50 protein-coding genes, 3 rRNA genes and 1 riboswitch (2 of these 54 only partly in view) are annotated in these 56,971 nt (G+C 68.4%); of the genes, 44 read left to right on the top strand and 9 right to left on the bottom strand.

What is annotated here, in order from left to right; genetic code table 11:
* Positions 1 to 48, top strand: the end of a protein-coding gene (locus ACWA14_RS10205) for a hypothetical protein (protein WP_463793033.1). Its footprint begins 372 nt before the window's first position; the window shows 48 of its 420 coding nt (coding positions 373–420); the start codon falls outside the window, past its left edge; it ends in the stop codon at positions 46 to 48.
* Positions 49 to 81: 33 nt separating this feature from the next.
* Here the strand turns inward: ACWA14_RS10205 and ACWA14_RS10200 are convergent, their stop codons facing one another.
* Complete coding sequence (locus ACWA14_RS10200; RefSeq protein WP_463793031.1) at positions 82 to 642, bottom strand: NUDIX hydrolase; 561 nt, start codon at positions 640 to 642, stop codon at positions 82 to 84.
* Positions 639 to 1,877 carry an MFS transporter gene (locus ACWA14_RS10195; RefSeq protein ID WP_463797423.1) on the bottom strand — a complete coding sequence of 413 codons (1,239 nt, stop codon included), beginning with the start codon at positions 1,875 to 1,877 and terminating at the stop codon, positions 639 to 641. The genes ACWA14_RS10200 and ACWA14_RS10195 overlap by 4 nt, the downstream gene beginning before the upstream one ends.
* A gap of 151 nt (positions 1,878 to 2,028) precedes the next feature.
* Here ACWA14_RS10195 and prfB point away from each other — a divergent pair, with 151 nt between their 5' ends.
* Positions 2,029 to 3,138, top strand: a complete 1,110-nt coding sequence (gene prfB / locus ACWA14_RS10190; RefSeq protein ID WP_463793029.1) for a peptide chain release factor 2 — start codon at positions 2,029 to 2,031, stop codon at positions 3,136 to 3,138.
* Between the two features lie 68 nt (positions 3,139 to 3,206).
* On the opposite strand, the gene ACWA14_RS10185 is transcribed toward prfB, so the two are convergent.
* Positions 3,207 to 4,349, bottom strand: a complete 1,143-nt coding sequence (locus ACWA14_RS10185; protein ID WP_463793028.1) for a DUF2510 domain-containing protein — start codon at positions 4,347 to 4,349, stop codon at positions 3,207 to 3,209.
* Positions 4,350 to 4,532: 183 nt separating this feature from the next.
* On the opposite strand from ACWA14_RS10185, the gene ftsE reads away from it, so the two are divergent.
* The 3 genes from ftsE to smpB all read left to right on the top strand — a co-directional run bounded on the left by ftsE (position 4,533) and on the right by smpB (position 7,167).
* The gene (gene ftsE, locus ACWA14_RS10180) at positions 4,533 to 5,681 is read left to right on the top strand and encodes a cell division ATP-binding protein FtsE (protein WP_463793027.1); all 1,149 of its coding nucleotides are present in this window, start codon (positions 4,533 to 4,535) and stop codon (positions 5,679 to 5,681) included.
* Positions 5,678 to 6,592, top strand: coding sequence for a permease-like cell division protein FtsX (gene ftsX, locus ACWA14_RS10175; RefSeq protein ID WP_463793025.1), 915 nt, complete (start codon positions 5,678 to 5,680; stop codon positions 6,590 to 6,592). The genes ftsE and ftsX overlap by 4 nt, the downstream gene beginning before the upstream one ends.
* 98 nt (positions 6,593 to 6,690) lie before the next feature.
* The gene (smpB, locus tag ACWA14_RS10170) at positions 6,691 to 7,167 is read left to right on the top strand and encodes an SsrA-binding protein SmpB (protein WP_463793024.1); all 477 of its coding nucleotides are present in this window, start codon (positions 6,691 to 6,693) and stop codon (positions 7,165 to 7,167) included.
* 19 nt (positions 7,168 to 7,186) lie between these two features.
* On the opposite strand, the gene ACWA14_RS10165 is transcribed toward smpB, so the two are convergent.
* Complete coding sequence (locus tag ACWA14_RS10165; protein WP_463793022.1) at positions 7,187 to 9,070, bottom strand: dipeptidyl-peptidase 5; 1,884 nt, start codon at positions 9,068 to 9,070, stop codon at positions 7,187 to 7,189.
* A 200-nt stretch (positions 9,071 to 9,270) separates the two neighbouring features.
* Here ACWA14_RS10165 and ACWA14_RS10160 point away from each other — a divergent pair, with 200 nt between their 5' ends.
* Complete coding sequence (locus ACWA14_RS10160) at positions 9,271 to 10,218, top strand: methylenetetrahydrofolate reductase (protein ID WP_463793021.1); 948 nt, start codon at positions 9,271 to 9,273, stop codon at positions 10,216 to 10,218.
* 21 nt (positions 10,219 to 10,239) lie between these two features.
* Complete coding sequence (gene metE / locus ACWA14_RS10155) at positions 10,240 to 12,552, top strand: 5-methyltetrahydropteroyltriglutamate--homocysteine S-methyltransferase (protein WP_463793020.1); 2,313 nt, start codon at positions 10,240 to 10,242, stop codon at positions 12,550 to 12,552.
* 69 nt (positions 12,553 to 12,621) lie between these two features.
* On the opposite strand, the gene lexA is transcribed toward metE, so the two are convergent.
* A complete protein-coding gene (gene lexA / locus ACWA14_RS10150) occupies positions 12,622 to 13,308 on the bottom strand; it encodes a transcriptional repressor LexA (protein ID WP_463793018.1) in 687 nt (228 codons plus the stop codon).
* Between the two features lie 311 nt (positions 13,309 to 13,619).
* On the opposite strand from lexA, the gene ACWA14_RS10145 reads away from it, so the two are divergent.
* The 4 genes from ACWA14_RS10145 (at position 13,620) to hisH (ending at position 16,392) form a co-directional block, all read left to right on the top strand.
* Positions 13,620 to 13,988 (top strand): LysM peptidoglycan-binding domain-containing protein, encoded by a 369-nt coding sequence (locus tag ACWA14_RS10145; RefSeq protein WP_463793015.1) that lies wholly within the window; start codon positions 13,620 to 13,622, stop codon positions 13,986 to 13,988.
* Between the two features lie 63 nt (positions 13,989 to 14,051).
* A complete protein-coding gene (locus tag ACWA14_RS10140) occupies positions 14,052 to 15,146 on the top strand; it encodes a histidinol-phosphate transaminase (RefSeq protein ID WP_463793014.1) in 1,095 nt (364 codons plus the stop codon).
* Complete coding sequence (hisB, locus tag ACWA14_RS10135) at positions 15,143 to 15,760, top strand: imidazoleglycerol-phosphate dehydratase HisB (RefSeq protein ID WP_463793012.1); 618 nt, start codon at positions 15,143 to 15,145, stop codon at positions 15,758 to 15,760. Before ACWA14_RS10140 ends, hisB begins: the two co-directional genes overlap by 4 nt.
* Complete coding sequence (hisH, locus tag ACWA14_RS10130; protein ID WP_463793010.1) at positions 15,757 to 16,392, top strand: imidazole glycerol phosphate synthase subunit HisH; 636 nt, start codon at positions 15,757 to 15,759, stop codon at positions 16,390 to 16,392. The genes hisB and hisH overlap by 4 nt, the downstream gene beginning before the upstream one ends.
* Before the next feature lie 42 nt (positions 16,393 to 16,434).
* Here hisH and ACWA14_RS10125 read toward each other — a convergent pair whose 3' ends face one another.
* Positions 16,435 to 17,979 (bottom strand): MinD/ParA family ATP-binding protein, encoded by a 1,545-nt coding sequence (locus ACWA14_RS10125; protein WP_463793008.1) that lies wholly within the window; start codon positions 17,977 to 17,979, stop codon positions 16,435 to 16,437.
* 137 nt (positions 17,980 to 18,116) lie between these two features.
* Between ACWA14_RS10125 and priA the strand changes: the two genes are divergently transcribed.
* Positions 18,117 to 18,863, top strand: coding sequence for a bifunctional 1-(5-phosphoribosyl)-5-((5-phosphoribosylamino)methylideneamino)imidazole-4-carboxamide isomerase/phosphoribosylanthranilate isomerase PriA (priA, locus tag ACWA14_RS10120; RefSeq protein ID WP_463793006.1), 747 nt, complete (start codon positions 18,117 to 18,119; stop codon positions 18,861 to 18,863).
* Positions 18,847 to 19,671 (top strand): SseB family protein, encoded by an 825-nt coding sequence (locus ACWA14_RS10115; RefSeq protein ID WP_463793003.1) that lies wholly within the window; start codon positions 18,847 to 18,849, stop codon positions 19,669 to 19,671. Before priA ends, ACWA14_RS10115 begins: the two co-directional genes overlap by 17 nt.
* A gap of 35 nt (positions 19,672 to 19,706) precedes the next feature.
* Here the strand turns inward: ACWA14_RS10115 and ACWA14_RS10110 are convergent, their stop codons facing one another.
* Positions 19,707 to 20,147 (bottom strand): DUF1844 domain-containing protein, encoded by a 441-nt coding sequence (locus ACWA14_RS10110; RefSeq protein WP_463797421.1) that lies wholly within the window; start codon positions 20,145 to 20,147, stop codon positions 19,707 to 19,709.
* Positions 20,148 to 20,273: 126 nt separating this feature from the next.
* Between ACWA14_RS10110 and infC the strand changes: the two genes are divergently transcribed.
* The 23 genes from infC to argH all read left to right on the top strand — a co-directional run bounded on the left by infC (position 20,274) and on the right by argH (position 44,802).
* Entirely contained in the window at positions 20,274 to 20,987 is a 714-nt protein-coding gene (gene infC, locus ACWA14_RS10105) for a translation initiation factor IF-3 (protein WP_463793000.1), read from the top strand.
* 73 nt (positions 20,988 to 21,060) lie between these two features.
* Positions 21,061 to 21,255, top strand: a complete 195-nt coding sequence (gene rpmI, locus ACWA14_RS10100; RefSeq protein ID WP_036278714.1) for a 50S ribosomal protein L35 — start codon at positions 21,061 to 21,063, stop codon at positions 21,253 to 21,255.
* Positions 21,256 to 21,287: 32 nt separating this feature from the next.
* Positions 21,288 to 21,674 carry a 50S ribosomal protein L20 gene (gene rplT / locus ACWA14_RS10095; protein ID WP_045279802.1) on the top strand — a complete coding sequence of 129 codons (387 nt, stop codon included), beginning with the start codon at positions 21,288 to 21,290 and terminating at the stop codon, positions 21,672 to 21,674.
* Between the two features lie 151 nt (positions 21,675 to 21,825).
* Entirely contained in the window at positions 21,826 to 22,638 is an 813-nt protein-coding gene (locus ACWA14_RS10090; RefSeq protein ID WP_463792998.1) for a TrmH family RNA methyltransferase, read from the top strand.
* Between the two features lie 34 nt (positions 22,639 to 22,672).
* Complete coding sequence (locus ACWA14_RS10085) at positions 22,673 to 23,344, top strand: response regulator transcription factor (RefSeq protein WP_463792996.1); 672 nt, start codon at positions 22,673 to 22,675, stop codon at positions 23,342 to 23,344.
* Positions 23,345 to 23,347: 3 nt separating this feature from the next.
* The gene (locus tag ACWA14_RS10080) at positions 23,348 to 24,724 is read left to right on the top strand and encodes an ATP-binding protein (protein WP_463792995.1); all 1,377 of its coding nucleotides are present in this window, start codon (positions 23,348 to 23,350) and stop codon (positions 24,722 to 24,724) included.
* Entirely contained in the window at positions 24,721 to 25,683 is a 963-nt protein-coding gene (locus ACWA14_RS10075; protein WP_463792993.1) for a TAXI family TRAP transporter solute-binding subunit, read from the top strand. Before ACWA14_RS10080 ends, ACWA14_RS10075 begins: the two co-directional genes overlap by 4 nt.
* A gap of 367 nt (positions 25,684 to 26,050) precedes the next feature.
* Complete coding sequence (locus tag ACWA14_RS10070; protein ID WP_463792991.1) at positions 26,051 to 26,800, top strand: amino acid ABC transporter ATP-binding protein; 750 nt, start codon at positions 26,051 to 26,053, stop codon at positions 26,798 to 26,800.
* 73 nt (positions 26,801 to 26,873) lie between these two features.
* Positions 26,874 to 27,782, top strand: coding sequence for a glutamate ABC transporter substrate-binding protein (locus ACWA14_RS10065; RefSeq protein WP_463792989.1), 909 nt, complete (start codon positions 26,874 to 26,876; stop codon positions 27,780 to 27,782).
* A gap of 61 nt (positions 27,783 to 27,843) precedes the next feature.
* Complete coding sequence (locus ACWA14_RS10060) at positions 27,844 to 28,491, top strand: amino acid ABC transporter permease (protein WP_463792988.1); 648 nt, start codon at positions 27,844 to 27,846, stop codon at positions 28,489 to 28,491.
* Positions 28,488 to 29,423 carry an amino acid ABC transporter permease gene (locus tag ACWA14_RS10055; RefSeq protein WP_463792986.1) on the top strand — a complete coding sequence of 312 codons (936 nt, stop codon included), beginning with the start codon at positions 28,488 to 28,490 and terminating at the stop codon, positions 29,421 to 29,423. Before ACWA14_RS10060 ends, ACWA14_RS10055 begins: the two co-directional genes overlap by 4 nt.
* A gap of 33 nt (positions 29,424 to 29,456) precedes the next feature.
* Positions 29,457 to 30,497 (top strand): phenylalanine--tRNA ligase subunit alpha, encoded by a 1,041-nt coding sequence (gene pheS / locus ACWA14_RS10050; protein WP_463792984.1) that lies wholly within the window; start codon positions 29,457 to 29,459, stop codon positions 30,495 to 30,497.
* Complete coding sequence (pheT, locus tag ACWA14_RS10045; RefSeq protein ID WP_463792981.1) at positions 30,497 to 32,995, top strand: phenylalanine--tRNA ligase subunit beta; 2,499 nt, start codon at positions 30,497 to 30,499, stop codon at positions 32,993 to 32,995. Before pheS ends, pheT begins: the two co-directional genes overlap by 1 nt.
* A 48-nt stretch (positions 32,996 to 33,043) precedes the next feature.
* A complete protein-coding gene (locus ACWA14_RS10040; RefSeq protein ID WP_463792979.1) occupies positions 33,044 to 33,769 on the top strand; it encodes a DUF402 domain-containing protein in 726 nt (241 codons plus the stop codon).
* 47 nt (positions 33,770 to 33,816) lie between these two features.
* Positions 33,817 to 34,788: an NAD-dependent epimerase/dehydratase family protein gene (locus ACWA14_RS10035; RefSeq protein WP_463792977.1), complete on the top strand. Its 972-nt coding sequence runs from the start codon at positions 33,817 to 33,819 to the stop codon at positions 34,786 to 34,788.
* A 54-nt stretch (positions 34,789 to 34,842) separates the two neighbouring features.
* Positions 34,843 to 34,936, top strand: a riboswitch (TPP riboswitch).
* Positions 34,927 to 35,772, top strand: coding sequence for a hydroxyethylthiazole kinase (gene thiM / locus ACWA14_RS10030; RefSeq protein ID WP_463792976.1), 846 nt, complete (start codon positions 34,927 to 34,929; stop codon positions 35,770 to 35,772). It overlaps the preceding riboswitch by 10 nt.
* Entirely contained in the window at positions 35,769 to 37,919 is a 2,151-nt protein-coding gene (locus ACWA14_RS10025) for a bifunctional hydroxymethylpyrimidine kinase/phosphomethylpyrimidine kinase (protein WP_463792975.1), read from the top strand. Before thiM ends, ACWA14_RS10025 begins: the two co-directional genes overlap by 4 nt.
* A 213-nt stretch (positions 37,920 to 38,132) precedes the next feature.
* A complete protein-coding gene (gene argC / locus ACWA14_RS10020; protein ID WP_463792973.1) occupies positions 38,133 to 39,194 on the top strand; it encodes an N-acetyl-gamma-glutamyl-phosphate reductase in 1,062 nt (353 codons plus the stop codon).
* The gene (argJ, locus tag ACWA14_RS10015) at positions 39,191 to 40,348 is read left to right on the top strand and encodes a bifunctional glutamate N-acetyltransferase/amino-acid acetyltransferase ArgJ (protein WP_463792972.1); all 1,158 of its coding nucleotides are present in this window, start codon (positions 39,191 to 39,193) and stop codon (positions 40,346 to 40,348) included. Before argC ends, argJ begins: the two co-directional genes overlap by 4 nt.
* Positions 40,345 to 41,244, top strand: coding sequence for an acetylglutamate kinase (gene argB, locus ACWA14_RS10010; RefSeq protein ID WP_463792971.1), 900 nt, complete (start codon positions 40,345 to 40,347; stop codon positions 41,242 to 41,244). The genes argJ and argB overlap by 4 nt, the downstream gene beginning before the upstream one ends.
* A complete protein-coding gene (locus ACWA14_RS10005) occupies positions 41,241 to 42,446 on the top strand; it encodes an acetylornithine transaminase (protein ID WP_463792969.1) in 1,206 nt (401 codons plus the stop codon). The genes argB and ACWA14_RS10005 overlap by 4 nt, the downstream gene beginning before the upstream one ends.
* On the top strand, positions 42,443 to 43,375 hold the full coding sequence (gene argF / locus ACWA14_RS10000; RefSeq protein ID WP_463792967.1) for an ornithine carbamoyltransferase: 933 nt from the start codon (positions 42,443 to 42,445) through the stop codon (positions 43,373 to 43,375). The genes ACWA14_RS10005 and argF overlap by 4 nt, the downstream gene beginning before the upstream one ends.
* Complete coding sequence (gene argH / locus ACWA14_RS09995) at positions 43,372 to 44,802, top strand: argininosuccinate lyase (protein WP_463792965.1); 1,431 nt, start codon at positions 43,372 to 43,374, stop codon at positions 44,800 to 44,802. The genes argF and argH overlap by 4 nt, the downstream gene beginning before the upstream one ends.
* 8 nt (positions 44,803 to 44,810) lie before the next feature.
* On the opposite strand, the gene ACWA14_RS09990 is transcribed toward argH, so the two are convergent.
* On the bottom strand, positions 44,811 to 45,401 hold the full coding sequence (locus ACWA14_RS09990) for a DUF1349 domain-containing protein (protein WP_463792964.1): 591 nt from the start codon (positions 45,399 to 45,401) through the stop codon (positions 44,811 to 44,813).
* 59 nt (positions 45,402 to 45,460) lie between these two features.
* Here ACWA14_RS09990 and ACWA14_RS09985 point away from each other — a divergent pair, with 59 nt between their 5' ends.
* Genes ACWA14_RS09985 through ACWA14_RS09970 form a run of 4 tightly spaced genes read left to right on the top strand, consistent with a single transcriptional unit; the run spans position 45,461 to position 49,049 of the window.
* Positions 45,461 to 46,105, top strand: a complete 645-nt coding sequence (locus tag ACWA14_RS09985) for a SatD family protein (RefSeq protein ID WP_463792963.1) — start codon at positions 45,461 to 45,463, stop codon at positions 46,103 to 46,105.
* Positions 46,102 to 46,881 (top strand): hypothetical protein, encoded by a 780-nt coding sequence (locus tag ACWA14_RS09980; protein ID WP_463792962.1) that lies wholly within the window; start codon positions 46,102 to 46,104, stop codon positions 46,879 to 46,881. Before ACWA14_RS09985 ends, ACWA14_RS09980 begins: the two co-directional genes overlap by 4 nt.
* 28 nt (positions 46,882 to 46,909) lie before the next feature.
* Positions 46,910 to 48,211: a tyrosine--tRNA ligase gene (gene tyrS, locus ACWA14_RS09975; RefSeq protein WP_463792961.1), complete on the top strand. Its 1,302-nt coding sequence runs from the start codon at positions 46,910 to 46,912 to the stop codon at positions 48,209 to 48,211.
* 31 nt (positions 48,212 to 48,242) lie between these two features.
* Positions 48,243 to 49,049, top strand: a complete 807-nt coding sequence (locus tag ACWA14_RS09970; RefSeq protein ID WP_463792958.1) for a DUF4184 family protein — start codon at positions 48,243 to 48,245, stop codon at positions 49,047 to 49,049.
* Here the strand turns inward: ACWA14_RS09970 and ACWA14_RS09965 are convergent.
* Entirely contained in the window at positions 49,044 to 50,354 is a 1,311-nt protein-coding gene (locus ACWA14_RS09965) for a CoA transferase (RefSeq protein WP_463792957.1), read from the bottom strand. The genes ACWA14_RS09970 and ACWA14_RS09965 overlap by 6 nt on opposite strands.
* A 690-nt stretch (positions 50,355 to 51,044) precedes the next feature.
* Here ACWA14_RS09965 and ACWA14_RS09960 point away from each other — a divergent pair.
* The 4 genes from ACWA14_RS09960 to ACWA14_RS09945 form a co-directional block, all read left to right on the top strand.
* A 16S ribosomal RNA gene (locus tag ACWA14_RS09960) occupies positions 51,045 to 52,569 on the top strand.
* Between the two features lie 415 nt (positions 52,570 to 52,984).
* Positions 52,985 to 56,088 (top strand): 23S ribosomal RNA (locus tag ACWA14_RS09955).
* 108 nt (positions 56,089 to 56,196) lie between these two features.
* A 5S ribosomal RNA gene (gene rrf / locus ACWA14_RS09950) occupies positions 56,197 to 56,313 on the top strand.
* The 16S, 23S and 5S rRNA genes sit together here, the layout of an rRNA operon.
* A 71-nt stretch (positions 56,314 to 56,384) precedes the next feature.
* Positions 56,385 to 56,971, top strand: the start of a protein-coding gene (locus tag ACWA14_RS09945) for a primosomal protein (RefSeq protein WP_463792955.1). The gene runs 1,246 nt beyond the window's last position; the window shows 587 of its 1,833 coding nt (coding positions 1–587); it begins with the start codon at positions 56,385 to 56,387; the stop codon falls past the right edge of the window.

Raw genomic sequence — 56,971 nt, 5'->3', positions numbered from 1 at the left:
GGTGTGCGGCTGGAGGCCACGGCGACCAGTCGCACCGCGTTGCGATGAGCAGCCGCCAGCACCCTCCGCCGCGCCTGACCCTCAGACCGTCGCCGACAGCCTCTCGATCAGGTTCCGCAGCCGCGGCGCGAGCTGGGCGGGAACCTCGGCGGGGAGGGCATCCACCGGCCACCAGCGCACGTCGTCCGACTCGTGGCTGACGGTGAGGGCGAGTGCCGGGTCGGCGATCACGGCGATCGCGATGTCGAGGTGCGACGCGCAGCCGCCGAAGCGTGCGGACAGCGCGTGATGGTCGAGGTCGTAGGCCACCGGCGGGTGCGGGGCGGCGACGTCGATGCCCGTCTCCTCCCGCAGCTCGCGCAGCGCGGCCTCGACGATCGACGCGTCTCCGTGCTCCAGATGGCCTCCCGGCTGCACCCAGAACCGGCCCTTGCCGTGGAACACCAGCAGCGTGCGGGTGAGCGTCTCGTCGAAGACCACGCACGACGCCGTGGCGTGATGCGGTCCCGACTCCCGCCACACCGGACCGCTGTCATCCGGGAAGAACGCCGCGAAATCGGCCTGCGCCTCCCGGTCGCGCTCGGAGCGCGGCTCCAGGTCGGCGACGATGGCATGCACCTCCGCCGCGAGCATCCGGCTCATCCCTCGCTCCCCGCCGGCTTCACCCGAGGCACGAAGCGGGGGATCCACCGCAGGAACCCGAGGGCTCCGACGACGCCGACGACACCCATCACACCTGCCGCGATCGGCAGCGACGCCACCGCGATGATGCCCGAGATCGCCAGCGGGGCGATCGCACCGCCGGCATCCGTCAGCGTGCGCCACGAGCCGAGGAACGCGGCAGGGTCGCGCCTGGGTGCCACATCCGCGCCGAGCGTCAGCAGGATGCCGCTCGAGAGTCCGTTGCCGACCCCGAGCACCGCGGCGAACATGCCGAACCACAGCACGGCCGAGTCGAGGTCGTGGGTCACGGAGAGGGCGAAGAATCCGGCGCCCATCAGCACCATCGCGGGCATCGCCGCCCACAGCCGCCCGAAGCGGTCCATCACCTGTCCGCTCGCATAGAACAGCGCGAAGTCGATCGCGCCCGAGACGCCGACGACCAGGGCGATCGTGGAGGCATCGAGTCCGAGCGACAGACCCCACAGCGGGAGCACCACCTGACGGGCGGCGCGCATCGCCGACAGCGACGCGGCCGCGAGACCGAGCCGGCCCAGCACCGACCGCTGTCGCCACATGGTGCGGAAGACGCCGATGCGTTCGATCGTGGGGATCGCGCCGCTCACGACCTCGCCCGAGTCCTCGATGAACGAGCGCGTCGACGGACGCGTGATCGGCGGATTCTTCTTCTCGGGGTCCGGCCCCAGCAGCACGAGCAGCACCATCACGATGAGGCACCCGAGGAAGAACCAGATCGCCGCCGACTCCGAGCCGAACAGTCGCAGGAGCCCCGCCGCCACGAACGGACCGACGAAGATGCCGAGGCGGAAGCTGCCGCCCAGCAGCGACAGCGCCCGGGCGCGCACCACCAGGGGCACCCGCGTCGTCATGAACGCGTGCCGGGCGAGACCGAACGCCGCCGCGCAGAACCCGAGCAGGAAGACGGATGCCGCGAGCACTCCCATCGACGGCGCGAGCAGCATGCCCACCGCGGCCGCGACCGAGATCGTTCCGGCGATGACCATCGTGAAGCGTTCGCCGATGCGCGCGACCGCCCACCCCGCGGGCAGATTGCCGCACAGCTGACCCACCACGAGGGCGGAGGCCACGAGTGCGGCGCCCGCCACATCCGCGCCCATGCGCGAAGCGATCACGGGGATCAGCGGGATCACCGCTCCCTCGCCGAGGGCGAAGAGGACCGTGGGGAGATACACCATCGGCCCGAACTGTCTCAGAACCGTCGACGCACCACTCACGTGTCGAGGCTACTCCCGACCCGGGCGGGCCCGGACGCACCGCGGGCCGGCGCGGAGCACGCGCTCAGGAAGCTCAGGCACGAAGCCGTCCGGCAGGATAGGCTCGGATATCATGCTCGAACTCGATCTTTCCGCCGAAATTCAGGCGCTCAGGCAAACCTTCGGCGACATCAGCGAGGTCGTCGATGTCTCCCATCTGCGCGACGAGATCGCGCGACTCAGCGAAGAGGCCGGTGCCCCCGACCTCTGGGACGACACCGAGCGCGCGCAGAAGGTGACCAGCGCCCTCAGCCACCGCCAGTCCGAGCTCGCCCGCATCACCGGCATCGCCTCGCGGCTCGACGACCTCGAGGTGCTGATCGGTCTCGCCAACGAGATGGGCGACGAGGAGTCCGCACAGGAGGCTCGCACCGAGCTCACCACGCTGACCGACCTCATCAACCAGCTCGAGGTGCAGACCCTCCTCGACGGCGAGTACGACGACCGCAGCGCGATCATCACCATCCGCTCCGGCGCCGGCGGCGACGACGCGACCGACTTCGCCGAGATGCTCATGCGCATGTACCTGCGGTGGGCCGAGCGCCACAAGTACCCCGTGAAGGTCATGGACATGTCGTACGCGGAGGGCGCCGGCATCAAGTCCGCGACCTTCGAGATCGACGCGCCCTACGCCTTCGGCACGGTCTCGGTCGAGGCCGGCACGCACCGTCTGGCCCGCATCAGCCCGTTCGGCTCGGCCGACAAGCGCCAGACGTCGTTCGCCGCCGTCGAGGTCATCCCCCTCATGGAGGAGGCCACCGAGGTCGAGATCCCCGAGAACGACATCCGCGTCGACGTGTTCCGCTCGTCCGGCCCGGGTGGGCAGTCGGTCAACACGACCGACTCCGCCGTGCGCCTCACGCACCTTCCGACCGGCATCGTCGTGTCGATGCAGAACGAGAAGTCGCAGATCCAGAACCGCGCCGCCGCCATGCGCGTGCTGCAGACCCGACTGCTGCTGCTCCAGAAGGAGCAGGAAGCCGCCAAGAAGAAGGAGCTCGCGGGCAACATCACCGCCAGCTGGGGCGACCAGATGCGCTCCTACTTCCTCTACGGCCAGCAGCTCGTCAAGGATCTGCGCACCGGCCAGGAATCGGGCAACCCCGCCGCGGTGTTCGACGGCGACCTCGACGACTTCATCTCGGCGGGCATCCGCTGGCGCAAGCGCAAGATCGAGGACTGACCCTCCACGCACGACGAAGGCCCCGGGAGCTCGCAGCTCCCGGGGCCTTCGTCATCGCCTGTCGGTGGTCAGGGGACCAGGCAGACCGGGATCGCGTCGGTGAACTGCTCGGTGAAGGCGGTCACGACCTCGGGGTCGGTGAAGGTGCCGTCGCTCTCGGCGATCGCCCGCAGGGTCTCGTCGTCGACCGGCGACGCGACGAACTCATCGGCGAAGCACACGATCTGCTCGTCGGTGTAGCCCTCGGCGCCCGTGGCCTCGATGAGCGTGGCGATGCCGACGGCGACCTCTTCCGACGTCGGGCGTCCGCCCGCGCTGGTGCCGTCATCCGTGCCCTCGGAGTCCTCCGGAGCGGGCGAGGCCGAGTATGTGCTCGACGGGCTGCTGACCTCGTCGTTGACGTTCTGCACGAAGCTGACCAGGTAGATGAACGACATGACGATGCCGATGATCGTGCCGACCACGGCGAGGATGAGGCCCGCGATGCCCGGCCACTTCTTGCCCTTCAGGAAAAGCGAGATGAGCGAGACGATGAAGCCTGCCGCGAGCAGCACGAAGCCGACGATCATGATGAGCGGGATGAACGCGAGGATCGTACCGAGCACCGACAGTCCGAGACCGACCAGGCCGAGCACGGAGAGCTTCTTCGGGCCCTCGGGCGTGCTGCCGGGGTAGGGCGCGGCGGCCGGGTAGCCGCCGTCGTATCCGGCGCTCGGCTGGCCGGGTGCGGCGCCCGGGTAGGACGGCGCAGCCGGAGGCGCGTACGCAGGAGCGCCGTACGCGGGAGCGTCGTACGCAGCAGCGGCGGGCGCCTCGTACGAGGGCGTCGCGGGCGGCGCGGAGGCCGCGAGGTCGTTGTCGAGGGGTGTGGTCGCCGCAGTCTCGCCGGCGGTCTCGGACGGAGTCGCCTCCGCGGGCGTCCACTCCGCCGACGCGGATGCGGCGTGCGCCTCGGGCGCGCCGTCGGTGCTCTCCGGAGTGATCACCGTCTCGTGCGACGGGCGCACGACGGTGTCGTCGAGAGAGCTCTCGTGCGTCGGGTAGTCGGCGTCGGAGGCCGCTGCGGACTCGGACTCGGTCGCCGGAGCGGATGCCGCTTCGGACTCGGCCGGGGCCTCCGTCTCCGGTGCGAAGTGCTCGGTCCACTGCTGGCCGTCCCACCAGCGCTGACGGCCGGATCCGTCGTCGTACCAGCCTGCAGGTGTCGTCATGGCTCCCCCTCGAAGTCGTTGCCCGCGCAGACAGCGCGACGGCTCCTCCATGTATAGCAGTGACGGGTGACGTCGATCCGGTCGGAGCCGGGGGAGGAGTCCCCATGGATGGCAGCACCGAGACGTACCGCGCGGGGTGTCGCTCGCGACCAGGGGAGAGGGCGCGCTTAGGCTCGAACCGCCATGATTCGGTTCGAGAACGTCACGAAACGCTACCGCGGGACGTCGAAGCCCGCCCTCTCCGGTGTCGACTTCGAAGTGCAGCGCGGGGAGTTCCTCTTCCTCGTCGGCGCCTCGGGCTCCGGCAAGTCGTCCTGCCTGCGGCTCATCCTGCGCGAGGACGTCCCCACGTCGGGCAGGGTCGCCGTCCTCGGACGCGACCTGCGCTCGCTCGCGAACCGCAAGGTGCCCTACTTCCGGCGGCACATCGGCTCGGTCTTCCAGGACTTCCGCCTGCTGCCGTCGAAGACCGTGTACCAGAACGTCGCCTTCACCCTGCAGGTCACCGGTTCCTCGCGCGGCTTCATCCAGCAGGCCGTGCCGGAGGCGCTCGCCCTGGTCGGACTCGACGGCAAGCAGAAGCGGATGCCGCACGAGCTGTCGGGCGGTGAGCAGCAGCGCGTCGCCATCGCCCGTGCTCTCGTGAATCGCCCCCAGGTGCTGCTCGCCGACGAGCCGACGGGAAACCTCGACCCGGCGACCTCGGTCGACATCATGCAACTGCTGGCCCGCATCAACGCGGGCGGCACCACGGTCCTGATGGCCACCCACGAGGCCGGCTTCGTCGACCAGATGCAGCGACGCGTGATCGAGCTGCGTGACGGCGAGATGGTACGCGACGAGGTGCACGGCGGGTACGGCGACACCTCGAACATCCCGCGTCTGGTGCCGGCCGAGGTGCGCGGTGCCGCGGCCGCGGCCGCTCTCACGGCTGTGCAGGAGGTCCAGCGCCAGACGGCCGATCTGTCGGTGGTGCGGGCCGCGCTCACCGACGAACTGATCGCTGCGCAGCGCCGCTCCGCCACAGCGCCCGCCGCTGTCACCGGCACCGCCGCTGCTGCTGGGGCGATCGCGCCTCTCGCCGGCGACGCGCACGACTCGTCCGCCGATGAGCCCGCGCCGGGTGTCGAGCCGCACGAGGAGGTCATCGCCCCGGAGCCGGTCGCTCCGGCACAGGCCCCCGCCGCGCAGGCTCCTGCCGATCAGCCCACCGCCGTCGGTCCTCGGACCCATCCGATCGTGTTGCCCGAAGTCGACGTCGCCGAACTCGGTGTCGCCGACCGCCTCGGTCTGTCGGATGCCGATGACCAGGAAGTGGGCCCGACCTCATGAGAATCGGTCTGATCCTCACCGAGGCCCTCGTCGGCCTTCGTCGCAACATCTCGATGGTCATCTCCGTCGTGCTCGTCACGTTCGTCTCCCTCACCTTCGTCGGAGCCGCGATCCTCATGCAGAGCCAGATCGGGGTGATGCGCGGCTACTGGGCCGAGCGCGCCCAGGTCGCGGTCTACATGTGCTCGGCGGTCTCGCAGTCCGACACCTGTGTCGACGGCGCCGCCAGCGAGGAGCAGGTGAACGCGGTCCGCGACCAGCTCGAGGGCGACGCCCTGGCGCCGCTCATCAGCTCCATGACCTTCGACACGCGGGAGGACACCTACGCGAAGCTCGTCGAGCAGCTCGGCGAGGATCAGGCGAGCGTGCTGACGCCGGATCAGGCCTTCGAGGTGTTCTTCGTGACCATGAAGGATCCGGGCCAGTCGAACGTGCTCTCCGAGGCGTTCAGCGGACAGGCCGGTGTCGAGCAGGTGCAGGACCAGCTGCAATACCTCGAACCGCTGTTCTCGGCGCTCACGGTCGCGACCTACATCGCGGTCGGTATCGCGGTGCTGATGCTGATCGCGGCGACGCTGCTGATCGCCACGACCATCCGATTGTCGGCGTATGCGAGACGCAAGGAGATCGGCATCATGAGGCTGGTGGGTGCCTCGAACCGGTTCATCCAGACACCGTTCGTGCTGGAGGGCGTCTTCGCGGCGTTCCTCGGCTCGGCGCTCGCCAGCGCCGCGGTGCTCGCCGGCGTGCACTTCGGCGTCAACGGGTATCTCCGGGGACGGGTGCCGTTCATCACCACCTGGGTGTCGATGCAGGATGCCTCGCTGGTCGTGCCCGTGCTGATCGGCATCGGTGTGATCCTCGCCGCGCTCTCGGCCGGGTTCGCGATCCGCCGCTGGCTGCGCACCTGACCCGGGACATTTGGCTCCGGACGTCCGTCGGAGGGTAGACTGAAAGGCTGCTCAGCCGCATCCGGGTCGCTGAGCTCGTCGAATCACAGGAGTGCATCATGCCCAGGGAACGCGGGGAGAAGGTCATCGCGACCAATCGTCGCGCACGTCACGACTACAACATCGAGAAGTCGTACGAGGCGGGGATGGTGCTCACCGGCACCGAGGTCAAGTCATTGCGCCAGGGGCGCGCCAATCTCAGCGACGGCTACGCCTTCGTGAAGGGCAACGAGGTCTTCCTCGACTCCGTGCACATCCCGGAGTACTCGCAGGGCCACTGGACCAACCATTCCGCCAAGCGCATCCGCAAGCTTCTGCTGCACCGTGCCGAGATCGACAAGCTCGCCCACGCGGTGTCGGCCGGCGGCTACACCCTGATCCCGCTCAAGCTCTACTTCGCCGACGGCAAGGCCAAGGTCGAGATCGCGCTGGCCAAGGGCAAGCGCGAGTTCGACAAGAGGCAGACCCTCCGCGAGCGGCAGGACACCCGCGAGGCCGATCGGGCCATGCGCCTGCGCAACCGCGTCGGGGAGTGACCCCGCACCTCCCGCACGGTCAGCACCGCCCCGACTCCTCGGGCTGCGGCTCGAACCCGAACACCCGCCCGAGGAACGCGAGCTCGCGCTCGAGCGCATCGACGATCGTCTCCGCACGGCGGAACCCATGACCCTCGCCCGGGTAGAGCACGTACTCGTGGTCGATCCCGCGCGCCGCGAGCGCGTCGCGGATCGCCTCGGACTGCGCGGGCGGCACCACCCGGTCCTCGGCACCCTGCAGGAGGAGGACGGGCACGTCGATGCGGTCCGCGTGCGTGAGCGGTGAGCGCTCGATGTACAGCGCCTCGGCGTCGGGGAGCGGACCCACGAGCCCGGCGATGTAGTGCCGTTCGAAGTCGGGCGAGTGGGCGTCCAGCATCCGCAGATCGGTCACGCCGTACTTGCTGATCCCGGCCGCGAACACCCCGCCGCGGACCAGTGCCGACAGCACGGTCCATCCTCCGGCCGAACTGCCGCGGATCGCGATGCGGGCGGGGTCGGCGAGTCCGGCGTCGGCGAGGCCGCGAGCCGCGGCGATCACGTCATCCACGTCGACCACGCCCCACTGTCCGTCGAGGCGCTCACGGTAGGCGCGGCCGTACCCCGTCGACCCGCCGTAGTTCACGTCGAGCACGCCGATACCGCGGCTGGTGTAGAACGCGATCGCGGTGGATGCGGCTCCGGTGACGTGCGCGGTCGGACCCCCGTGGACGAAGACGAGGTACGGAGGGAGCTCGTTGCCGGGGGCCGCGGATGCCGGGTTGGCCGGGGGATGAACGAACGCCTGCACGGAGCCGTGGATCCCGTCCACGACGAGGGGCTGCGCGCTCGGCATCCAGCGCGGATCGACGGGGGCGCCGCCGGTGATGGTCGTGACCTCGCCCGAGTCCACGTCAACCCGCCACACGCCCGGCGCCACTCGCGACCCGTTGCCGCTGAGCAGCACCGCCGAACCGCGGGCGTCGTCCACGCTCACATGCCCGTCGCCGGGGACGTCGAGTGGCCGCCACGATCCGTCTGCGGCGATCACGTCGACACGATCGCGTCCGTGGGTGCGCACCGCGACGATCCGCCCGTCGTCGAGCGGCTGATACCAGCGGTTGCCGAGCACCCAGAGGCCGTAGCCGCTGTCGGCGTCGACCGGGGAGATCGGGACGGGGGGAGCCGGGGCGGCGATGCCGTCCAGCTCGGCCCGGTGCAGCGTCCAGCGGCCGTCGAGGTCGTCGGTGAACAGCAGCCGGTGCTCGTCCTGCCACTCCGGCTGCAGTGCGGTGCGGGTGTCGAGCGCCGCGCGGTCTCCCGTGTCGATCGCGGCGACCTGCAGCTGCGCGCTCTGCCACGGCATCTCCCGTCCGCTCCACTCGACCCAGGCCAGGCGGGTCCCGTCGGGCGAGAGCGCCGGGTGCGCGAAGAAGCCCGGGCCGTGAGCGTGCACGCGCAGCGCCGCGACGTCGTCCGCCGCCGAGCCGTCGGTGGGGATCTCGACGATGCCGCGCTCATGGGGGTCGCTCGTGAGGTCTTCCCGCACCGCGAAGAGGCGTCCGCCCTCGACCCGGAGTCCACCGTGCGCCGGGCCCGCAGGCGTCAAGGGCATCGGGGTGCCGTGAGGGGCGAGCCGGTACACGCGTTGATCTCCGGCCTCGACGAAGTAGAGCACGCCGTCGGCATCCGCGGTCCACGCGCCGCCGCCGTACTCGTGCACGCGCGAGCGTGCGCTCCACGGCGCCGGAAGCACCTCGGAGCCGGTGGAGCTGCGCACCGCCACGCGTCCGCCCTCGGCGGGCACCGACTCGCCCCACCAGATCTCCTCGCCGACGAAACGCGATCCGTCGATGCGCGGAGAGGAGGAGGCGACCGAGGCGGCGGAGAACGGAGAGGGCCAGGACCCGAAGGGCGACGTCATGCCTCGAGCCTAAGCGCACGCTCTGTGACACACGGCGTCACAGAGCGTGCGTGCACGAGTCGCCGTGTTCTACATTCTTAGCAACGCCCGGGACCCGCTCCCGGCATGGAGCGACAGCCGAGCCCGGCACCCGCCCGCGAATGATGCTCACCCTTGTGTCGTGCGCGGCCCCGGCCCGATTCTGTCCCCCTGGAGAAGAGATGTCTTCCGAGACTGTGACCTCCGGCACCCCCCGCGTGCCGTTCTCCTTCGAGCTCTACCCGCCCCGTTCGGAGTCGAGCGAGGAGGCCCTGCACGAGACCGTGCGTCGCCTCGCCGCGGCCGGCCCGGACTTCCTGTCGGTCACGTACGGTGCCGGCGGATCCACGGGCGGCCGCTCTCTCGACGTGCTCCGTTTCATCCGCGAGCACACCGATGTCGAACCGCTCGCGCACCTCACCTGCGTCGGCAACACCTACACCGGTGCCGCGGCGCTGATCCGGGAGTTCCTGGATGCCGGCATCCTCAGCTTCCTCGCGCTGCGCGGAGACCCGCCCGCCGGGCAGACCGAGGCGTATCTGGGTGATCTGGAGAGCGCCGCTCAGCTCGTGCAGCTGATCGGCCGGGTGCAGGCGGAGCGCGCGCCCTACGAGGAGTCGCCGATTCCCGGGCTTCCGGGGGCCGCCGCCGTCGCCCCCCGCCGCAAGGTCAGCATCGCCGTCGCCGCCTTCCCCAAGGGGCATCCGCGTGCCACGCACCGCCTGCAGGATGTCGAGGCGCTGCTCGCGAAGCAGGCCGCCGGGGCGACGTTCGCGATCACCCAGCTGTTCTTCCACCCCGACGACTATCTCGCCTTCGTCGAGCGGGCCCGATCGGCCGGCGTCACGATCCCGATCCTGCCCGGCATCATGCCGATCACCTCGCCCGCCCGGCTCGCTCGGGTGCTCGAGCTCACCGGGGAGGACCTCCCGAGCGAGCTCTCGATCGCCCTCGAGGTCGAGCCGACCCCCGAGGGGCGCCGTGAGATCGGCGTCGAATGGGCCGCCCGCCTGACCCGCGCCGTCGTCGACGGCGGAGCGCCCGGAGTGCACCTGTACGCCTTCAACCAGCACGAGACCGTGCTCACCGTCCTCGCAGAAGCCGGCATCCTCCCGGCCCTGCGCCACTGAACCCCGCCGAAAGGAAAGACCATGACCGCATTCCCCGAAGGAACCATCCTCGGTTACCCGCGCATCGGACGCCGCCGCGAGCTGAAGAAGGCCGTCGAGGCGTTCTGGGCCGGCCGCATCGACGAGCAGGAGCTGGAGGCGACCGCCTCCGAGCTCCGCGCCGTGACGCGCGATCGCCTCGCCGCTCTCGGCCTGGGCCGCGACGACTCCGCGATCCCCGAAGCGTTCTCCTTCTACGACCAGGTGCTCGACACCGCGGTCACGGTCGGAGCCATCCCGAGCCGGTTCCAGGATCTCCGCGGCGCGGACGGCTCTCTCGGACTGCCGGCGTACTTCACCATCGCGCGGGGCGAGGGTGAGCGCGCACCGCTCGAGATGACCAAGTGGTTCGACTCCAACTACCACTACCTGGTGCCGGAGATCGGGCCCGAGACCGAGTTCTCGCTGTCGAGCGATCGGCGCGTCCGTGAGGTCGCCGAGGCCGTGGCTGCCGGTTTCACCACCCGTCCCGTGCTCGTCGGTCCTGTGACCTTCCTGGCGCTGGCCAAGGCATCGGATGATGCGCCCGCCGGCTTCGACCCGCTGTCGCGTCTCGACGACCTCCTGCCCGTCTACGTCGAGCTGCTGGCTCGGCTGAAGGCGGCCGGGGCCGAGTGGGTGCAGCTGGACGAGCCTGCCCTGGTGAGCGAGTCGCTCCCGGCGTCCGTGAGAGAGCTGGCCGCCGCCGCCGCCCGCACTCTGGGCGTACTGGGAGGTGCGACCGATCGCCCCGCGATCCTGGTCGCGGCTCCGTACGCGTCGCTGGACGAGACCTTCGCGGTGCTGGCCGCCGCGCCGATCGAGGCCATCGCGGTCGACCTGGTGCGCGGGGGCGTGCCCGCTGCCGCGGAGGGTCTGGCCGACAAGACGCTCGTGGGTGGTGTGATCGACGGCCACAACATCTGGCGGGGTGACCTCGCGGCCGCGGCCGACACCCTGGAGTCGCTGCGCGCCCTCGGTGCGGCAGCCGTCGCCGCCTCGACCTCGACCTCGCTGCTCCACGTGCCGCACGACGTCGCCGACGAGACGAAGCTCGACGCGCGCCTCGTGTCCTGGCTGGCCTTCGCCGACCAGAAGGTCGCGCAGGTCGTCACCCTGGCCCGGGGCCTGTCGCAGGGGCGCGCCGCGATCGACGAGGAGCTCGCGGCGGCATCCGCAGCACTCGCCGACCGACTCGCCGCGCCGGGCGTGCGCGACGGCGCGGTGCGTCAGCGCGCGCTCAGCGACGCGGACTTCTCCCGCGTCTCCTACGCGGAGCGCGAGACGGCCCAGGAGGCGCTCGGGCTCCCGGCGCTCCCGCTGACCACGATCGGCTCGTTCCCTCAGACGAGCGACATCCGTCGGGCCCGCGCGCGCTTCACGCGGGGTGAGATCCCCGCCGAGGACTACGACGAGTTCCTCCGCCGCGAGGTCTCCAGCGTCGTCTCGCTCCAGGAGGAGCTGGGGCTGGACGTGCTCGTGCACGGCGAGCCCGAGCGCAACGACATGGTGCAGTACTTCGCCGAGAACCTCGACGGCTTCGCCGTGACCGAGAACGGCTGGGTGCAGTCGTACGGATCCCGCGCCACCCGCCCGTCGATCCTCTGGGGCGACGTCTCGCGTCCGGCTCCGATCACGGTCGACTGGTCCACCTACGCGCAGTCGCTCACGGTCAAGCACATGAAGGGCATGCTCACCGGCCCGGTGACGATCCTCGCCTGGTCGTTCGTGCGCGATGACCAGCCTCTGGGGGAGACCGCGAACCAGGTCGCCCTCGCCCTCCGCGACGAGATCAGCGACCTCGAGGCCGCGGGCATCGCGATCATCCAGGTCGATGAGCCCGCGCTGCGCGAGCTGCTCCCGCTGAAGAAGGCGGATCAGGAGGCCTACCTCGACTGGTCGGTCGGCTCGTTCCGTCTCTCCACGGGAGGTGCCGCGGCGGGAACGCAGGTGCACACGCATCTCTGTTACTCCGAGTTCGGGGTCGTGATCGACGCGATCCGTGCTCTGGATGCCGACGTGACCTCGATCGAGGCCGCGCGCAGCCGCATGGAGGTCGTGGCCGACATCGCCGAGGTCGGCTTCGACCACGGCATCGGCCCGGGCGTCTACGACATCCACTCGCCGCGCGTGCCGGGCGTCGACGAGATCGAGGCGCTGCTGCGCCGTGCGGTCGACGAGATCCCCACGCGTCAGATCTGGGTCAACCCGGACTGCGGGCTGAAGACCCGCGGGTACGACGAGACCACCGCGTCGCTGCGCAACATCGTGGAGGCGACGCGCCGCGTGCGCGAGGACATCAGCGTCTCGGCCTGATCCGTCCCCCGCGACGACGAACCGCCCTCCCCGGACATCGGGGAGGGCGGTTCGTCATTCCGGGTGGAGTCAGACCGAGCGCAGCACCGCGACGACCTTGCCGAGCACCGTGGCCTCATCGCCGAGGATCGGCTCGAAGGCGGAGTTGCGGGGGAGCAGCCAGGTGTGGCCGTCGCGACGTCGGAACGTCTTCACCGTCGCCTCGTCGTCGAGCATCGCCGCGACGATCTCGCCGTTCTCCGCGCTGTTCTGGGACCGCACGACCACCCAGTCGCCGTCGCAGATCGCCGCGTCGATCATCGACTCACCCGAGACCTTGAGCATGAACAGGTCGCCCTTGCCGACGAGCTGTCGCGGCAGCGGGAAGATCTCCTCGACCTGCTGATCCGCCGTGATGGGCACCCCGGCCGCGATCCGCCCGACCAGGGGCACCATCGCGGCGTCGCCGACGGGGGTCGCGACGTCGGCGGGGTTCTCTCCGCTGGTACCCGGCAGGTCGATGAGCACCTCCATCGCCCGGGTCTTCCCGGGGTCGCGGCGCAGATAGCCGCTCAGCTCGAGCTGGCCGAGCTGATGCGTGACGCTCGAGAGCGACTTGAGCCCCACGGCGTCGCCGATCTCCCGCATGCTCGGCGGGTACCCGTGCTGCGCGATCGAGGTCTGGATGACCTCGAGGATCGCGAGCTGCTTGGGGCTCAGGTTCTTGCGACGACGAGTACGAGGGGCCTCGGATTCGAGGGCGGAGTTCTCGCTCATGGTGCTCCTTCGGTGCACGTCCCCGACGTCGCTCTTCGAATGTCGGTGGCCCGTGGTGGGGTGTTGCTATCGAAACCGTATCCGAGAAACCGGGCGATCTGGAAGATCTGTTCGAGCGTGTCGCCCGATTCGCGGATCAGGTTTCGAAGAACGCTTGACAGATGTTCGAAATCGAAGATACCTTCGGAACGTAGCTTCGCATCCAGCACTCCCGGCCGAGTGATGAATGCGAACGCTACGCCAACTTCCACCGGCACCAGCGGCGGGTGGCTGATCCCTCGGACACGGGGGACGACGCAGAGGAGCACGACATGAGCACCATCGCCTTCAGTACCGCAGCAGTCATCCCGGCACGCCCGGCGACACGGCTCCGGCTGACGGTGCGCGGTCGTCGCGTGCTGCTCGCCCTCGCCGCGGTCCCGCTGGCGGCCGGCATCGCCTTCGCCGCGATCGGTGGCGGCAGTGCGATCGCCTCCGGCGACGATCTCGGCGCCGCCACGGCGAGCTTCAGCACGGTCACGGTGCTGCCGGGTGACACCCTGTGGTCGATCGCGAGCGCGATCGCCCCCGCGTCCGACCCGCGCGAGGTGATCGGGGAGATCACGCGGCTCAACATGCTTCAGACCGGTGAGATCCAGATCGGCCAGGAGCTCGCGATCCCCGCCCAGTATAAGAGCTGAGCGCCGGGCGTCTTTCTTCCATGGAGCGTCACGCGGCCCCCGGTTCGCGTCAGGCGTTCTAGCATGGGAAGGGTGACCGCTTCACTCGATGACCTGCCGCTTCGCGACGATCTCCGGGGGCTGACTCCCTACGGTGCACCGCAGGCGCCCCTGCCCATCGCTCTCAACGTCAACGAGAACACCCACCCGGTGCCGGATGAGGTCGCGAGCGACATCCTCGACGAGATCGCCGTCGCGATCCGCGACGTCAACCGCTATCCGGACCGCGAGTTCACGACGTTGCGTGAAGGCTTCGCCGACTACCTCGGTCACGGACTCGAGGCGGAGCAGATCTGGGCGGGCAACGGCTCGAACGAGGTGCTGCAGCACATCCTCCAGGCTTTCGGAGGCCCCGGGCGCACGGCGTTCGGCTTCGCCCCCACGTACTCGATGTATCCGCTGATCGCTCAGGGGACCGGGGCTCGATGGGTCGCCGGGACGCGGCAGCCCGACTACACGATCACGCCGGAGGATGCCGCGGCGCAGGTGCGCGAGGTCGATCCCGATGTCATCCTGCTCTGCTCGCCGAACAACCCGACCGGCACTCCTCTCGGCCTCGATGTGATCGAGGCCGTGTACGAGGTGTCGCGCGGTGTCGTGGTGGTCGATGAGGCCTATCACGAGTTCGCTCCCCGGGATGCCGCGTCGGCACTGTCCCTTTTCGAAGGCCGTCCGCGGCTCGCCGTCTCGCGCACCATGAGCAAGGCCTTCGCGTTCGCCGGGGCACGCGTGGGCTATCTCGCCGCGGACGCCGGATTCATCGATGCGCTGCGACTCGTGCGTCTGCCGTATCACCTGAGCGCACTCACGCAGGCCGCAGCCATCGCCGCGCTGCGCAACGCCGACGTCATGCTCGGCATGGTCGACGAGATCGTGGAGCAGCGCAACCGCATCAGCGCGACGCTCGAAGCGCTCGGATACACGCCCCACGAATCCTGGTCGAACTTCGTGCTGTTCGGCGGCGTGAGCGACCCCAAGGCCACCTGGAAGCGCCTCTACGACCAGGGCGTCCTGATCCGTGACGTCGGCATTCCCGGACACCTGCGTGTGACCGCCGGCACGGAGGCCGAGACCACGGCATTCCTCGATGCCCTCGCCTCGATAGAATCGGCCTCATGAGCACGTCTGCCTCCACCCCGCGTACTGCCCGCCGTGTACGCACCACGTCGGAGTCCACCGTCGAACTCGAACTCGACCTCGACGGCACCGGAGTCAGCCGCATCGACACCTCGGTGCCGTTCTTCGACCACATGCTCACCGCCTTCGCGAAGCACTCCCTGACCGACCTCACGGTCCGCGCCTCCGGCGACACGCACATCGACGCGCACCACACCGTGGAGGACGTCTCGATCGTGCTCGGGCAGGCGATCCTGGAGGCTCTCGGCGACAAGTCCGGGATCTCCCGCTACGGCGACGCGCTCGTGCCTCTCGACGAGGCGCTCGCCCAAGCGGTGGTCGACATCTCCGGTCGTCCGTATCTCGTGCACGAGGGGGAGCCCGCGGGCTTCGAGCACCACCTCATCGGCGGTCACTTCACCGGCTCGCTGGTGCGGCACTCGTTCGAGGCCATCGCGTTCAACGCCGCGCTGACCGTGCACGTGCGTGTGCTCGGAGGTCGCGACCCGCACCACATCGCCGAGGCGGAGTACAAGGCGTTCGCACGGGCGTTCCGCCAGGCGAAATCCCTCGACCCGCTCGTCGAGGGCATCCCCTCCACCAAGGGCGCACTGTGAGTCGCACCCCGAAGGTCGCCGTCTTCGACTACGAGTCCGGAAACGTGCACTCGGCCGTCAAGGCCCTCATCGCCGCGGGCGCGGATGCCGTGCTCACGCGTGACCGCGTCGAGGCGCAGGAGGCCGACGGCCTGCTCGTGCCCGGTGTGGGAGCCTTCGCGGCCGTCCGCGACGCGCTGCACGCGCACGGCGGTGACACCATCATCGATCGCCGCCTCGCCGGTGGCCGGCCCGTGCTCGGGATCTGCGTCGGAATGCAGGTGCTCTTCTCCCGGGGCGTCGAGCGCGGACAGGACACCGAGGGTCTGGGCGAGTGGCCCGGAGCCGTCACCGAACTCAACGCGCCCGTGCTGCCGCACATGGGTTGGAACACGGTCGATGCCGGGGAGAACAGCGTGCTGTTCCGCGGTATCGAGCAGGAGCGCTTCTACTTCGTCCACTCGTATGCGGCGCAGTCGTGGGAGCTCGACGTCATCCCGCCGTTCCCGGCGCCCGCACTGACGTGGACCACGTACGGAGATCCCTTCCTCGCCGCCGTCGAGAACGGTCCGCTCTCGGCGACCCAGTTCCACCCGGAGAAGTCCGGCGAGGCCGGCATCCAGCTCCTGCGCAATTGGATCGGCAGCCTCTGACCCGTCGTCGCCGTACATCCGCCGCGGCGTAGAGCCGCGGCGTCAGAATCCGCGTGCGACCGATGCTGCCGCGGCGAGCCACGCGCGCTGAGTGCGCTTCGCGAGAGCTCCGTAACGCAGCGGACCGTCGACCATCTCGTGATCGAACGGGATGCTGACGACATCGCGTGACAGCGACCGGTAGCCGTTCACGACCTTCTCGATGTCGGCGGGGGTCGCCTTCGGGTCGGCCTGCGAGACCACGGCGACGGACTGCTGGGCGAGCAGTGCCGAGCGTTCGTCGCGCTCCTCGAGCGCCTCGATGAGCAGGGCACCGGCTTCGGCGTGGTCGGCGCGCGTCGTGGTGGCGATGACCAGCTGGTCCGCGTGGTCGATCATCCGCAACCACATCGGGTCGGACTCGTCGTTACCCGAGTCGATGATGATCAGCCGGTAGAACTTCGCCGCCACCGAGTGGATCGCATCGACGTCGGAGGGGCTGAGACGGTTCTCGTGCGCGAGCCGGATCGGCTTCGAGCGCAGGACGTCGTACTTCTCTCGGGGCTGGTGGTGCATGAAGTGCGCGAGGTCGGCAGACTGGGCGCTGGTGCCGAGCAGTCGTCCCGCTTCGGGGAGCATCTCGAGCAGCGTGCGGTCGTGCGCGCCGGTGTCGGTGCGCCAGCCCAGGGTGCCGCGGGTCTGGTTGTTGTCCCAGGCGAGCACTCCGGCGCCCCCGTAACGGGCGAACACGGCCGACAGCAGGATCGTCGTCGGCGTCTTGCCTGCGCCGCCCTTGCCGTTGACCACGGCGATCGTGCGCGGACCCGCCCAGTGCTGGCTCACGGCGAGCTCGTCGTCGCGGGCGGACTGCTCCTGGGCGGAGGGGCGCACGCGTAGGCCCAGCCGGTTGAGTGCCCCGCGAGCGCCCTCGCGGGCGGGCTCCTCGGGACGCTCGGTCTGGAGGAACGAGTTTCGGTCGCGGAGCACGCGCTGCTCGCGACGGGACGCGGGTTCGATGAACGCGGGGCCGGAGGAGTCGGGTCCCGCGGGTGCCGGCGTCGCCAGGGACGCCGGTCGGGGCGTCGCCGCCGGTGCGGGCACGTTCGCCAGCGCGGGTGGCACGGGCGTCGAGGCGGGCGGCGGAGGCGTCACCGGCGCGGAGGCCGGCGGCGCCGGACGGGACGACGGGGTGGCCGACGCCGGGGCGGCAGGAGGAGGAGGAGGAGTCGTGCGCACCGGGGCGGTCGGTGGAGCCGCGTCCGTCGAGTCCGCGTCATCCGCCGCGGGTGCAGCCGGTGCGGGTGCAGCAGGTGCCGATGTGGTCGGTACCGCTCTGGCCGGCACGGTGTCCTCCCACACGGTGTCGTCCCCCACGGCGTCATCCGCGTCTGGCTCGGGAGCGAAGACCGGAACGCGGTCGACACGGGCTTCGGCGCGTGTGCGGCGATAGGGCGGCTGCGGGGCTGCGGAGGCGTCCGGCGCGGGCAGCGGCGGGACCGGAGGCGCTCCGGCCGGGAAGAGCGGGACGGACTCCACGAGTCGCGGCTCGGCGTCGTCTGCGGGCGCTGCCGAGCCCGGTGTGGCATCTTCCTGCGGTCCGGACATCATGCTTCAGCCTAACCCGTGTGTTTCCTCGGCATTTCCCGCGCATTTGGAGGCCGCCCCCGCGCGCGATACCCTCGGTTCTCGTGCGTCCGCCACGGGTGTGCTCGGGCCACGCATCTGCATCCTCACCTTAGGAACCCATGAACGACTTCGCGCAGTCTCCTTCCCTCACCCTTCTCCCGGCGGTCGACGTGGCCGGCGGCAAGGCGGTGCGTCTCACCCAGGGTGAGGCCGGCACCGAGACGAACTACGGCGACCCGCTGGACGCCGCGGGGGAGTGGGTCGCTCAGGGCGCACAGTGGATCCACCTCGTCGACCTCGACGCCGCGTTCGGCCGAGGGAGCAACACGTCGATCCTCCGCAAGGTCATCAAGCAGTTCCGGAACGTGAACATCGAGCTGTCCGGCGGCATCCGCGACGACGCGACGCTGGAAGCCGCGCTCGAGAGCGGAGCCACGCGCATCAACCTGGGCACGGCCGCTCTCGAGAATCCCGAGTGGGCAGCTGACGTGATCGCGCGCTATGGCGAGGCCATCGCGGTCGGGCTCGACGTGCGCGGCACGACTCTCGCGGCACGCGGCTGGACCCAGGAGGGCGGCGACCTCTGGGAGGTCCTCGACCGGCTGGAGGACGCCGGCTGCAGCCGCTACGTGGTGACCGACGTGACGAAGGACGGCACGCTGCGCGGTCCGAACCTCGAGCTCCTGCGCGAGGTGGCCTCGCGCACCCCCAAGCCGGTCGTCGCTTCGGGCGGCATCTCCAACCTCGACGACATCGCCGCGCTGCGCGAACTCGTGCCGCTGGGTGTCGAGGGCGCCATCGTCGGCAAAGCGCTCTACGCGGGTGCGTTCACGCTGGCTGAGGCGCTGGATGTCGCGGGAGACTGACGGCACCTGCGGCCACGGGAGCGAGGGTCATGGTGATCTCGCTCACGGTTCCGTGAACCCGGGCGATTCCGCGGGCGTTCCGTGGGAGGGGCGCAGCTTCGAGTCGAATCCCCACGCGGGCGACGACGGTTCGGCCGACCCCGCCCTGCTCTCCGCCCTGCTGCGCTTCCGTGCCGGTGAGGGCAGTCAGGAGGCGGTCGTCGACGCCTTCCGCGGCGCCCGCGTCCTGATCCCGCTCATCGCGGAGAAGGGCGAGGAGGGTGTCGCCCCCAGCGGCCTCGCCGTCGACAAGACGCAGGAGCTGTCGATCGTGACCGTCGCCGCGCCCGACGGCCGTCGCGTACAGCCCGTGTTCTCCTCGGTCGAGGCCATGGGCCGGTGGGATGCCACCGCGCGCCCGATCCCGGTCGAAGCCGTGCGTGCCGCGCTTGCGGCATCCGCGGAGGACACCGACCTGATCGTGCTCGACCCGACCTCCGACACCGAGTTCGTGATCCGCCGTCCTGCCGTGTGGGCCATCGCCCAGGGGCACAGGTGGGAGCCCAGCTACCTGTCGCCCGAGGTCTTCGAGGCGCTCCAGGCGAGTGTCGCGCATGAACTCGCCGTGATCGACGTGGCCGTGGCGGCGGGCGATCCCGACGCGCGACTGCGCGGCCCGGAACTCATCGTGATCCTGGAGCTCGTCGACGGGCTCGAGCGGGCGGTGCTCGATGCCGTGCTGGCACGCCTGGCGCAGCGCTGGGCCGCCGACGACCGCATCGCGGTGCTCGCCGACTCGCTGACCGTCAAGCTCCGCCGCAGCGCCTAGGAATCAGGCGGCGGGGAGCACGGACGTGGCCGGGCTCAGGTGACCGGTCCGGTCCACTTCTCGCCCGGACCCTTGCCGATCGGGTCGGGGATGACCGAGGCCTCGCGGAAGGCGAGCTGCAGGGAACGGAGACCGTCGCGCAGCGACCGCGCGTGCATGTCACTGATCTCGGGGGCGCCGGCGGTGATGAGCCCGGCGAGCGAGTTGATCAGCTTGCGCGCCTCGTCGAGGTCGAGCTGAGCGGCCGCCTGCGGATCGTCGGCGAGCCCGAGCTTCACGGCCGCGGCGCTCATCAGGTGCACGGCGGCGGTCGTGATGACCTCGACCGCGGGGACGTCGGCGATGTCCCGGGTGGCGGACGCTGCGGCCTCTTCCTGTCGCGCCCAGCGCTCTTCGCGTTCGCGGTCTGCCTCGTGCTGGCCCTGAGTCGTCACTTCGCCTTGCTTTCTGTTAGACTTCAGCGGGCTCCGGAGCATCATGCTCCGGAACGAAAGAGGATTCACTTCCCACCCGCGCTTGCCGTTCCAGGCTACCGGGTCTTGCACTCCACCGGTTCCGTTCGAGAGAAGGGGCGGTAGTCAGGGTGCAGAGCCGGCGTCTGAATGCCGGTGGGTGGGGGACGACTCCGATTTCGCCCGGGATGCACCGCGCATCACGGCGGCCGAATCACATCGTCTAAGGAGTTCCGCATCAGCGATCCCCGTACCAATGAGCGCATCCGCGTCCCCGAGGTCCGCCTCGTCGGCCCCGCGGGTGAGCAGATCGGTGTTGTCCGCATCGAGGCGGCACTGCGCCTGGCACAGGAAGCCGACCTCGATCTCGTCGAGGTGGCCCCCAACTCGAAGCCCCCCGTGGTCAAGATCATGGACTACGGCAAGTTCAAGTACGAGGCTGCCCAGAAGGAAAAGGAAGCTCGCCGCAACCAGGCGAACACGATCCTCAAGGAAGTCCGCTTCCGACTGAAGATCGAGGCGCACGACTACATCACCAAGCTCAAGCGCGCCGAGGGCTTCCTCAAGGCCGGCGACAAGGTCAAGGCCATGATCCTGTTCCGCGGTCGCGAGCAGTCGCGCCCCGAGCAGGGTGTGCGTCTTCTCCGCAAGTTCGCGGAAGACGTCGCCGAGCTGGGCACGGTCGAGTCCAACCCGACCATCGACGGACGCAACATGGTCATGGTCGTGGCCCCGCTGAAGAGCAAGTCCGAGGCCAAGCAGGAGCAGAACGCCGTGCGTGATGCGCAGCGTGCCGCGAACAAGCAGGCGGCCCGCGAGGCCAAGAGCGAGTCGGATGCCCCGGCTCAGGCTCCGGCGGAGTAACACCGCCCCCACGATCTCCCGCACCGCGGGTTGACAACGTCGCCCGACTGGGCGCATGACGAAGGAAGAGAAGATGCCGAAGCAGAAGACCCACTCGGGTGCTAAGAAGCGCTTCAAGATCACCGGCAGCGGCAAGCTGAAGAAGCAGCAGGCCGGGATGCGCCACAACCTCGAGCACAAGTCGAGCCGCCGCACCCGTCGTCTGAACCAGGACCAGGTGCTCTCGAAGGCTGACACCAAGACGGCCAAGAAGCTTCTCGGCCGCTGACGCGCCCGACGCACGAATAGGAACACAGGAAAATGGCAAGAGTCAAGCGGGCGGTAAACGCCCACAAGAAGCGCCGGGTCATCCTCGAGCGCGCCAAGGGTTACCGCGGTCAGCGTTCGCGCCTGTACCGCAAGGCCAAAGAGCAGGTCATCCACTCGCTCGTCTACTCGTACCGTGACCGTCGCAAGCGCAAGGGCGACTTCCGTCGTCTGTGGATCCAGCGCATCAACGCTGCGGCCCGCCAGAACGGCATGACGTACAACCGCTTCATCCAGGGCCTCGGCCTCGCCGGTGTCACGGTCGACCGTCGCATGCTCGCCGACCTCGCGGTCAACGACGCAGCGACCTTCACCACGCTGATCGAGACGGCCAAGAAGGCTCTGCCTTCCGACGTCAACGCGCCGAAGTCGGCTGCGTAAGCATCAGAAGCACAAGAGGGCGCTCTCCTTCGGGAGGGCGCCCTCTTCGCGTTCCCCCGTCCCGCGCCGAGAGGAGCATCTGCGGCGGCGGCGAGAGCTGCGACGCCGCGAATGGCACGCTCCGGCGGGTCCCGCCTCTTAGACTGTGATCGTGCTGGAGAACCCGCGGTCCCCCCGAGTCCGTGCTGTGGCGAAGCTGACGAAGCGCAGTGCGCGGACCGAGACAGGTCTGTTCCTGCTCGAAGGCCCGCAGTCCGTGCGCGAGGCACTGACCTATCTGCCCGACGCGATCGTCGATCTGTTCGCCACCCCGTCGGGGTGGGAGAAGCATCCCGACATCCGCGCCCGGGCCGCCGAGGCCGACATCGACGTCGAATACGTGACGGAGTACGTGCTGAACGCGATGGCCGACACGGTGACCCCGCAGGGGCTCGTGGCGGTCGTGCGGCAGACGCCGACCTCGGTGCGCGACATCTTCGATGCGCAGCCCCGTCTGGTCGCGATCTGTCAGGAGGTGCGCGATCCCGGCAATCTCGGCACCATCATCCGGGCAGCGGACGCCGCCGGCGCGGATGCCGTGGTGCTGACGGGACGCACCGTGGACCCCTACAACCCCAAGGTCGTGCGGGCCACGACCGGTTCCCTGTTCCACCTGCCCGTCGCGATCGCGGGGGAGCTCTCGGACGTCGTCGCCCGTGCGCACGGTGCCGGTCTGCGCATCCTCGCCGCCGACGTCAAGGGCGATGACCTGCTCGCCGCTCGCGCCGAGGGTCTCCTCGCCGAGCCGACCGCCTGGCTCTTCGGCAACGAGGCGCGGGGCCTCGAGGACGACGCGCTCGACCTCGCCGATCACGTGCTCAAGCTTCCGATCTTCGGTCGTGCGGAGTCGCTGAACCTCGCGACCGCGGCGAGCGTGTGCCTGTACGAGAGTGCGTTCGCGCAGCGCGCGGCGTCGGCGGGCTGAGACGCGTCGACCAGACGGGGAGAGGGCGGGATCGATGCGGATTCTGATCGTGGAAGACGATGAGCGGGTCTCTGCCGCTCTCGAGGCCTTCCTCGCGCGATCGGGATACGCGACCGTGCGCGCCGCGGACGGTGCCCAGGCGCTCGAACTGCTCGGCGCGGACACCGAGGTGGTGCTCCTCGATCTCGGTCTCCCGGATGTCGACGGCATCGATCTCTGCCGGCGGATCCGGGGACGCTCGGATGTCCCGATCGTCGTGGTGACCGCGCGCAGCCAGGTGACGGAGCGCATCAAGGGGCTGCGCGCCGGGGCGGACGACTTCGTCGTGAAGCCCTACGACGTGCACGAACTCCTGGCGAGGATCGAGGCGGTGACGCGCCGCTCGCGCCCGGTGCGCCCTGATGCCGAGTCACGCGTGTCTGTGCAGAGGGGAGAGGTGCAGATCGACCTGATCGCCCGGCAGCTGCTCGTCGACGACGCCGCGGTCGATCTGACGCGCAAGGAGTTCGACATCGTGGCGGTCCTCGCGCGCTACCCCGGAGTCGCGGTCCCCAAGGAGCGCCTGATCCGGGAGGTCTGGAACACGGATTGGCGCGGCTTCGGTCACTCGCTCGAGGTGCACGTGGGCGCCATCCGGCGCAAGACCGGAGAGCGTCAGCTGATCGAGACCGTCCGCGGTGTCGGCTATCGGCTCGCGGGTGCCTGAGCGATGCGCACCCGGCTGATCATCGTCTTCCTCGTGCCGGTGATCGCGATCCTGCTCGCGCTCGCGGGCGCCACGGGGTGGAGCACCGCGCGCAGCATCCAGCAGGCGGCGTACAGCGTGCAGCTCGGTGACCTCGGCTACTTCGTCAGCAGCGCGCGACAGGCGTTGCGCTCCGGCAGCCCCACGGTGATCGAGGGCGAGGCTCGTCGCTTCCGCGAGGTCCACGGCGTCGACGTGTCGGTCTTCGATCTCTCAGGTGCGGTCTGGGCGACCAGCGATCCCGACGGGGAGGTGCTCGGCGATGACGCGGCCGAGGGGGTGCGGCTCGCCCTCTCCGGCCGACGCGCCGAAGCGCCGGATCCGCCGTTCCCGTGGGCGCTGTCGGAGGCCGCGACCGTGGAACCCGTGTTCGATGACGGCGATGTGATCGGGGCCGTCCTGATCACCGCCGACGTCGAGACGCCACGCGCGGAGATCCTGCGCCAGACGCTCGCGCTGACCGCGGTGGCCGTCGCCCTGAGCGCGCTGGGCGTCCTGCTGGTCTTCCAGCTCGCACGCTGGGTGCTCTCGCCCGTCCGGCGGCTCGATGACGCGATGATCGCGATCGAGCGCGGAGAGATGCACGCCCGAGTCGCCGAGGACACGGGCCCCCCGGAGCTGCGGCGGATGACGAGCGTGTTCAACGGCATGGCGGAGGAGATCGAACGGGTGGTATCGCGGCAGCAGGAGTTCGCGATGAACGCCTCGCACGAACTGCGCAACCCGCTCAACGCGCTGCTGCTGCGGGTGGAGCACCTGGCGACGGGACTGGGGCCGCAGTGGCAGGACGACGTGGAGGAGACACGCGAGGAGGGGCGGCGGATGGCGCGGATCCTCGAGACCCTGCTCGGGCTCGCACGACGGGATCGGGCGGACTCGCTGTTCTCCGCGGTCGATCTCGCTGCGCTCGCCGCCCGGCGGGTCGATGCGTGGCGCGATGTCGCGGCGCGGCGCGCGATCAGCTTCCGGATGGTGGGGGAGGAGTCGGTCATGGGCGTCACCGATCGGACCGCCGTGGAGAGCGCGCTGGACGCGGTGATCGACAACGCGGTGAAGTTCTCCTCCGACGGCGGAGTGATCGAGGTCGGCGCCCGGACGGAGGACGATGCGAGCGTGATCGCGGTACGCGACCACGGACCGGGACTCGCTCAGGATCAGGTCGACGCCGCGACGGATCGGTTCTGGCGGAGTGCGGACAGCGGTGACACCCCGGGAACCGGGCTGGGGCTGGCGATCGCGACGGATCTGCTGACGTCGATCGGCGGCGAGTTGTCCGTCGCCTCGCCGGGGGACGGCGGTCTGCGGATCGAGCTGCGGATCTCTCAGGGAGCGTCAGAGTGAGGGGGCTCCGACGGTCCGCCCTGGTGGCCGCGCTCGGTCTGGCGGTGGTGCTCGCCCTGAGCGCCTGCGCACCCCGGGCGGGCGAATGGACCGACGAGCAGTACCGGATCGCCGGTGGGGGCGCCACCGGCGTCTACTTCGACTACGGCGGCCACCTCGCGCACGAGCTCTCGGACTCGCTCGACATCGACGTGGTGGTCGAGGAGACGGGCGGCTCGGTCGACAATCTGCTGCGGGTCGCCGCGGGCGACGCGCTGCTGGGCTTCGCGCAGGGCGATGCGGCCGCGGATGCCGTGGCCGGCGTCGGTGCGTTCGATGCGCCGCTCGACGTGCGGGCCGTTGCCCGTCTGTACGACGAGTACGTGCACGTGGTCGTTCGTGCGGACTCGGCGGTGGACGACATCTCCGATCTGGCGGGCAAGACGGTCTCCCTCGGGGCGGAGAACTCCGGCGTGAATGTGATCGCGAACCGAGTGCTCGATGCGGCCGGCGTCGAACGTGCCGCGGTCCGCGATCCGGAACTCGACCTCCGGGAGTCGATCGCCGCCATGGAGCAGGGGGAGATCGACGGCTTCTTCTGGGTCGGCGGGCTGCCGACGCCGGGCATCCAGGAACTCGCGACCGAACTGCCGGTGCGGCTTCTGCCGATCGAGCAGGAGTGGATCACCGCGGTCAACGAGCGCTACTCCGATGCGTATCGCCCGGCGGATTTCCCCGTGGGCACGTACGGACTCACCGAATCGGCGCCGACGATGGCCGTCCCGAACTATCTGCTCGCGGCGGCCTCCACCCCGGACGCCGTGATCCGGGACGTCCTGCAGTCGCTCTTCGACGCGCGGTCGCGGATGGGCGCCGAGGTTCCCGCTGCTGCGCTGCTGAACAGGCGGCAGGCGATCTTCACGGCCCCGGTCGAACTGCATCCCGGGGCTATCGACTACTACCGTGACCGCGGTCGCTGACCGCGATGGCCGACGATCCCTCAAGAAACCCTCAAGAAGTTCCCTCGGGTGACGGTGCTCTGCCAGTGTGAGGGCGATCACGATCGATTCGACGGAGAATCCGCATGCCCGCGAGCTGTTGCACGACCCGCAGGTCCGCACGCTCTTCGAACCCCGATGACGTCGTGGTCGCCCCCGGAGGGGCGTTCACGGGTGCCGGCCGTCGTGGGGGCGATGACAGCACCCGCCACGTCCCCACGGCTCGGTGGGGAGCGGCCGTGGGGAACGTGTGCCCCGCGCCGCACCACGCGGTGCGCAAGGATTACGAACGTGTAAATCTCGCTCAGATCGTGCACAACGACGCTGACCGCCTGGCTAGTTTGGAGAAATGATGACCTCAGGTAATGCCCTCGTCGTGGTCGATAACGTTCAGAAGCACTACGGCGACTTCCAGGCGCTCACCGACATCAACCTCACCGTGGACTCCGGCGAGGTCGTCGTCGTGATCGGCCCGTCCGGCTCCGGCAAGTCGACGCTGTGCCGCACGATCAACCGCCTCGAGACGATCACCAGCGGCACCATCAGCATCGACGGCAAGGAGCTGCCCGCCGAGGGCAAGGGCCTCGCGAACCTCCGCGCCGACGTCGGCATGGTGTTCCAGTCGTTCAACCTCTTCGCGCATCTGACGATCCTCGAGAACGTGACGCTCGGCCCCATCAAGGTGCGCGGCCTCAAGAAGGCCGATGCCGAGAAGGAGGCGATGAAGCTGCTCGAGCGCGTCGGCATCGCGCAGCAGGCCTCGAAGCTCCCGGCACAGCTCTCCGGCGGCCAGCAGCAGCGAGTCGCGATCGCCCGTGCACTCGCGATGCACCCCAAGGTGATGCTCTTCGACGAGCCGACCAGCGCTCTCGATCCCGAGATGATCAACGAGGTGCTCGACGTCATGGTCGACCTCGCGCAGGAGGGCATGACGATGATCGTCGTGACCCACGAGATGGGCTTCGCCCGCAAGGCCGCCGACCGGGTGGTCTTCATGGCCGACGGCCGGATCGTGGAAGAGGCGAAGCCCGAGGAGTTCTTCACGAACCCGAAGAGCGACCGGGCCAAGGACTTCCTCTCGAAGCTCCTCACGCACTGACGCGCGGCACGACGCACTCCCGCACCCACGCACTTCACAGACCCTGCACACACAGCACACGAAGGAGACGCACATGCGACGCACACGGACACTGGCAGGCATCGGGATCGCAGCGGTGGCGCTGCTGGCACTGACGGCCTGCAACAGCGGCAGCCCGTCCGACCCCGGCGCCGGCACCGGCGGCGAAGAGGGCGGCGAGGACTCGACCTGGTTCGAGGTCGCCAGCGATGTCGAGCTCGAAGGCAGCCCGACGTTCGACGCGATCACCGACCGCGACAAGGTCGTCATCGGCGTCAAGGAGGACCAGCCGGGTCTCGGCTACCTCGACGTGACGACGAACGAGCGCACCGGCTTCGACGTCGACATCGCCCGCTGGATCGCGGCATCCCTCGGCTACGACGAGGACAAGATCGAGTTCAAGGCGATCGCCTCCGCGAACCGCGAGCAGGCCATCGTCAACGGTGACATCGACTACTACGTCGGCACCTACTCGATCACCGACAAGCGCAAGGAGCAGATCGCCTTCGCCGGTCCGTACTTCATCACGGGCCAGGGCCTGCTGGTGGCGGCCGACAACGAGGACATCACGAGCGAGGCCGACCTGACGGCCGACACCACGGTGTGCTCGGCGACGGGCTCCACCCCGATCCAGAACATCCGCGACAACTACCCCGACGTCCCGACCAAGGAGTTCGACCTGTACTCCGCGTGCGTCGAGGCACTGCTCTCGGGCGAGGTCCAGGCCGTGACCACCGACCAGGCGATCCTGATCGGCTACGCCGCGCAGGACCCCGACAACCTCAAGGTCGTCGGCGAGCCCTTCACCGAGGAGCGCTACGGCGTGGGCCTCGCGAAGGATGACGCGGCCCTGCAGGAGTTCATCAGCACGATGTTCACCGACGGTGGCGACATCTGGCAGGCGATCTTCGACAAGAACCTCGGTTCTTCCGGCATCGAAGTCAGCCAGCCGGCCGTCGACTGACCGATCGAGGGGGTGGCCGTCTCCGGCCACCCCCTCCTCAGACCCTGAAGGGGAGGACGGCGTGGACGTCATCTTCGGAAACCTCGATCTGTGGGGTGAGGCGCTTCGCAACACCCTGCTGATCTTCTTCGGCGGGGCGGTGCTCGCGCTCATCCTCGGGTTCATCGTCGGAGCCATGCGCGTCGCCCCGGTGCCCATCGCCCGGGCCGTCGGAACGCTCTACGTGAACCTCATCCGGAACACCCCGCTCACGCTGGTCTTCTTCTTCTTCATCTTCGGCTACCCCCAGCTCGGGCTGCCGAAGCTGAGCACCACGGTGCTCGGCATCCTCGCCATCGGCATCTACACGGCGACCTATGTCGCCGAGGTGATCCGTGCGGGCATCAACACGGTCCCGGTCGGGCAGGCCGAGGCCGCCCGCGCCATCGGCCTCCCGTTCGGGCAGGTCATGACCCTGGTGGTGCTCCCGCAGGCATTCCGCTCGGTCGTCCCTCCCATGATGAGCGTGTTCATCGCTCTGCTGAAGAACACGACCGTCGCCGCAGGCTTCTCGGTGCTCGAACTCGGAGCCATCCGCTCCTACCTCAGCGAGCGCGGTGAGAACGCCCTCGTGGTCCTCCTCTGGGTCGCGGTCATCTTCGTCGCCCTGGTCCTGCTGCTCAGCTGGCTGCAGCGCTATCTCGAGAACAAGTGGAGGATCGCGCGATGACTTCCGTCCTGTACGACGTCCCCGGTCCCAAGGCCATCCTCCGCAACCGGCTGATCGGTGTCGCGACGGTGCTCGTCGTTCTCGCCCTGCTCGGCTTCATCGGCTACCGCTTCTACGAGAGCGGTCAGTTCGACGCCTCCCGCTGGTACGTCTTCACGTTCAGCGCCGTGTGGACCCAGATCTTCGGCGCTCTCGGCCGGACGCTCGCCGCCTTCGGGCTGGCCGCACTGCTGGCGCTCGCCGTCGGGTTCGTGCTCGCGATCGGACGACTGTCCGACCATGCGTGGATCCGCATCCCGGTCACCGCGATCACCGAGTTCTTCCGTGCCGTCCCCGTCCTGGTGCTCATGATGCTGCTCTACTACGGACTGCCGGTGCTCGGCGTCAGCATGGAGCCGTACTGGGCGGTCGTGCTCGCGCTCATGGTCTACAACGGCTCGGTTCTCGCCGAGGTGCTGCGTGCCGGCGTCGAGTCGCTTCCCCGCGGCCAGGGTGAGGCCGGTTACGCGATCGGACTGCGGAAGAGCGGTGTGATGCGTCTGATCCTCCTGCCGCAGGCCGTCCGCGCCATGCTGCCGGTGATCGTCGCCCAGCTCGTCGTGACACTGAAGGACACCGCGCTCGGCTTCATCATCACGTACCCCGAGCTGCTCTACTTCGCCAAGCAGCTCACCTCGCAGCAGGGACGCCCGGTGCTGCAGTCCGCCTTCGTGATCGGCGGCATCTACATCATCATGTGCCTGATCCTTTCGGGTATCGCGCGCTGGCTCGAGATCCGCACCCGGCGATCGCCGAGGCTGACGGGCGGCACTCCCCAGGCCGGTGGCGACGACGACCCTCGCCTCCACGGTGGTGGTACCGATACCGAGCTCATCGCCATGCAGAGGGGCGCGGGCAAGTTCAACATCGGCAACAGCACGGGCGGCGTCTGAGCGCCGCCGCCCGCGCCGGTAGACTCTGATCTCGTGTCTGAGTCTCCAGAGATCACCCCAGAAGCAGTCGAAACGGCCGTGGCCGCAGCGCTCGCTGCGATCGGCGCTGCCGCCGACACCACCGAGTTGAGGGCGGCCCGGGCCGCGCATGTCGCGGAGGGGTCGCCACTGGCGGTGCTCAACGCGTCGATGCGTCAGGTCGCGCCCGAGAACAAGGCCGCGTTCGGCAAGCTCGTCGGTCAGGGCCGCGGCGCCGTCACGAAGGCGCTGGCCGCGAAGGAGGCCGATCTCGCCGCGGCGGAGGTCGCCGCGCGACTCGAGTCGGAGCGCATCGACATCACCGCGATTCCCTCCCGCACCCGGGTCGGGGCACGGCATCCGCTGAACCTCCTGCAGGACAAGGTGTCGGACATCTTCGTCGGCATGGGCTGGGAGATCGCGGAGGGACCCGAGCTCGAGCACGAGTGGTTCAACTTCGACGCGCTCAACTTCGACGTCGACCACCCCGCTCGCCAGGAGCAGGACACGTTCTACGTCGATCCCGCCTCACGTCACCTCGTGATGCGCACGCACACCAGTCCCGTGCAGGTGCGCTCGATGCTCGACCGCGAGCTGCCGATCTACGTGCTATGCCCCGGACGCGTCTACCGCACCGACGAGTTCGACGCGACGCACCTTCCGGTGTTCACCCAGTTCGAGGGCCTCGTGATCGACAAGGGCATCACGATGGCGCACCTCAAGGGGACGCTGGATCACTTCGCGAAGCAGCTCTTCGGCGAGGAGGCCAAGATGCGCTTCCGCACCAACTACTTCCCCTTCACCGAGCCATCCGCCGAGCTCGACCTCTGGCACCCGACCTTCAAGGGCGGCGCGCGCTGGATCGAGTGGGGCGGCTGCGGCATGGTCAACCCGAACGTGCTCCGCGCGGCCGGGATCGACCCCGAGGTCTACAGCGGCTTTGCGTTCGGCATGGGGATCGAGCGCGGGCTGATGTTCCGCAGCGATGTCCAGGACATGCGCGACATGGCCGAGGGCGATGTCCGCTTCAGCGAGCAGTACGGGATGGTGGTGTGATGCGCGTCCCGCTTTCGTGGTTGCGTGAATACGTCGATGTGGCAGCGGATGCCACGCCGGAGGACGTCCTCGCGGCGCTGGTGACGGTCGGCTTCGAGGAAGAGGACGTGCATCGCTTCGACATCACGGGTCCCGTGGTCGTCGGACAGGTGCTCTCGCTCGAGCCCGAGCCGCAGTCCAACGGCAAGACCATCAACTGGTGCCAGGTCGACGTCGGTGAGGCCGAGCCGCGGGGCATCGTGTGCGGCGCCCACAACTTCGTCGTCGGGGACAAGGTCGTCGTGACCCTGCCCGGCGCGGTGCTGCCCGGTCCGTTCCCGATCGCGGCGCGCAAGACGTACGGCCACGTGTCGGACGGCATGATCGCCTCGGCGCGGGAGCTGGGACTCGGCGACGAGCACGACGGCATCCTCGTGCTCTCCGATCTCGGCATCGACGCGCCCGTCGGCGCCGACGCCATCGAGCTCCTCGGCCTCGACGACGTCGCGGTGGAGATCAACGTGACGCCCGACCGTGGATACGCGTTCTCGCTGCGCGGCGTCGCCCGCGAGTACTCGCACGCCACCGGCACGACGTTCCGCGACCCGGCGGAGCGCGACTTCGACGAGCTGCAGCCCGGTACCGGGCACACCGCCGTGGTCGACGACGTGTCGCCTGTGCGCGGCCGCGTCGGGGCGAGCGAGTTCGTCACGCGCGTGGTGCGCGGCGTCGACCCCTCGCGTCCCACCCCGCCGTGGATGGTCGCGCGTCTCAGCCTGGCGGGTATGCGGTCGCTGGGTGTGCTCATCGACATCACCAACTACGTCATGCTCGAGCTCGGTCAGCCCCTCCACGGCTACGACCTCGACACGCTCACCGGCGGGATCACCGTCCGCCGAGCGGCTCCCGGTGAGAAGATGACGACGCTCGACGGCGCGCAGCGCGTGCTCCACGTCGAGGATCTGCTCATCACCGACGAGTCCGGCCCGATCGGTCTCGCCGGCGTCATGGGTGGGGGCACGACAGAGATGAGTGCGACGACGACGAACGTGCTGATCGAGGCCGCGACCTTCGACCCCATCACGATCGCCCGCACCGCTCGTCGGCACAAGCTGCCGAGCGAGGCCTCGAAGCGGTTCGAGCGCGGCGTCGACCCGCTCATCCCGTTCGTCGCGGCCCGCCGAGCGGCCGACCTCATGGTCGAGCTCGCCGGCGGCACGCTCACCGAGGAGGGCGGCGCGCTGTTCGCCGAGGTCTTCGTGGGTGAGATCGAACTGCCCGCGCGGTTCATCGCGGGCCTGATCGGCGTCGACTACACCGACGACGAGATCGTGGGGGCGCTGACGACGATCGGCGCCGAGGTGTCGCAGGCCGACACCGGCTGGACCGTCATCCCGCCCACCTGGCGCCCCGACCTCACCGACAAGTGGACCCTCGCGGAAGAGGTGGCTCGCATCCACGGTCTCGACCGCATTCCCTCGGTGCTTCCGACCCCTCCGTCCGGACGCGGCCTGACCGCGCTCCAGCAGGGTCGCCGTCGGGTGTCCGACGCTCTCGCCGCGGCGGGATTCGTCGAGACCCCGGCATTCCCGTTCACGACCGAGGCGCAGAACGATCTGCACGGATCCGCCTCGGGCGAGAAGCTGCCGAGCATCCGCCTCGCGAATCCTCTCGACGGGCAGGCCCCGTTCCTGCGTCGCTCCCTGATCCCCGGCCTGTTGCAGACCGCGCACCGCAACATCTCGCGCGGCCTCACCGACCTCGCGATCTTCGAGACGGGCGTGGTCTTCCTGCCGGAGGCCGGCGTGGTCTACGGCACCGACGACGTACCGCCCCTCGGTGCGCGGCCGTCGGACGACACGCTCGCAGCGCTGAACGCCTCGATCCCGCCCCAGCATCGCCACGTGGCTCTGCTGCTGACCGGCAACATCGTCACGCGCCAGCCGGGCCGTGCCGCCGAGGCCGCGGGCCTCGCGGATGCTCTGGATGCGGTACGCGTGATCGCCGCTGCGGCCGGGGTGGAGCTCGAGGTGACGCAGTCGCAGCGCGCCGCCCTGCACCCCGGGCGCACGGGTGTGCTCCGGGTGGGCGAGCGCGAGGTCGGCTATCTCGGTGAACTGCACCCCGTGGTCTCCGAGGGGGCTGATCTTCCCGGTCGCGCCGTCGTGCTCGAACTCGACCTCGACCTGATCCTCACTCTCGCGGGCAGCCGCGTCGTGGCCGCGTCGCTCTCGACGTTCCCCGCTGCGACCCAGGACGCCTCTCTGGTGCTGCCGGCGGACATCCCGGCTGCCGACGTGCGGGCGGCGCTCACCGAGGGCGCCGGGCCCCTGCTGGAGTCCGTGCGTCTGGTCGATGACTACCGGGGGGACGGCGTACCGGACGGCTCGAAGAGCCTCACGTTCGCCCTGCGCTTCCGCGCCGCGGATCGCACGCTCACCGCGGCCGAGGCGACCGAGGCCAAGCTCGCAGGAGTCGCCGTGGCGGCCGAACGGTTCGACGCCTCACTGCGCGACTGACGCGACATCCTCCCGTGCGGGGGCGGTCGCCGGGGGTAGCGTGACGGGATGAGCATCCTCCCTCACGCCACTCCGGCGGCCGTCCCCGACGACGCGCGCTGGTTGGGCGAGGCGCCGTTCCTCGCGTCCGGTGCGCAGATCGACTGGCACTACCGCAAGCCGGGATGGCAGCCCGGAGAGCCATCGACCATCACGCCGATGCGCGTCGTGCGCGATGACGAGCGTGGACTCGTGGCATGGCTCGCGCCGGGGACGCTGCAGGAGGCACAGGGCGCCGCCGACGGCAGGCGCGTGCGCACGGTGCCGCTCGAGCGGCGTTGGCTCGAACAGCGCACGCGCATCGTGGAGGAGTGGTGGGGGAACGGCATCCTGCGCATCGCCCCCGCGGGAGCCGCATGGTCGGTCTGGCTCTTCTGGAGCGAGACGGCCGGCGACGACTGGGAGTTCGCCGGGTGGTATATGAACCTCGAGAACGCCCACCTGCGCACCGATCACGACACGTACACCTCCGACCACATCCTCGACGTCGAGATCGATGCCGACGGTGGCGTGCATCTGAAGGACGAGGACGAGGTCGTCGCCGCGATCGAGCAGGGCCGGCTGAGTCGGGAGCAGGCCGCGCGGATCGAGCGACACGCGGATGCCGCGATCGCCGCGTTCCATGACGGGCACTGGGCGTTCGACGAGGAGTGGCGGCGATGGCGGCCCGACCCGCGCTGGACCGTGCCGCGCCTGGCCGGCCTCGACGACCTCACCACGTCGGGGCACCGCTGACAGCGAACGCGCTGGGCTCCCGATCGGGATCATGGTGACATTGCCTGATGACGGATGTGCTGATTCTCGGCGGGACGGGCTGGCTTTCGGGGCGGATCGCCGGGCAGTGGATCGAACAGGGTGCCGCGGTGACCTGTCTCGCACGCGGCGCTCGTCCGGTGCCCGAGGGGGCCGTGCTGGTGCAAGGCGACCGCGACCGGCCCGATGCCTACGACGAGGTGCACCGGGAGTGGGATCACGTCGTGGACATCTCCTCGCAGGCCGAGCACGTCGGTGCGGCGCTCGAGGCGCTGGGTGCCGAGGCCGCGCGCTGGACATACGTGTCGTCGATGTCGGTGTACTCCGACGACGTCACCGTGGGAGCAGATGAATCCGCTCCCACGCACCCGCCCGCTCGGCCCGGAGACGAGTACGACTACGGCGCCCAGAAGGCCGCAGGGGAAGAGCGGGTGCGGCGGCTGGGGGATCGAGCGCTCCTCATCCGCCCCGGCTTGATCGTCGGCGACGGCGATCCGAGCGATCGCTTCGGCTACTGGGCTGCCGCGTTCGCCCGCGCGGGAAGCGGTCCGGTGCTCGTCCCGCCGCGGGAGGGACGGAGCACCCAGGTGATCGACGTCGACGATCTCGCGGCCTACGCGGTGTCCTCCTCCCTCGCCGCGATGCACGGAGCGGTGAACGCGATCGGGCACCGTCATCCGCTCGCAGACGTCCTCGAGGCCGTTCGTGCGGCCTCCGGGCACACCGGCGAGATCGTGGAAGCCGACGAGCAGTGGCTGCTCGACCACGGCGTGGCGTACTGGGCGGGTGAACGCTCCCTCCCGCTCTGGCTGCCGGCGGACATGACGGGGTTCATGACGCGCTCGCAGTCCGCGTATCAGGAGAGCGGCGGGGTGCTGCGGCCCCTGAGCGAGACGATCGCCCGCGTCGTCGCGGACGAACGTCGCCGGGGCATCGATCGCGAGCGACGAGCGGGACTGACCCGTGCGGACGAGCTCGCCCTGCTCGCCGCGCACCCCTGAGCCGCGCGAGCGGAGGGTCGCCGAACCGATGACCGCCCTCTCGCTAGACTGCGACCGAGTGACACGGGGTGCCGCGACCGCGGCTGAGAACAGACCCGTCGAACCTGATCTAGTTCGTACTAGCGAAGGGATGTCGCAATGAGCGATCGTCTGCGTCCATCGTCCGATTCCGTCGTCGCGGCTGCCGCGTCGCTGCTGCACAGCGTGCGGGAGAAGCCCCCTCTCACGCACTGCCTGACGAATGCGGTGGTGACGGGCTTCACCGCGAACGTGCTGCTCGCGGTCGGCGCCGCGCCCGCGATGGTCGACATCGTGGGTGAGGCCGAGATGTTCGCCGGGGTCGCATCGGGCGTTCTGCTCAACCTCGGCACCCCCACACCGGAACAGCGTGCCGCGAGCGTGGAGGCCGCCGTGGGCGCGAATGCCGCGGGGACACCGTGGGTGCTCGATCCGGTCGCGATCGGTGCACTTCCCCTCCGCACGGCCCTCGCCGCGGCGCTCGCGGCGCTGCGTCCGACCGCGATCCGGGGCAACGCCTCGGAGATCCTCGCGCTCGCCGGTCTCAGCAGGGGCGGGCGGGGCGTCGATGCCACAGACGGCACCGAGAGCGCCGCGGACGCCGCAGCTCTCCTCGCCGCACGGCACGGCAGCGTGGTCGCGGTCTCGGGACCGATCGACCTGATCACCGACGGGACGCGGGTGATCCGCATCGCGAACGGCGACCCGCTGCTGACCCTCGTCACCGGGGGAGGCTGCGCGCTGGGAGCGGTCATGGCGGCGTTCCTCGGCGCGGCGCGGGACACGGAGGTGGCGTCCCTCGACGCGGTCGCCGCGGCATCCCTCGTCTACACGATCGCCGCCGAGCGTGCCGCGGCCGTGTCGTCCGGCCCCGGCAGCTTCGCGGTCGCCCTGCTGGATGCGCTCGCCGCCGTACAGCCCGGCGACCTCGCCGGCGCCGCACGCGTGGAGCTGAGTGCACGATGATCGCCGACCTCTCGCTCTATCTGGTCACCGATCCCGACCTGTGCGGTGACCGCGGCGTCGTCGAGACGGTGCGACAGGCGGTGGACGGGGGAGTGCGCATCGTCCAGCTGCGCGACAAGGGCGCGTCCGATGCGGAGGTCGAGGCGCAGCTCCTCGCGCTGTCCCGCGTGATCGACGGGCGGGCCCTGCTCGTGGTCGACGATCGACTCGACGCGGCCCTCGCGGCACGCGAGAGCGGGGCTCGGGTCGACGGCGTCCATCTCGGCCAGGGCGATGCGTCGGTGCTCCGCGCGCGCCGGGAACTGGGAGCGGACGCCCTGATCGGCCTCACCGCGAACACTCCGGCGCACCTCGCGGCCCTGCAGACACTGCCCGCGGGCACGGTCGACTATCTGGGGGTCGGGGTGATCCGTCCGACGCTCACTAAGACGGACCATCCACCGGCACTCGGGGTCGAGGGCTTCCGCGCGATCACCGCCGCGAGTCCGCTGCCATGCGTCGCGATCGGGGGCGTCGGCATCGACGACACCGAGAGCCTGCATGAGGCGGGAGCCGCGGGCCTCGCCGTGGTGTCCGCCCTGTGCGCGGCACCGGATCCCCGCGCGACCGCGAGTGCCTTCCTCCGCCGCTGGCGCCGGTCCGCCGTGCCCCGTGTGCTCAGCATCGCCGGTAGCGATCCGTCCGGCGGCGCGGGCGTCCAGGCCGATCTGAAGTCGATCGCGGCGAACGGCGGCTACGGGATGGCCGCGATCACCGCGCTCACGGTGCAGAACACGCGTGGTGTGCGGGCGGTGCATGTGCCGCCGACCGAGATGCTGGGGGCGCAGTTGGACGCGCTGTCCGACGACATCGTGATCGATGCCGTGAAGATCGGGATGCTGGCCGATGCCGACGTGGTCTCGACCGTGATCGCGTGGCTCGACCGGGTGAGGCCGCCGATCGTCGTCCTCGATCCCGTCATGGTGGCCACCAGCGGGGACCGACTGCTCGACGCGGACGCGGAGTCGGCGCTGCACGAGCTGGCGAGGCGCGCGCATCTGATCACGCCGAACCTCGCCGAACTGGAGGTGCTGACCGGTGACCGCCTCCACGGCTGGGAGGACGCGCTCGCCGCGGGGGAACGACTCTCGGCGCGCATCGGGGCCGCCGTGCTCGTGAAAGGCGGCCACCTGCCCGGCGATCAGGCGCCGGACGCCCTCGTCGATGCCCGCGACGGCTCGCGACGCGAGTTCGCGGGTACGCGCCTCGCGACCGGGAGTACCCACGGCACCGGCTGCTCGCTGTCCTCGGCCATCGCCACCCGGATGGCGCGAGGAGAGGAGCCGGGGGACGCCGTCGACGCGGCGCGCACCTGGCTGCGCGAGTCGCTCCGTGCGGGTGCCGGCCTCCGCGTCGGGCGCGGACACGGCCCCGTGCATCACTTCAGCGGACTCTGGAGCAGGGGCGGGCTGACGACGCGACCCCGCGCGGAGGACATCGCGACCACCTGGTGGGACGGCATCGCCGACATCCGGTCCCAGATCGACGCCCTGCCGTTCATCCGCGCCTTGGCCGACGGCAGCCTGCCACGCGCGTCGTTCCTGTTCTACCTGGCGCAGGACGCGCTGTATCTCCGCGCGTACGCGCGGGTGCTCGCCGAGGCCGCGCGCCTCGCTCCCACCTCGGCGGAACAGGCGTTCTGGGCGGATTCCGCGCACGGAGCCATCGCGGGCGAGCTCGACCTGCACGCGGCGTGGCTGACTCCGGCGGCGGGCGTGTCGGAGGGAACCTTCGCCGCAGAACCGGCACCGGTCACCACGGCCTACCTCGATCACCTGCGCTCGGTGGCCTTCGGCGGCCACTATCCGGAACTGATCGCCGCGATCCTGCCATGCTTCTGGCTGTACACCGATCTCGGCGCCCGCCTGCAGGCGGGGGAGTTCGGGGCGTCGGCACGCGAGCCCTCGCATCCGTACGCGACGTGGCTCGCGACCTACGCCGACCCGGCCTTCGCGACCGCGACCGTGCGGGCCGTCGAGTACGTGACGCAGGCCGCCGCGATCGCCGACGACAGCACCCGCGCCCGGATGCGGCGCGTCTTCGAGGCCTCCAGCCGGCTCGAACGCGACTTCTTCGAGGCACCCGGGGGAGTGCACGACGCCGGGTGACCTCCCGGATTTGCGGATGCCGTCGCGGGCGCGCTATCGTCGCGGCATGCCTTCGGCCGCCTCCGCATCCTCGACGCTCGTTCCGAGCGTCCTCGTGGTGCGCCGACGCCGGGCCGACCGCCGACTCTAGGCGACCCCGCGCTCCTGCCTGACGGCGGTCGAGTGCCGGTGTCGCCGCCTCGGCCAACCGACCCCGACCGTTAAGGTGGAACCATGACGTACACCGTCGCCGTTTCCGGCGCATCCGGCTATGCGGGCGGCGAGATCCTGCGCCTCCTCGCCGGTCATCCCGACATCGAGATCCGCACCGTCACCGCGCACTCGAACGCCGGACAGCCGCTGATCCAACTCCAGCCGCATCTCCGCTCTCTCGCCTCCCTCACGCTGCAGGACACCACGCCCGAGACGCTCTCCGGCCACGACATCGTCTTCCTCGCGCTGCCGCACGGACAGTCGGGCCAGTACACGGACGCCCTCGGCGACACCCCTCTCGTGATCGATGCGGGCGCGGACCACCGTCTGACGTCGCAGAGCGCATGGGACGCCTTCTACGGCGGGGCCTTCCACGAACCCTGGGCGTACGGGGTTCCCGAGCTGCTCGTCGACGGAGGCAAGCAGCGCGCGAATCTGCGGGGTGCGACCAGGATCGCCGCCCCGGGATGCAACGCCTCGACCGTGAGCCTCAGCCTCGCACCCGGCATCGCCGCGGGAGTGATCGACGCGGGAGACATCGTGTCGGTGCTCGCCGTGGGACCGTCCGGTGCCGGGAAGAGTCTCAAGACCAACCTGCTCGCGAGCGAGATCCTCGGCACCGCCAACCCCTACGCGGTCGGCGGGACCCACCGGCACATCCCCGAGATCCGCCAGGCGCTCGCGGCGGCTCACCCGTCAGCGGGGTCGTCGGGTGACGGCATCCGCATCTCCTTCACGCCCGTGCTCGTGCCGATGTCGCGCGGCATCCTCGCGACCTCCACCGCGCCGATCGTCGACGGCGTGACCGATGCGCAGATCCGCGACGCCTGGGAGAGCGCGTACGCCGACGAGACGTTCGTGCACCTCCTCCCCGAGGGGAGCTTCCCGCGGACCGCCGACGTGCTCGGCGCCAACACCGCCCTCATCGGCCTCGCGATCGATCGCGCCGCCAACCGCGTCACGGTCGTCACCGCCGTCGACAACCTCGTCAAGGGCACGGCCGGCGCTGCCATCCAGTCCATGAACATCGCGCTCGGGCTTCCCGAGGACCGCGCCCTCTCGATCAACGGAGTCGCACCATGACCGTCACCGCCCCCGCAGGTTTCGACGCGGCGGGAGTCGCTGTCGGCCTCAAGTCCACCGGCAAGCCCGACGTCGCCGTGGTGGTCAACCGCGGTCCCCGCAAGGTCGGCGCCGCCGTCTTCACCAGCAACCGTGCCAAGGCGAACCCGATCATCTGGTCGCAGCAGGCCGTCGCCGACCGCGTGGTCGAGGCGGTCGTGCTCAACTCGGGTGGGGCGAACTGCTTCACCGGCAGCTTCGGCTTCCAGACCACGCACCAGACCGCGGAGAAGGCCGCCGAGCTGCTGGGCGTCAGCGCCGGAGACATCCTCGTGTGCTCGACGGGCCTGATCGGCGTCGGGGACGAGACCTTCCGCGCTCAGGTTCTGGAGGGCACCGAGAAAGCGATCCATGCCCTCAGCGCCGACGGGGGAGACCTCGCCGCGCAGGCGATCATGACCACCGACTCGGTGGCGAAGACGGCCGTCGTCACCCGTGACGGCTGGTCGATCGGTGGGATGGCGAAGGGCGCCGGGATGCTCGCACCCGGTCTCGCCACGATGCTCGTCGTGATCACGACCGATGCCGACCTCGAGCCGCTCGACGCGGATGCCGCGCTGCGTGCCGCCACGTCCCGGACGTTCGACAGGCTCGACTCCGACGGCTGCATGTCGACCAACGATCAGGTCACGCTCCTCGCCAACGGGGCGAGCGGGGTCTCACCGGATCCCGAGGAATTCACGGCAGCGCTCGTCGAGCTCTCCCAGCAGCTCGCCGTCCAGCTGCAGGCCGACGCCGAGGGAGCGAGCCACGACATCACGATCGAGGTGCGCGGAGCGGTCTCCGAACAGGACGCCGTGGAGGTGGGCCGCTCGGTCGCCCGCAACAACCTGTTCAAGGCGGCGATCTTCGGCAACGACCCCAACTGGGGGAGGGTGCTCGCGGCGATCGGCACGACCGCTGCGCAGTTCGACCCCTACGACGTCGACGTCTGGATGAACGGGGTGCGCGTCTGCACCGCCGGCGGCCCGGATCGCCCCCGCGACGAAGTCGATCTCACGCCGCGGGCGACGCACCTCGTGATCGATCTGCGGATCGGCGAGGAGACCGCCACGATCCTCACGAACGATCTCACGCACGACTACGTGCATGAGAACAGTGCGTACGCCTCATGACCGACATCCAGGACACTCCCGCCGAGGTCGCGGCCCAGAAGGCCACGACGCTGATCGAGTCGCTGCCATGGCTGAAGAAGTTCCGCGACCAGATCGTCGTGGTCAAGTACGGCGGCAACGCCATGGTCTCGGAGGAGCTGCAGGAGGCCTTCGCGCAGGACATCGCGTATCTCCGGTACGTGGGCGTGCTGCCGGTCGTCGTCCACGGCGGCGGTCCGCAGATCTCCGACATGCTGCAGCGGCTCGACATCCCGAGCGAGTTCAAGGGCGGGTATCGGGTCACCAACACCGAGGCGATCAGCGTCGTGCGCATGGTGCTCACGGGCCAGGTCAACCCGCAGCTGGTGACCAAGATCAACTCGCACGGCCCCATCGCGACCGGACTCAGCGGAGAGGACGCCGGACTGTTCGGCGGACGTCGCCGGGGCGTCATCATCGACGGACAGGAGGTGGACCTCGGTCGTGTCGGAGACGTGGTGGAGGTCGACCCGACGCCGGTGCTCGATCATCTCGCCGCCGGCCGTATCCCCGTCGTGTCCAGCATCGCGCCCGACCTCGATCACCCCGGTCACTCGCTCAACGTGAACGCCGATGCCGCGGCGTCGGCGCTCGCCGTCGCCCTGAACGCGCGCAAGCTGGTCATCCTCACGGACGTGCCCGGCCTCTACGCCGACTGGCCCAACCGCGACTCGCTGGTGTCGCATCTCACCTCCACGGCGCTCATCGAGATGCTGCCGACGCTGGAGTCGGGCATGATCCCCAAGATGCGCGCCTGCCTCGAGGCCGTCGAGGGCGGAGTGGACGCCGCGGCGATCATCGACGGACGCGTGCCGCACTCGGTGCTCGTGGAACTCTTCACCAACAAAGGAATCGGAACGGAAGTGGTGGCAGGATGACCATCTGGCAGGACGACGCAGACCGCGATCTGGTGTTGAACGCGGGGCCCCGCCTCGCGATGCTCACCCGCGGTGAGGGTTCCTACCTCTGGGACTCGGACGGCCGACGCCACCTCGACTTCCTCGGCGGCATCGCCGTGACCTCGCTGGGGCACGCGCATCCGGTCTTCGTCGCCGCCGTGGCCCAGCAGGCCGCGACGCTTGCACACGTCTCCAACTACTTCGCCACGCCCTCGCAGCTCGCGCTGGCCGCGCGTCTCAAGCGCCTCGCCGGCGCGGGCATCGACGGCCGCGTGTTCTTCTCGAACTCCGGCGCCGAAGCCAATGAGGCCGCGTTCAAGCTGGCGCGTCTGCACGGGGGCACGGAGCGTCCGCGCATCCTCGCCCTCGAGAACGGCTTCCACGGACGCACGATGGGATCGCTCGCGCTCACGGCGAAGGCATCCATGCGGACGCCCTTCGAGCCGATGCCCGGTGGTGTCGAGCACATCCCCGCGACGATCGAGGCACTCGAGGCGGCCATGGACGACCGCGTCGCCGCGGTCATCGTGGAGCCGATCCAGGGTGAAGCCGGCGTGGTGGAGCTGCCGGAGGGCTACCTCGCCGCCGCGCGGTCGCTCACTCTCGCGCACGGCGCGCTGCTGATCGTCGACGAGATCCAGACCGGTGCCGGACGCACCGGAGCCTGGTTCGGCTTCAGCCACGAGGGCATCACGCCGGACGCGATCACACTGGCCAAGGGCATCGGCGGGGGATTCCCGATCGGCGCGCTCGTGACGTACGGATCGGCGAGCGACCTCTTCACTCCCGGCTCCCACGGCTCGACCTTCGGAGGCAACCCGCTCGCGACCGCTGTCGCCGACGCCGTGCTCACCGAGATCGAGGATGCCGGGCTCGTCGAGAACGCGGCCCGCCGCGGCGCCGAGCTACGCGACATCGTGCTCGGCATCGGCTCGCCGTTGATCACCGGTGTGCGCGGACGCGGCCTGCTGCTCGGGGTCGCGCTCGCGGAGCCCGTCGCGGGAGCCGTCGTGGCCGCCGCACAGGAGCGCGGGCTGATCGTCAACGCCGCCAACCCCGACACGGTGCGCATCGCGCCCGCTCTCACCATCGGCGACGCCGAGCTGGCGGAGTTCCGCGACCTGTTCACGGCCGCGCTCTCCGACGTCCAGGCATCCCTCCCCGGAAAGGTTCCCGCATGACCCGCCACCTGCTGCGTGACGATGACCTGACGCCCGCCGAGCAGGCGGAGATCATCGACCTCGCGATCGAGCTCAAGAAGGACCGGTGGGCCGACAAGAGCCTGGCCGGACCGCAGACGGTCGCGGTGATCTTCGACAAGTCGTCCACCCGCACGCGCGTCTCGTTCGCGGTCGGCATCGCGGATCTCGGCGGCACGCCGCTGATCATCTCGACGGCCAACAGCCAGCTCGGCGGGAAGGAGACCCCGTCCGACACCGCTCGTGTGCTCGAGCGCCAGGTGGCCGCGATCGTCTGGCGCACCTACGCGCAGTCCGGCCTGGAGGAGATGGCGGAGGGGACCCGGGTTCCCGTCGTCAACGCCCTCTCGGACGACTTCCACCCCTGCCAGCTGCTGGCCGACCTGCTCACCATCCGTGAGCACAAGGGCGAGCTGAAGGGTCTGACGCTCACCTTCTTCGGGGATGGCCGGAGCAACATGGCGCACTCGTACGCGTTGGCCGGAGTGACCGCGGGCATGCATGTGCGCATCGCCTCGCCCGCGGACTACTCTCCCCGCGCCGACATCATCGAGGCGGCCGATCGGCGTGCCGCGGAGACGGGGGGATCGATCACGCTCTACACGGATGCGGTCGAGGCGGCGGCCGGTGCCGATGTCGTGGTCACCGACACCTGGGTCTCGATGGGCAAGGAGGAGGAGAAGCTCGCTCGTATCCGCGACCTGGGCGGCTACAAGGTCACCCCCGAGACCATGGCCCTGGCCGACTCCGAGGCGATCTTCATCCACTGCCTGCCGGCGGATCGCGGCTACGAGGTGGACTCCACCGTGATCGACGGGCCGCAGAGCGTGGTCTGGGATGAGGCCGAGAACCGGCTGCACGCCCAGAAGGCGCTGCTCGTCTGGCTGCTCGGAAAGCAGGACGCGCGATGAGCGGCGACAAGCAGGACGGCACGAACGAGGGAGCCCTCTGGGGCGCGCGCTTCGCGACCGGGCCCTCACCGGAGCTCGTCGAGCTCAGCCGCTCGACCCACTTCGACTGGATCCTCGCGCCTTACGACATCGCCGGCTCCCACGCACATGCGACAGCGCTCGCCGCCGCCGGGTACCTCGAGCCGGACGAGGCGGAGCGGATGCATGCGGGGCTGGATGCCGTGGCGCGCAGGATCGCCGACGGCACCCTCCTGCCCGCGCCCACCGACGAAGACGTGCACGGTGCACTCGAGCAGGCCCTGATCGTGGAGCTGGGACCGGAGCTGGGCGGACGCCTGCGCGCCGGACGCAGCCGGAACGACCAGATCGCGACGCTCGTGCGGATGTACCTGATCGATCACGCCCGCGTGATCGCCCGGCATCTGCTGCGCGTGATCGATGCCCTCGTGGCGCAGGCGGAGGCACACCCCGCGGCGATCCTGCCGGGGCGCACGCACCTGCAGCACGCGCAGCCGGTGCTTCTCGCCCACCACCTGCAGGCGCACGGCTGGCCCCTGGTGCGCGAGCTCGAACGCCTCGTCGACTGGCGCCGCCGCGCCGGGGTCTCGCCCTACGGCGGGGGAGCGCTGGCGGGCTCGACCCTCGGTCTCGACCCCGCGCTCGTGGCGAGCGAGCTGGGCCTCGACCGTCCGGCGGAGAATTCGCTCGACGGGACGGCGGCGCGCGATGTCGTCGCCGAATTCGCGTTCATCACCGCGATGACGGGCGTGGATCTGTCGCGTCTGTCCGAGGAGATCATCCTCTGGAACACCCGCGAGTTCGGCTTCGTCACCCTCGATGACGGATACTCCACCGGCTCGAGCATCATGCCGCAGAAGAAGAACCCCGACATCGCCGAACTCGCCCGCGGAAAGTCCGGTCGACTGATCGGCAACCTGTCCGGCCTGTTGGCCACGCTCAAGGGGCTTCCGCTCGCGTACAACCGCGATCTGCAGGAGGACAAGGAGCCTGTCTTCGACTCGGTGCAGACGCTCGAGGTCGTGCTCCCGGCGTTCGCGGGCATGATCGCGACCCTGCGATTCGACACCGAGCGGATGGCGGCGCTGGCCCCGCAGGGCTTCTCGCTCGCGACCGATGTCGCCGAATGGCTCGTGAAGCGACGGGTGCCCTTCCGCGATGCGCACGAGATCTCCGGCGCGCTGGTCCGAGCCTGCGAGGAGCAGGGCATCGGACTGGAGGACGCGTCGGACGAGTTGCTGCTGTCGGTGTCGCCGCATCTGGTGCCCGAGGTGCGCGAGATCCTCACGATCGAGGGCTCCGTCGCGTCCCGGACAGGCGCCGGCGGCACGGCACCGGTCCGGGTGGCGGAGCAGCGTGCCGAACTGGTGGCACGCGCGCAGGCCGCCGCACACGCTCTCGGCCTGTAGACCCGACCTCAGTGCAGGTCGGTGTCGGCGGCCGTGCGCTCCCATCGCGTGAAGCGCACGGTCAGACCGGCGCGCGTGGGGGCGGCGAGGAACGGACCGGCCGAGACGGGCACCGTGCCGTCGAAAGGGGCGACGCGGACCAGGCGCCACTCGCCCTCGTCCGCACGGGCACGGATGATCAGCGCGTCGGACCAGCGGCTGACTCGTACCGTGATCGCCCGGTCGAGCCAGTCGTCGACATGGCCGACCGACCAGTCGGAGCGGCGCGACGTCACCACGGCGCCGAGGCCGAGGTGGCCGTCGGCGAACTCGATGCCGCTCTTGACCCAGTTCTCGTCATCCGCACGGACGAAGATCCCGGCCTGATCGAACTGTCCGTCCCAGGGTGAGCGGAACGTCACCTGCATCGCCTCGCCGACCGCCAGAGGGGCGAGCAGCGCGTGCTCGGTGTCGTGCACGAAGCCGTAGGCGGTGTGACGCCAGGCATCGCTGCCCTCGGTGGCGGTGACCTCGAGGTCTCCGTCGGCGTTCTCGGTCTGGTGGTGCGGTGGGTGGGTCCACTGACCCTCGGCCCACCCGAGGATGTGTGATTCAGGCATAGTCCAGAAGTATAGCCAGATAACGCATTAATCGGAAATAGTCGTGTTATGGTTATCGCATGGTCGTCGCTGTCATCGCCGATATCGTGGGCTCCCGCAAGCTCCGCGATCGTACCGCCGCGCAGGTCGTCCTCGACGAGGCGATCGCCCGGGCGGAAGCGGATCACCCGCTTGCGACGCAACCGCTGACGCCCACGGTAGGGGACGAGCAGCAGGCTGTCTACGGTCGTCTCGAGGACGCCGTGACGTCGGTGCTCATGATCCAGCTGGCCTTGCCCGATGGGATCGCGTTCCGCTTCGGCATCGGCGTCGGGGAGATCAGGGCCGTGGACTCCACCCGCGGCACCCTGACCGACGGCCCGGGCTGGTGGTCCGCGCGCGAGGCGATCGAGATCGTGCACGCGCGGGAACGTCGCGCCGTGCCGCGCACCCGCTCCTGGATTGTCGGAGCCCCCGGGCAGGATGAGGTCATGGAGACCACGCTCGCCGCCACCAACGCGTACCTCCTCGCGCGCGACGAGGTCGTCGGCGCGATGAGCGCGCGGGAGCGGCGTCTCACGTACGGGCGCCTGATCGGTCGTTCCCAGAGCGAGCTCGCCGCGCAGGAGGACATCACGCAGCCCAGTGTCTCGAAGTCCTTGCGCAGTGCCGGTGCCGCCGCGGTGATCGAGGGCCTGTCCACGATCCGGGGGGAGCGCTCGTGATCGTCGCCGGATTCGTCCTCCTCGCCGTGGGTGCCGCCGATCTGGTGCGGCAGTTCGCGCCCATCCGCTGGATCGGTCACCTGGCGACCGCCGTGCTGCTCCTGCTGCTGGGAAGCGTCAGCGACGCCCTCCTGCCCATGATCGCGGCGATCGTGGCCGGAGCCGTATGGCTCTGGTGCATGCCGGACGATCGACCCGCGCCCGCCGGCTTCTGGCCCGCCGTCCTGCTCGCGCTCGTCAGCGTGGGCGCGGTCGCCTGGATCGGGGATCGGGGCCGGGCCGGTCTGATCGGCGAGGTGTGGCAGTTGCGCTCGCCGTTCGGGGAGGTCTCGTTCGATCTCGCGATCCTCACGCTGGGACTCGCCGCCTTCCTGCTGGAGTCGGCGAACCTCGTCGTCCGGGCGGCACTCGACGGGGAGCACACCTGGCGCCCCGCGGAGAAGACCGGCCAGGATCGCTCCGAGGAGGAAGCCACGGATACCGCTGTCACGGATGCGATCGAGCCGCCGCCGGCGACCCGTGAGCGACGCGGGGGATTCCAAGGGGGCCGACTGATCGGCCCGCTCGAGCGCATCCTCATCCTCATCCTCACCCTCGCGAGCGCCTACCCGGTTCTCGCGGCGATGCTCGCGGCGAAGGGCATCGTCCGCTTCCCGGAGATCTCGCGCGACGGCGAGACGGGCGCGCGCGCCGAGTACTTCCTCGTCGGAAGTCTCGTCAGCTGGGTCATCGCCCTCGGCGCCGCCTTCCTGGTGTGGTGGTCGGCGCACAGCTGAGCCGCCGGGCGCTGATAGCCTGGAACGCGTGTCTGAAACCCTTCTGACGACGGCTGAGCCGGCGATCGATCCCACGTTCGAGAACGTCTGGGATGAACTGCTGTGGCGCGGACTCGTCCACGTGTCCACCGACCAGGAGGCTCTGCGCGCCCTTCTCGGCGGGGAACCGATCACGTATTACTGCGGTTTCGACCCCACAGCGCCGAGTCTGCACCTGGGAAACCTCGTGCAGCTTCTGACCATGCGCCGCCTCCAGCTCGCCGGGCACAAGCCTCTCGGCCTGGTCGGCGGGTCCACCGGTCTGATCGGCGACCCACGGCCTACGGCAGAGCGCACCCTGAACACGCGCGAGACCGTCGCCGAGTGGGTCGATCGGCTGCGCACGCAGATGCAGCGCTACCTGAGCTTCGACGGCGACAACGCCGCGCGCATGGTCAACAACCTCGACTGGACCGCGCCGCTGTCGGCGATCGACTTCCTGCGCGAGATCGGCAAGTACTACCGCGTCGGCACCATGCTCAAGAAGGACGCCGTCGCGGCGCGACTGAACTCCGACGAAGGCATCAGCTACACCGAGTTCAGCTACCAGATCCTCCAGGGCATGGATTACCTCGAGCTGTACCGCCAGTACGGGTGCGTGCTGCAGACGGGCGGATCCGACCAGTGGGGCAACCTCACCAGCGGCACCGACCTCATCCGTCGGGCCGAGGGAGTCTCGGCGCACGCGATCGGCACCCCGCTCATCACGAACAGCGACGGCACCAAGTTCGGCAAGAGCGAGGGCAACGCCATCTGGCTCGATGCCGAGATGTGCAGCCCGTACCGCATGTACCAGTTCTGGCTCGGCACCGCCGACGGCGACGTGGTCGACCGGCTGAAGGTCTTCACCTTCCTGAGCCGCGCCGAGATCGAGGAGTACGCCGCGCTCGTCGAGACGGAGCCCTTCCGCCGAGCGGCCCAGAAGAGGCTCGCCCGCGAGGTGACGGCCACGGTGCACGGCATCGACGCGACGGCTGCGGTGATCGCGGCATCCGAGGCGCTGTTCGGCCAGGGCGACCTGACCGCTCTCGACGCCGCGACGTTGCGCACGGCGCTCGAGGAGCTTCCGAACGCCACGGTTCCGGCCGGGTCCCCGGTGCTCGACGCGCTGGTCGCGACGGGCCTGGTGTCGAGCCAGTCGGAAGCTCGGCGAGCGATCGCGCAGGGCGGAGTCTCGCTCGACGGCATCCGTGTGGAAGACGATTCCGCGACGGTGCAGGGCGGACTCCCGGGTGGGGTGTCCGTGCTCCGTCGCGGCAAGAAGACGCTGGCCGGGGTCTTCCTCGCCTGAGCGTTTCGACAGCCGATCCTGAGGAGAGCGGATGCCGTTCACACCCAGTCACGCGATCATCGCGCTGCCCTTCGTCCGCACCCCGCTGGTGCCCGCCGCTGTCGCGATCGGCGCGATGACGCCGGATCTACCGCTGTTCCTGCGCGGGGTGGGGCTGAACTACTCGGCGACGCACTCGCTGGAGAACGTCGCGTGGACGGCGCTGCTGGCGTTCCTGCTCTTCCTCGTCTGGCGGGTCGTGCTGCGACCTGCGGTCGGGGAGCTCGCGCCCGCATGGCTCGCGCGTCGGCTGCCCGCCGCGTGGTCGGTTCGTGGCATCGAGGCGGCGGGGAACGCTGTCGGGATCGGGCTGGGGCGCCCGCTGTACCCGGTACTGCTGGCGCTGTCGCTGATCATCGGCGTGGTGTCGCACATCCTGTGGGATCTCTTCACGCACGAGGGGCGATGGGGGAGTGAGCTCGTTCCCTGGTTGGGTGCCCTGTGGGGACCGCTTCCGGGCTTCAAGTGGCTGCAGCACGGATCGAGTGTGCTCGGCCTGGCGGGTCTCGCCGTGTGGGCGGTGCTCCGACTCCGCCGTGGCGAAGTGCGCACCGATCTCGTGCAGCGTCTGCCGCGTGGCGTCCGCATCGCGTGGTGGGTGTCCTTGCCGACGGTCCTCGTGATCGCCGTGATCGGCGGGTGGGTGGCCTATGGTCCTTTCACCGCCGAGTTCACGGTGCAGCATCTCGCGTATCGGGTGCTTCCCGCGGCCTGCGGCCTGTGGGGTGCTCTCACTCTGGTGCTGTGCCTGGCGATCACGCTGATCGAGGCGACCCGCCGGCAGCGTTCGTCGCTATGACCAGGCCGGCGCGTCGCTCCCCCAGGGGTGAGGCGCCGCGAAGATCGTGTGCGGGAGCACCGGGCGGACGGTGACCAGCTCGACCCCGTCCACGTCGAATCGCTGCCGGTGCGGCGCCGGGTCGATCGTCGTCGCGGTCGCCGGGTCGGCTCGCCGCGGCATCCCGAGGAGCTCCGCCGCCAGCCTTCGCAGTGAGGTGCGCACGAGCCAGGTTCCCGGTTCGTCGGCGCGGCGCACCGCGAGGGTCGCGATCGCGGCCGCCAGCAGGTACCCCGCACTGTGGTCCAGAGCCTGGGCGGGCAGGCTTCCGGGTCGGGCGCCGTCCGGCGATTCGATCCACGAGATCCCGGACTCGGCTTGCACGAGGCTGTCGAATCCGCGTCGATCCGGGTGCTCGATGCCCCACGCGGTGAGCTGTGCGATGACCAGGCCGGGGTACCGCTCGACCAGGGTGTCGGGGTCGAGCCCCAGGCGGGTCAGCGCGGTCGGCCGGTAGCCGAGCACGACCACGTCCGCCTCCGCGAGCAGCTCATGCATGCGCTCGGAGCGGGCGTCGAGACGAGCGGATCTCTTGCCGTGCCCGGTGTCGAGATGCTGCCACGCGGGCTCGGAGAGATGCGGCGGATCGATGCGCAGGACGTCGGCACCCCACAGGGCGAGGGTGCGCGTGCAGACGGGACCCGCGATGACGCGCGTCAGATCGAGCACCCGGATACCGGCGAGCGGCGATGAAGGGTCGGGCCTACGGACGGGGGTCGCCATGTCGCGGTGCGCGAACCGCTGGACCTCGAGGAGCGGCGCGGCGCGAAGGACGGCATCCGTCTCCGCGTTCTCCCGACGAACGGGGACCACGAGACCACCCGATCCCGTGATCGTGGCGACGGCTTCCGCGGTCCTCCTCTCCGCGAGAGTGCGGGCGAGCACCTCCGGCGCTGCCGCGGGGTCGAGGTGCAGCGCGGCCCGAAGCGCGGCGGCATGGTGCGGGTAGTTCCCGTGGCTGCGGATCCACCCGTCAATGGTTCGCCAGAACCCGGAGTACGGCGACCACACCGAGGGAGCGACGCCGCCGACCGAGAGGTGTCGGTCGCTGCGATACGCCAGAGCGATGCGCTCGGAGTCGAGGGCGGCCGGGTCGCCGTGCACCGAGAGCAGGGCCGCGGCGACACTGGCCCACGCGAGATCACCGGTCGCGAGACGGGACGGCAGCGGCACCGGAGCGGGGGAGGGCATGCCGACGAGCAGCTCCCCGTCGACTCCGAGATCGGCGAGTGCGCGGCGGAGCAGCGACAAGGCGGCGGTGGTCATTCGTGATGCTCCTCTCCGATGCCGGGTATCGCGTCCGGGCGCCGGTGGGACGCCCGTCATCCGGGTGGCGATCGAGGCGCGGCACCCTGCCGCGATCGTACTCCTGACGCCGATCACGGGAGGAAATCGCCCCTGACCCGGGCGAAACCCGCGGCTGCCCTCTCCCGACACGCCCGGGGGGTGCGCCCCGATTTGCCAGAACCCCGGGATCCGCGTAACTTATTACTTGTTCGCCCCACAGGGAAGCGGAGAGGCCGAGAGCTTCACCCCCCTCAAGTGGAGAACCACCTCCTTCCTTTCACTTACTCGTTGAGTGTTGTGGCCTTCGGGTCTAGGATGGGAGTTTCCACCTCTTCTGCGGTCTTTCGGTCGTGTTCCGGGTCTTTCTGGTCTGGTGCGTGTCGATTTGACAGGCGCGGGGATGTGGGTAAGATAGAGAAGTTGCCCTTCGGGCCTGGTTGTGATGACTGGGTCGTGGGAGCATCCGATCCTTGAGAACTCAACAGCGTGCACTTGTCAAATGCCAAATTATCCTCGTCTCCACGTTATGTGGGGGTGAGAATTCCTTTGGATCAAAGACCAATCCCTTCCGGGGGGTTGGCAATGGATGAAGTCAGCAATGAATTTGTCTCTTTGGTCAGCATCAAACTCGCTGCGTCACCGTTTTCCCGGTGGGGTATGCATTTCTTTTTTACGGAGAGTTTGATCCTGGCTCAGGATGAACGCTGGCGGCGTGCTTAACACATGCAAGTCGAACGGTGAACACGGAGCTTGCTCTGTGGGATCAGTGGCGAACGGGTGAGTAACACGTGAGCAACCTGCCCCTGACTCTGGGATAAGCGCTGGAAACGGCGTCTAATACTGGATATGTGACGTGACCGCATGGTCTGCGTTTGGAAAGATTTTTCGGTTGGGGATGGGCTCGCGGCCTATCAGCTTGTTGGTGAGGTAATGGCTCACCAAGGCGTCGACGGGTAGCCGGCCTGAGAGGGTGACCGGCCACACTGGGACTGAGACACGGCCCAGACTCCTACGGGAGGCAGCAGTGGGGAATATTGCACAATGGGCGCAAGCCTGATGCAGCAACGCCGCGTGAGGGATGACGGCCTTCGGGTTGTAAACCTCTTTTAGCAGGGAAGAAGCGAAAGTGACGGTACCTGCAGAAAAAGCGCCGGCTAACTACGTGCCAGCAGCCGCGGTAATACGTAGGGCGCAAGCGTTATCCGGAATTATTGGGCGTAAAGAGCTCGTAGGCGGTTTGTCGCGTCTGCTGTGAAATCCGGAGGCTCAACCTCCGGCCTGCAGTGGGTACGGGCAGACTAGAGTGCGGTAGGGGAGATTGGAATTCCTGGTGTAGCGGTGGAATGCGCAGATATCAGGAGGAACACCGATGGCGAAGGCAGATCTCTGGGCCGTAACTGACGCTGAGGAGCGAAAGGGTGGGGAGCAAACAGGCTTAGATACCCTGGTAGTCCACCCCGTAAACGTTGGGAACTAGTTGTGGGGTCCATTCCACGGATTCCGTGACGCAGCTAACGCATTAAGTTCCCCGCCTGGGGAGTACGGCCGCAAGGCTAAAACTCAAAGGAATTGACGGGGACCCGCACAAGCGGCGGAGCATGCGGATTAATTCGATGCAACGCGAAGAACCTTACCAAGGCTTGACATATACGAGAACGGGCCAGAAATGGTCAACTCTTTGGACACTCGTAAACAGGTGGTGCATGGTTGTCGTCAGCTCGTGTCGTGAGATGTTGGGTTAAGTCCCGCAACGAGCGCAACCCTCGTTCTATGTTGCCAGCACGTAATGGTGGGAACTCATGGGATACTGCCGGGGTCAACTCGGAGGAAGGTGGGGATGACGTCAAATCATCATGCCCCTTATGTCTTGGGCTTCACGCATGCTACAATGGCCGGTACAAAGGGCTGCAATACCGCGAGGTGGAGCGAATCCCAAAAAGCCGGTCCCAGTTCGGATTGAGGTCTGCAACTCGACCTCATGAAGTCGGAGTCGCTAGTAATCGCAGATCAGCAACGCTGCGGTGAATACGTTCCCGGGTCTTGTACACACCGCCCGTCAAGTCATGAAAGTCGGTAACACCTGAAGCCGGTGGCCTAACCTTTTTGGAGGGAGCCGTCGAAGGTGGGATTGGTAATTAGGACTAAGTCGTAACAAGGTAGCCGTACCGGAAGGTGCGGCTGGATCACCTCCTTTCTAAGGAGCATCTGACTCTTCGGAGTCCAGAACCCAGTTCGGGGACGTTCGTTTCTCGCTGGGAGCTCATGGGTGGAACATTTGACATGGTGTGGTTGATGAGGGTTTCTTCTAGTACGTCGCTTCGGCGGTTGGAATGGGGAGGTTTTCGGAGGCTGCGCCTGCACGCTGTTGGGTCCTGAGGGACCGGATGCGGATCCTTTGGGATTCGTGCCGTACCTCTGGGCCTCTTTCTGTTTCTCCCGGTTGGGGGTTGTGGATGGGGGCACCGCCCGTACTTTGAGAACTACACAGTGGACGCGAGCATCTTGCAGCCGGCTTTTGTCGGTTGCACAAGATGATCTTAAAGATCATTAGTCAATTTCATGCCAGGCCTTTCGGGGTCTGGTGTCGATTCTGATTCAAACTCATGTGATTTCAAGTCTTTAAGAGCAAACGGTGGATGCCTTGGCATCTGGAGCCGAAGAAGGACGTAGCAATCTGCGATAAGCCTCGGGGAACTGATAAGCAAGTTTTGATCCGAGGGTGTCCGAATGGGGAAACCCCGCTGGGCGGCGTGCCGACCTAGTGACTCCCGCCTGAATATATAGGGCGGGTAGAGGGAACGTGGGGAAGTGAAACATCTCAGTACCCACAGGAAGAGAAAGCAACCGCGATTCCGTTAGTAGTGGCGAGCGAAACCGGAACAGGCTAAACCTAGCGTGTGTGATAGCCGGCAGGCGTTGCACGTTGGGGGTTGTGGGACTTTTCAGTCATCTCTGCCGAGATGGCGGCGTTACAAGAAGGTATAGACGAACGGTCTTGAAAGGCCGGTCATAGAGGGTGCCAACCCCGTAGTCGAAATGCTTCTCTTGGCGCGAAGAGTATCCCAAGTAGCACGGGGCCCGTGAAATCCCGTGTGAATCTGTCAGGACCACCTGATAAGCCTAAATACTCCCAGATGACCGATAGCGGACAAGTACCGTGAGGGAAAGGTGAAAAGTACCCCGGGAGGGGAGTGAAATAGTACCTGAAACCGTTTGCTTACAAACCGTTGGAGCCTCCTTAGTAGGGGTGACAGCGTGCCTTTTGAAGAATGAGCCTGCGAGTTAGCGATATGTGGCGAGGTTAACCCGTGTGGGGTAGCCGTAGCGAAAGCGAGTCTGAATAGGGCGATTCAGTCGCATGTCCTAGACCCGAAGCGAAGTGATCTATCCATGGCCAGGTTGAAGCGACGGTAAGACGTCGTGGAGGACCGAACCCACTTAGGTTGAAAACTGAGGGGATGAGCTGTGGATAGGGGTGAAAGGCCAATCAAACTTCGTGATAGCTGGTTCTCTCCGAAATGCATTTAGGTGCAGCGTTGCGTGTTTCTTGCCGGAGGTAGAGCTACTGGATGGCCGATGGGCCCTACAAGGTTACTGACGTCAGCCAAACTCCGAATGCCGGTAAGTGAGAGCGCAGCAGTGAGACTGTGGGGGATAAGCTTCATAGTCGAGAGGGAAACAACCCAGACCACCAACTAAGGTCCCAAAGCGCGTGCTAAGTGGGAAAGGATGTGGAGTTGCTTTGACAACCAGGAGGTTGGCTTAGAAGCAGCCACCCTTGAAAGAGTGCGTAATAGCTCACTGGTCAAGTGATTCCGCGCCGACAATGTAACGGGGCTCAAGCACGCCACCGAAGTTGTGGCATTGATATTTTTGGTAGGCCTTCGTGGTCCAGCCGTATTGATGGGTAGGAGAGCGTCGTGTGGCCAGCGAAGCGGCGGTGTGAACCAGCCGTGGAGGCTACACGAGTGAGAATGCAGGCATGAGTAGCGAATGACGTGTGAGAAACACGTCCTCCGAAAGACCAAGGGTTCCAGGGTCAAGCTAATCTTCCCTGGGTAAGTCGGGACCTAAGGCGAGGCCGACAGGCGTAGTCGATGGACAACGGGTTGATATTCCCGTACCGGCGAAGAACCGCCCAAGCTAATCCAGTAGTGCTAAGTGTCTGAATCCCAGTGACTGATCCCTTCGGGGTGACGCGTTGGGCCTAGCGCACGACCCCATTCTGGTGCGGTTAGCGTATTAACAGGTGTGACGCAGGAAGGTAGTCCAGCCAGGCGATGGTAGTCCTGGTGCAAGTGCGTAGGCCGAGAGATAGGCAAATCCGTCTCTCACATAGGCTGAGACACGATGCGGATAAAAAGTGGATGATCCTATGCTGCCAAGAAAAGCATCGACGCGAGGTTCAAGCCGCCCGTACCCCAAACCGACTCAGGTGGTCAGGTAGAGAATACCAAGGAGATCGAGAGAATCGTGGTTAAGGAACTCGGCAAAATGCCCCCGTAACTTCGGGAGAAGGGGGGCCTTCGGCGTATAGGGATTTACTCCCAAAAGCGTTTGGAGGCCGCAGAGACTAGTGGGTAGCGACTGTTTACTAAAAACACAGGTCCGTGCCAAGTCGCAAGACGATGTATACGGACTGACGCCTGCCCGGTGCTGGAAGGTTAAGAGGACCGGTTAGCCGCAAGGCGAAGCTGAGAATTTAAGCCCCAGTAAACGGCGGTGGTAACTATAACCATCCTAAGGTAGCGAAATTCCTTGTCGGGTAAGTTCCGACCTGCACGAATGGCGTAACGACTTCCCAACTGTCTCAACCGCGAACTCGGCGAAATTGCATTACGAGTAAAGATGCTCGTTACGCGCAGCAGGACGGAAAGACCCCGTGACCTTTACTATAGCTTTGTATTGGTGTTCGGTGTGGCTTGTGTAGGATAGGTGGGAGACTTTGAAGCATGGACGCCAGTTCGTGTGGAGTCATTGTTGAAATACCACTCTGGTCACTCTGGATATCTAACTTCGAACCGTAATCCGGTTCAGGGACAGTGCATGGTGGGTAGTTTAACTGGGGCGGTTGCCTCCCAAAAAGTAACGGAGGCGCCCAAAGGTTCCCTCAACCTGGTTGGTAATCAGGTGTCGAGTGTAAGTGCACAAGGGAGCTTGACTGTGAGACTGACAGGTCGAGCAGGGACGAAAGTCGGGACTAGTGATCCGGCAGTGGCTTGTGGAAGCGCTGTCGCTCAACGGATAAAAGGTACCTCGGGGATAACAGGCTGATCTTGCCCAAGAGTCCATATCGACGGCATGGTTTGGCACCTCGATGTCGGCTCGTCGCATCCTGGGGCTGGAGTAGGTCCCAAGGGTTGGGCTGTTCGCCCATTAAAGCGGTACGCGAGCTGGGTTTAGAACGTCGTGAGACAGTTCGGTCCCTATCCGCTGCGCGCGTAGGAAGTTTGAGAGGATCTGACCCTAGTACGAGAGGACCGGGTTGGACGAACCTCTGGTGTGTCAGTTGTTCCGCCAGGAGCACCGCTGATTAGCTACGTTCGGGATGGATAACCGCTGAAAGCATCTAAGCGGGAAGCCGGCCTCAAGATGAGACTTCCATACCTTCGGGTGAGAGGCTCCCAGCCAGACTACTGGGTTGATAGGCCAGATGTGGAAGCACGGTAACGTGTGCAGCTGACTGGTACTAATAAGCCGATGACTTGATAACACACCGTTTGTTGGTGCTACGCGTCCACTGAGTGGTTCTCGATGTACGGTCGAGAACCGCATAACAACAATGACTTTGTTATGTGTTTGATTGAAACATCAATAGTGTTTCGGCGGCCATAGCGTGAGGGAAACGCCCGGTTACATTCCGAACCCGGAAGCTAAGCCTCACAGCGCCGATGGTACTGCAGGGGGGACCCTGTGGGAGAGTAGGACACCGCCGGACTCCTTTTAGTCAAAATGGCCACCCATCGTTGGGTGGCCATTTTGCGTTTACACGAAAGAATAGGGAGCATCATGCCAGAAGAGGAACAGCGCCGTCCGCGTCGCAACGACGACAGCGGGTCGCGTGGTCACCGCGCTTCTGGTGGGCGTCCCGCATACAACGATCGCGACAGCGCGCCTCGGCGGAATAGCGACGACCGCGGCTCCGATCGTGCCCCGCGCACGGGCGGGTACAACCGCGATGGTGGTTCTGCACCTCGTCGTGAGGGCGGGTACAACCGAGACAACAACTCCGCGCCTCGTCGTGAGGGCGGGTACAACCGCGATGGTGGTTCTGCGCCCCGTCGTGAGGGCGGGTACAACCGCGACAACAACTCCGCGCCCCGTCGTGAGGGTGGGTACAACCGTGACGGTGGTTCTGCGCCTCGTCGTGAGGGTGGGTACAACCGCGATGGCGGTTCTGCGCCCCGTCGTGAGGGTGGGTACAACCGTGACGGTGGTTCTGCGCCTCGTCGTGAGGGCGGGTACAACCGAGACAACAACTCCGCGCCCCGTCGTGAGGGTGGGTACAACCGTGACGGTGGTTCCGCGCCCCGTCGTGAGGGTGGGTACAACCGTGACGGTGGTTCCGCGCCGCGTCGTGAGGGTGGGTACAACCG

The sequence above is a fragment of the Microbacterium sp. TW_SC_2 genome (assembly GCF_055361165.1).
This window is presented reverse-complemented; position numbering and strand designations above follow the sequence as displayed.

Bases quoted from the DNA above. Each gene is read 5' to 3' on its own strand.
- ACWA14_RS10200 (WP_463793031.1), bottom strand. From the start codon at position 642: ATGAGCCGGATGCTCGCGGCGGAGGTGCATGCCATCGTCGCCGACCTG.
- ACWA14_RS10195 (WP_463797423.1), bottom strand. From the start codon at position 1,877: ATGGTGTATCTCCCCACGGTCCTCTTCGCCCTCGGCGAGGGAGCGGTG.
- prfB (WP_463793029.1), top strand. From the start codon at position 2,029: ATGCTCGAACTCGATCTTTCCGCCGAAATTCAGGCGCTCAGGCAAACC.
- ACWA14_RS10185 (WP_463793028.1), bottom strand. From the start codon at position 4,349: ATGACGACACCTGCAGGCTGGTACGACGACGGATCCGGCCGTCAGCGC.
- ftsE (WP_463793027.1), top strand. From the start codon at position 4,533: ATGATTCGGTTCGAGAACGTCACGAAACGCTACCGCGGGACGTCGAAG.
- ftsX (WP_463793025.1), top strand. From the start codon at position 5,678: ATGAGAATCGGTCTGATCCTCACCGAGGCCCTCGTCGGCCTTCGTCGC.
- smpB (WP_463793024.1), top strand. From the start codon at position 6,691: ATGCCCAGGGAACGCGGGGAGAAGGTCATCGCGACCAATCGTCGCGCA.
- ACWA14_RS10165 (WP_463793022.1), bottom strand. From the start codon at position 9,070: ATGACGTCGCCCTTCGGGTCCTGGCCCTCTCCGTTCTCCGCCGCCTCG.
- ACWA14_RS10160 (WP_463793021.1), top strand. From the start codon at position 9,271: ATGTCTTCCGAGACTGTGACCTCCGGCACCCCCCGCGTGCCGTTCTCC.
- metE (WP_463793020.1), top strand. From the start codon at position 10,240: ATGACCGCATTCCCCGAAGGAACCATCCTCGGTTACCCGCGCATCGGA.
- lexA (WP_463793018.1), bottom strand. From the start codon at position 13,308: ATGAGCGAGAACTCCGCCCTCGAATCCGAGGCCCCTCGTACTCGTCGT.
- ACWA14_RS10145 (WP_463793015.1), top strand. From the start codon at position 13,620: ATGAGCACCATCGCCTTCAGTACCGCAGCAGTCATCCCGGCACGCCCG.
- ACWA14_RS10140 (WP_463793014.1), top strand. From the start codon at position 14,052: ATGGGAAGGGTGACCGCTTCACTCGATGACCTGCCGCTTCGCGACGAT.
- hisB (WP_463793012.1), top strand. From the start codon at position 15,143: ATGAGCACGTCTGCCTCCACCCCGCGTACTGCCCGCCGTGTACGCACC.
- ACWA14_RS10125 (WP_463793008.1), bottom strand. From the start codon at position 17,979: ATGATGTCCGGACCGCAGGAAGATGCCACACCGGGCTCGGCAGCGCCC.
- priA (WP_463793006.1), top strand. From the start codon at position 18,117: ATGAACGACTTCGCGCAGTCTCCTTCCCTCACCCTTCTCCCGGCGGTC.
- ACWA14_RS10115 (WP_463793003.1), top strand. From the start codon at position 18,847: ATGTCGCGGGAGACTGACGGCACCTGCGGCCACGGGAGCGAGGGTCAT.
- ACWA14_RS10110 (WP_463797421.1), bottom strand. From the start codon at position 20,147: ATGCTCCGGAGCCCGCTGAAGTCTAACAGAAAGCAAGGCGAAGTGACG.
- infC (WP_463793000.1), top strand. From the start codon at position 20,274: ATGCCGGTGGGTGGGGGACGACTCCGATTTCGCCCGGGATGCACCGCG.
- rpmI (WP_036278714.1), top strand. From the start codon at position 21,061: ATGCCGAAGCAGAAGACCCACTCGGGTGCTAAGAAGCGCTTCAAGATC.
- rplT (WP_045279802.1), top strand. From the start codon at position 21,288: ATGGCAAGAGTCAAGCGGGCGGTAAACGCCCACAAGAAGCGCCGGGTC.
- ACWA14_RS10085 (WP_463792996.1), top strand. From the start codon at position 22,673: ATGCGGATTCTGATCGTGGAAGACGATGAGCGGGTCTCTGCCGCTCTC.
- ACWA14_RS10080 (WP_463792995.1), top strand. From the start codon at position 23,348: ATGCGCACCCGGCTGATCATCGTCTTCCTCGTGCCGGTGATCGCGATC.
- ACWA14_RS10070 (WP_463792991.1), top strand. From the start codon at position 26,051: ATGATGACCTCAGGTAATGCCCTCGTCGTGGTCGATAACGTTCAGAAG.
- ACWA14_RS10065 (WP_463792989.1), top strand. From the start codon at position 26,874: ATGCGACGCACACGGACACTGGCAGGCATCGGGATCGCAGCGGTGGCG.
- ACWA14_RS10055 (WP_463792986.1), top strand. From the start codon at position 28,488: ATGACTTCCGTCCTGTACGACGTCCCCGGTCCCAAGGCCATCCTCCGC.
- pheT (WP_463792981.1), top strand. From the start codon at position 30,497: ATGCGCGTCCCGCTTTCGTGGTTGCGTGAATACGTCGATGTGGCAGCG.
- ACWA14_RS10040 (WP_463792979.1), top strand. From the start codon at position 33,044: ATGAGCATCCTCCCTCACGCCACTCCGGCGGCCGTCCCCGACGACGCG.
- ACWA14_RS10035 (WP_463792977.1), top strand. From the start codon at position 33,817: ATGACGGATGTGCTGATTCTCGGCGGGACGGGCTGGCTTTCGGGGCGG.
- thiM (WP_463792976.1), top strand. From the start codon at position 34,927: ATGAGCGATCGTCTGCGTCCATCGTCCGATTCCGTCGTCGCGGCTGCC.
- ACWA14_RS10025 (WP_463792975.1), top strand. From the start codon at position 35,769: ATGATCGCCGACCTCTCGCTCTATCTGGTCACCGATCCCGACCTGTGC.
- argC (WP_463792973.1), top strand. From the start codon at position 38,133: ATGACGTACACCGTCGCCGTTTCCGGCGCATCCGGCTATGCGGGCGGC.
- argJ (WP_463792972.1), top strand. From the start codon at position 39,191: ATGACCGTCACCGCCCCCGCAGGTTTCGACGCGGCGGGAGTCGCTGTC.
- argB (WP_463792971.1), top strand. From the start codon at position 40,345: ATGACCGACATCCAGGACACTCCCGCCGAGGTCGCGGCCCAGAAGGCC.
- ACWA14_RS10005 (WP_463792969.1), top strand. From the start codon at position 41,241: ATGACCATCTGGCAGGACGACGCAGACCGCGATCTGGTGTTGAACGCG.
- argF (WP_463792967.1), top strand. From the start codon at position 42,443: ATGACCCGCCACCTGCTGCGTGACGATGACCTGACGCCCGCCGAGCAG.
- argH (WP_463792965.1), top strand. From the start codon at position 43,372: ATGAGCGGCGACAAGCAGGACGGCACGAACGAGGGAGCCCTCTGGGGC.
- ACWA14_RS09990 (WP_463792964.1), bottom strand. From the start codon at position 45,401: ATGCCTGAATCACACATCCTCGGGTGGGCCGAGGGTCAGTGGACCCAC.
- ACWA14_RS09985 (WP_463792963.1), top strand. From the start codon at position 45,461: ATGGTCGTCGCTGTCATCGCCGATATCGTGGGCTCCCGCAAGCTCCGC.
- ACWA14_RS09970 (WP_463792958.1), top strand. From the start codon at position 48,243: ATGCCGTTCACACCCAGTCACGCGATCATCGCGCTGCCCTTCGTCCGC.
- ACWA14_RS09965 (WP_463792957.1), bottom strand. From the start codon at position 50,354: ATGACCACCGCCGCCTTGTCGCTGCTCCGCCGCGCACTCGCCGATCTC.